Source organism: Vibrio sp. 10N.247.311.51 (assembly GCF_041467855.1).
Lineage (GTDB): Bacteria > Pseudomonadota > Gammaproteobacteria > Enterobacterales > Vibrionaceae > Vibrio > Vibrio coralliirubri.
Genome location: NZ_JBFSVK010000015.1, coordinates 1 through 57,671, shown reverse-complemented (window position 1 = coordinate 57,671; position 57,671 = coordinate 1). Strand labels below are relative to the sequence as shown.

Genomic DNA, 57,671 nt, shown 5'->3' with positions numbered 1-57,671 from the left:
CCTCTACGACTTCTTTCAGGTACACCTCAACAAAGCCTCTGGAGGTGAACTTCACCGCGTTGTTCAATAGATTAAACAAGATTTGTCTTAGACGTGCTTTGTCTGAGAAGTACCAACGACCCGAAGGCACCTCAGAGTACACTTTGAATTGAAGCCCTTTCTCGGAAGACAATGTGTAGTAAACACTGTTAATACTGCCGATGATCGAATCAAGCGGGAAACGCGTTTCATCAAGATCCAACCTGCCCTGCTCGATCTTCGAGAAGTCTAAGATCTCGTTGAGTAGAGTCATCATATGATCGCCGGACTCATACAAGCTCTTAAGATGCTTCTCTTGTTCAGAATTTAGAGGCGTTTTTAATAGGATTTGAGCGGTACCCAATACTCCATTCATCGGAGTGCGAATTTCATGTGACAAGGTCGCAAGGAAAGCGGTTTTTGCATTGGTGGATGCCTGAGCTTTAACCTTTTCCGCTTCGAGATAAATGGTCTTTTCATTGAAGGTTTTAATCAAATGGCCGATTTCGTCATCACTCGAGTAATCCACATCAATGATTTCGCCCGCTTTCGAGCTATCAACCTGCGCAGCAATCCTTGTGATTGGACTAATCAAATAACGGTTCAATAAGTAATACCCCGCCATGACACAAAGTAGCAATAGCGGAACAATACCGCCTTCAATGCTCATCACCTGACGAAACACTTCGTCTGCTACTCGTGATTTGGAGTTAACCACATCCACTTGCCAGCCAAAATCACCAAATTGATTTCTACTGATGTAAATGCCTTCAACGAGGTTGAAGTTATGCGAAACCAACACTTGGTTGAGCTTATCTCTGAGCGTAATGCCAAGGTTGTATTCTTCGGCGTGATTCTTGATAAAACCAAGCAGCTCTTCGAGCGAGAGATCCACCGTCGCAACACCGGCAAAAGTACCGTCGTAATAATAAGGGGAAGACGCCGTAATCATTCGAACGTGCGTGTATGGGTCGATATACACATCGCTCCAAGAGATCGTGCCTTGTTTTTGGTTGACGACAGAGGTGTACCAATACTCTTCTTGATAAGGGGCATTTTTGGGGTTGTTGTAAGAATATATCTGATCGATTCTTCCATCGTCGGCTTTATTAAAAAAGTAACTATTAAGAAGCTTTTTAGAATCGAGCGCATAAGGTTCAGGCCAAATACCGGCACTGACAATCGTATCGTCGCTCGCCGCCAGCATGGACTTAAAGAGCAGAATAACATCATCACCGTTACGATGCGCTTGAGCAAACCCAACGAGACTGTCTACAAATCCTTGAGAACTACTGAGTGGCTCTGTAATCAATGCGGATAACAGTTGCGTACGCAAGTCGAGGTTTTGTTGTAATTTGGCGCGCACAGGGGATTCTACGACGTAATACGTCACACTACCGACAATGGCAATAAACATCGCAAGGTATAATCCAAGCGCTACCATGCTTTTTTTCTTTAAAGACGACCGTATCTGCATAATTCTTTTATTGTTTTCTTTTCTGTTAAACCTAGTGTTTATCATCCATGACATCAAGCCTTTTTAGATTGAAGCTTGATTGGCACAAGTTCATTGGTACTATAAGCGCAAATATGTTCCCTTTTACGGTACCTCACTTTGACTTTACAAGATATTCTTGCGCTTCCAGAGTTGGAAGGAAAGCTAATCACAGAACACAAAACAATGGGCTTTGTCACTGCAATGGCAGCGGCACCGAATGTGTTAACCCCGCATGAGTGGCTACCGTTCTTATGGGGTGGCGAAGAAGTCGCACCTTTTACGGATGGTGAACAGCTAGAAAGCTACATTGAAGTTATCATCGAGCTTTGGAATAAAACCCGCCCAGAACTGATTGAAGGGACTTGGGTTTGGCCTGAAGCTTGTCAATTAGACGACGAAGAAGTGGTGAACACTGCCGCTCGTGATTTTTGTGAAGGCTTACTTCAAGGCTGGCAGATTGCTCGCGACGATTGGGAAACACTGATGCCTGAAGAGAGCGAAGATAACGCACTCGTTGGCGGTGTACTGCTTTCACTAAGCATGCTTTACGATCCAGAAACGTCAATTGCTACGCTTGCAGAGCAAGGCATCGAAGGCCTAGAGCAGTTCGAAGAGATCTTTGATGCGGTTCCTGTGATGCTTTGCGGTCTAACGCAGCGGGGTATTGCACTGGCTGAAGCTCAATAAAAGTTAGCTTTATACATGCCAAAAGGCCTCATTATGAGGCCTTTTTAGTTTCTAGACGACATGAAAATAGTCGCTTTAGAAGCCTTTCCAATCGAAGTCATCAATTCGCTCATCGGCAATATAAAACAGCTTAGTGCCACTACTGACCACTTGATCTAACTCTGGGTTGAGTTCAATACCACTCCCCGTATCAATGGCGATCAGCGTTGCTTGATACTTCTCTTTAAACACAGAGAAAATAGGCGCGACGGTGACAGACTCAGCGTCTTCAGGGAAATACGTTGAATACTGTGTCATGCCTCTTGTTGAGCTCAATAACTCTTGATGAAGCGCACTTGACCCCGGGTCTACTGCAGCCTTTGCTAGCATCTCTGCCCCCACCGCTGGAATACATTCTGAGTTAGGGCAATGCTTGTGTAACAAATCGCTCAGCGCTTCGTCTTTAAAGTAAACAAGAAGGTGCGCCTTAGGATTTCGGTTGGCACAGTAAAGCGCCGCAGATAACGTAATGTCGTCTTCTGGGTTATCAATCAGGATGCAACTTGCAGACTCAATGCCCGTTTTCTCCATCTCTTTGCCATCGGTGTAGCTGTTTACTTTAACGAAATTGATTTCACCGGGTAACGGGTTCTCGATATCTGAACGCGTACATAACACGATTGGTCGTTTACCCGTTTCTTCGTGTTGTAGCATGCGGATGAGATGAATGGTTCTTTGCTCATTCCACCCCAACATCAAAATGTGGTTGTCCACTCTAACTCTCCTTTTTCCTAGCAAGCCCGCTCGCCAATATTCAACACCTTCTGTCGCCACTTTACCGAGCAACGCGGCAAAAAGGCTCAACCCGCCTGGAATCACAAATAGAATAACGATCCACTGCCCCGCTACCGTGGTCGGTGATAAATCACCATAACCAACCGTAGAAGCCGTCACCACCAAGTAGTAAGCGAATACGGTAACCGAACTGGTTAAATCTGTTTCACCCGCCAAATACAGCATCGACCACGATAAAGCGATGTAGCCAAGAAAAGTGAACAGTAAGTTTTTGCCATTCAAAACAAAGATGTTTGCTTTGATCCAGCGTTTGAGTTGTAACCAGATTATCATTCGAGCCTCTAATCTTTTCCTCTTACTTACATGCTAGAAAAAATACGCGATATCAACAAGATGTATCATCAGAAAAAGATACATGACCACAAGATTGATATTGGCGGCCTATACGCAGATACAAAAAAACCAGCACTATTGGCTGGTTTTTTTTATTGGTTAGATAAAAGAACGACTTACGCGTTACCTTTTACCTGCACATTTAACTGCTCTGCAAAATCTAGCATGCGGTTCAATGGAATAAGAGACTTCACGCGTAATTCGTCAGAAACGAAGATTTCGTGTTGCTCACCACCATTCTCAAGCGCGTTTTCAATCGCTTCAAGGCCGTTCATTGCCATCCAAGGACAGTGTGCGCAGCTACGACACGTTGCACCAGCACCCGCTGTCGGCGCTTCAATTAGCTCTTTTTCAGGAACCAATTGCTGCATCTTGAAGAAGATGCCTTTGTCTGTCGCAACAATCATCTGTGGATGAGGCAGCTCTTTTGCTTTCTTGATCAGTTGGCTTGTTGAGCCTACAGCATCAGCCAGTTCAACCACGCTTGCTGGTGATTCTGGATGAACTAAAATAGCCGCTTCTGGGTATACCGATTTCATTTTCTTCAAAGCATCAGCTGAGAACTCATCATGAACGATACACTCACCTTGCCAAAGCAACATGTCAGCGCCAGTTTGATTTGCGATGTAAGAACCTAGGTGACGGTCTGGACCCCAAATAATAGGTTTGCCTTCGGCGTCTAGGCTTTCAACGATTTCTAAAGCGATGCTCGACGTCACTACCCAGTCTGCACGAGCTTTAACAGCTGCAGAGGTGTTCGCGTATACAACCACGGTGTGGTCAGGGTGAGCATCACAAAATTCTGTAAATTTGTCAGCCGGACAGCCAAGATCAAGTGAACATTCAGCTTCAAGTGTTGGCATTAGAATGCGTTTTTCAGGAGTAAGAATCTTTGCAGACTCACCCATGAAACGAACACCAGCGATGATCAAAGTGCTTGCTGAGTGACGGTTACCGAACTTAGCCATTTCTAATGAATCGCCAACGAAACCACCAGTTTCTTCTGCCAGAGCCTGAATTTCAGGATCGGTGTAGTAGTGTGCAATTAGAACTGCATCTTTTTCTTGAAGTAGTTTTTTGATGTTTGCGATGTGGGCCTGTTTCTGAGCGTCGCTCAATGGAACTGGCTTAGGCGGAAACGGGTAAACTGTATCGATTTTATCTAGTATATGACTCATTGCTCTTGCTCTACGCAACTTCTTCCGAGAATTAGAGTATTCTACACAGGACAGCGATTGGGATCAAAAAGGATTGGTTGCAAGCGGTGGCTAGCTAATGCTTAAAACGCATAAACAAGGCAATGCGTTGGCATCACTAACAAGATGAGTAAACACTAATCGGAATTGAATAGGTATAAAAAAGAGGCGCCTAAGCACCCCTATTTTGTTTATAAGTGGGTTTTGGCCACTTTAGCCGAAGCACTGTTTGGGTACTCGGTTACGACTTGTTGGTAATATTTCTTAGCTTGCGTCGCGTTGTTGTTGCGCGCAGCTATGTCACCAAGCTTAACCAGTGCATCTGCTCGCTTGTTTGAGTCTTTGTAAGACACAACAGCAGCAAAGCTCTTCACCGCTTCTTTATCTTGCTTCTTAGCGAAATAAAGCTGACCTAACCAGTAATGTGAGTTAGGTGTGAAGGTTGAATCTGGGAAGTCTTTTTGAAACTTTTGGAATGCGGCAATCGCACCCGTGTAGTCTCGTTGCTTTAGAATCATATCTACAGCATTTTGATAAGCGGTTTGCTCATCGACATCAGTACTGAACGTACCAGAAGCATCTTTAGAGCCTTCGCTCGCTGCCACTGCTACCGTTGCGGTTCCTGCTGCTTTCACCTCGCCCCTAACGCGATCCAGTTCAATGAACAGTTCACGCTGGCGCTCTAGCATTTGCTTCATATCGTAGCTGTTTCGTTCCAGCTCACCACGAAGTTCACTGATCTCCAGTGCCATGTCGTCGATTTGCTGTTGCATTTGAAGCTGAACAAGGTTGCGATTTTGAAGCAGGCGCTCTAAACGCTCAATATCTGATTCGTTAGATGCAGACGCTGCTCGAGAGGAAGATGATGAATTGGTTGCGGTGCTATTGAGATCGGATACTGGAGCTGGTGCAGCGAACGCGATGTTCGCTGCACTTGCCAGTAACGAAAGCAAAATGACTCGCTTTGTGTTACTGAACATGAGGCAATTCCTCAATTATATAGTCTACTAAAATTAGTAAACTAGTACTGCGCGACGGTTTTTAGCGTACACATCTTCAGATTGACCTAGAAGAAGTGGCTTCTCTTCACCGTAGCTTACGATAGAGATTTGGTCAGCTTGAACACCTAGAGCTTGTAGGTATTTCGCTACAGCTTGTGCACGACGCTCGCCAAGTGCGATGTTGTACTCAGGAGTACCGCGCTCATCAGCGTGACCTTCGATAGTAACGTTCATGTCAACGTTCTTAACTAGGTATGCTGCGTGAGCTGCTAGCATTTCTTCGTAATCGCCAGCGATAGTAGAGTTATCGAATGCGAAGTAGATTGTTTGAGTTTCACGTAGCGCTTGCTCTTTAAGCTCTTGCTCAGACAGTTGACCGTTAGCGTCAATTGGCGTTACAACAGTTGTGTCTACGTTGCTTTCTGAACCTGAAGTTGTTTGGTTGCTTTCTGTACCAGATGTTGCAGATGTTGCTTCATCAGTTGAGCTACATGCCGTTACTGCCATCACTGGTAGTGCAATCATCAAGCCTTTAAGAACTTTGTTAAGTTGCATCTTTTTTTCCTTACGTTATCAAACTTAGTTTCTACAGCGACTAAGTGCTATAGATAGTTAATTGCCACAATAGTTAACACTATCAATAGCTAAAAGAATGTATCAAGAGAACTAGAGGAACGGTGACCACGCAGGCGCTCTTACACGTCCGTTGGTTGCCGGTAATCTAGCTTTAAAACGGCCATCGATAGAAACCATCGATAGTACGTTAGTTTTATTGTAAATAGAGCTATAGATAACCATACCTCCATTCGGCGCAATGCTTGGAGATTCATCTAACAATGTTTTTGTTAGCACCTGAACCGCACCGGTTTCCAAATCCTGCTTAGCCAAGTTAAAACCTGAGTTACTGCGATTCACCATGATAAGGAATCGACCATCAGGGGTGATCTGGCCACCTAAGTTTTGGCTACCTTGCCAAGTAATACGAGAAGTCGAATTATTGGACAAATTTACATTATAAATCTGAGGTTTACCACCACGATCCGATGTGAAAATAAGAGACTTGCCATCTGGGTGCCAGAATGGTTCAGTATTATTCGAACGGCCGCGGGTAATTTGAGTCAGCTTACGGCTAGCAAGGTCAAGTGTGTACACCTGAAGGCTGCCTGTTTTCGACAATACCAATGCCAATGTTTTACCATCTGGCGAGAATCTTGGCGCACCATTGTGACGAGGGTATGACGTCACTTTCTCACGTTCACCGGTGTAAATATTCATGATAAATATTTCAGCTTGGCCATTCTGGAAGCTCACATACGCAAGTTTCTTACCATCTGGTGACCATGCTGGAGACATAAGAGGCTGCTTAGAACGAAGTACTAAACGCTCATTAAAGCCATCGTAGTCAGCAACACGAAGTTGGTATGGGTACTTATCTTTGTCGTTCACAACTACGTAAGAGATACGAGTTAAGAACGCGCCTTTCTCACCGGTTAATTCTTCATACACTAAGTCCGAAATACGGTGTGCGTATTCTCTCAAGCGCTTGCCAGGAACCGTTGCTTTTTTGTTGAACAACACGTGGTCTTTAGAAAGCACCAACTGGCCTTCATCACTTAATGCACGGCTTTGTCCTTTAGTCAGCTGACCACGAACAATGTCGATCAATTGGTAGTTCACCACGTACTGCCCTTCGGCATTTTTAGTGATGCTACCTGTTAGCAATGAATCAACGCCTAGGTTAGTCCAAGCATCAAAGTTCACCTCAGTTTCGCTGTAAGGCGTTTGAGGCATTTTGCTTGTCGCAACTGGGCTGAATTTACCACTGCGTTGTAGGTCAGAAGCGATAACTGCTGATACATCGTGTGGCAATGGCTCTGCGCCTTCCCAACGGAAAGGTACAATAGCGATAGGTCGTGCAGAGTTAATACCGTCTGTAATAACCAGCTCCAGTGCCGCATGTGCAAACTGGCTGCTTGTAGCTATTAAGAAAACAAAACTCAGTAGTAGTTTCTTTAACACAAGTTCGTCCTTTTACTCTGGTGATACAGTTAAGTTAATGTCTTTTAGTGATTTCACGATGTCTGGGTCTTTAGGCAATGGATAAGATTGCACTTGTGCCACGGCACGCTTGGTTGCTGCACATAAACGGCTATCGCCATCTAAGATACTTAAGCTACCCAAAATAGCGTTTGAGCCCGTTGGAATCAGCTTAAGGTTAACTCGACATGAGCGTCCTCGATAGCTGTCTTCTAACAACAGATTCTGTTGAATCAATTGGGTATAGATAGCCCCGTAACGTTGTGCTTCATCACTAATAAATTGTTGTCTTGCTGAAGAGTTTTGAGTCGCTTCAGTTTCAAGACCAGCAAAGATATCGTTCAATGCTGCTTCTTGTTGTTTACGCTCTTTTTCTGCTTTAGCTGCAGCTTCTTTTGCCTTACGGGCTTTCTCTGCTGCGGCTGCCGCTTCTTTCTCTTTCGCTATGCGTTGCTTTTCAGCGCGTTCAGCGGCTTCTTTCTCTTTGCGAGCTTTGTCTGCTGCCTCTTTCGCGGCTTTTTCTTTTGCCACGCGTTCTTGTTCAGCTTTTGCGATTGCCGCTTCTTTGGCTTTACGCTCGTTCTCGGCTTTCACTAACGCAGCTTCTTTTAACTTACGGTCAGCTTCTGCTTTAGCGGCTTTCTTTTGCTCTTGCTGTAAACGCGCTTCTTCAGCTTTGCGTTGTTTCTCTTTCTCAACCCGACGCTTTTCAGCTTCACGAGTTGCTTTAGCTTCTTTCGCTTGCTGTTCTTTTAGCTTGCGAATATTTTCTTCTTCAGCTTTACGATTCTTTTCAAGTCGTTCGCTTTCACGTCTCAGTTTGTCTAAACGCTCTTGCTCTTTCTTGCTCGCCGCTTCTCTTTGTTGACGAATCTGTTGAGCTTGCTGGCGAACCAACTGAGGATCAATCACCACAGCTTGAACCATCTGACCTGTTGGCTTAGGTTCTGACATCGTGAAATCCGCTCCCCAAATGAGCGCAACGAATAAAATGACGTGCAGCCCAAGAGAAATAAGAAGTGGTGATCTGAAATTATTGGATTTTTTATTATTCGCTTTCATGAATGCTACGGAGCTATTCCCTTATATCCGTTAAAAGGCCAACCTTTGGCACACCTGCACGGCTTAATTCATCAAGTAATAAAACCACTTCAGCGTATGGCGTTGCGGCATCACCACCAACCGCCACTGGAGAGTTTGGCTTCAAAGACAACTCAGCTTTCACTCGGACGATAATATCTTCCATAGATAAGCCACGCTGTACTTCTTCGTCATTAACGCTCAAGCCAAGTTCACCGTCTTTGTTCACTTCAACGATGATGAAACTTGCGTTGTCGTCACCCAATAGGTCTTGTGCCGATTTAGCCGTTGAAGCCTGAGGCAATTCAACGTCAACGCCTTGAGTAACAAACGGCGAAGTCACCATAAAAATGATCAGCAAAACAAGCATAACGTCGATGTAAGGTACAACGTTAATCTCTGCTGTCATTTTGCGTTTTTTAGGTTGGTATCCAGCCATCTATTATTCCCTGCCAGCCATCGCTTGACGGTGAAGAATACTGTGGAACTCTTCAGAGAAAGTCGCGTAGTTGTGCTCTAGCTTGCCTACTCGGCTGCTGAAGCGGTTGTACGCCATTACTGCTGGAATAGCAGCGAATAGACCCATAGCTGTTGCGATCAGTGCTTCTGCAATACCAGGAGCAACCATTGCGAGCGTCGCTTGCTTCACTTCACCTAATGCGATGAATGAGTGCATGATGCCCCAAACCGTACCAAATAGGCCGATGTATGGGCTGATAGAGCCAACAGTCGCCAAGAAAGGTAAGTTAGTTTCTAGTTCATCTACTTCACGAGCAACGGCAACGCGCATCGCACGGCCAGTGCCTTCCATGATGAAGTCAGGTGATGTTGCATTCGATTTACGAAGGCGAGCGAACTCAGTAAAGCCTGCGTAGAAAATTTCTTCAGTACCAGAAAGCTCGTCTTTACGCTTGTTGCTCTCTTGGTACAGTTTTGCAAGATCAACGCCTGACCAAAATTTGTCTTCAAACACTTCTGTTTGTTTAGAAGCTTGAGATAACACTTTACTTCTTTTTATGATCATCGCCCAAGAAACAACAGACATGCCCATAAGAGTCAGCATGACCATCTTAACTAGTAAACTAGCTTCTAAAATTAGGCCTAAGATTGAGATTTCAGCAGTCACTATTCGTTAGCTCCGTAAGAATAAATGTTGGCATTGCCTTTGGTTTCATTTTTTGATTGTCGATACATGCTACCTTAACCATTGCTTTACACAATGCTTTGCCATCAGGATTTACGATCTCTTGACAGAAGACCAAGGTAGCTCGCTTCAACTCGTAAATATTTGTAATGACTTGTAAAGAATCATCAAGACGCGCGCCTTGAATAAAATCAATGTCCATATGTCGGACTACAAAACCGATGTTTTGTTCTAACAATACTTGCTGAGAAACGCCAATTGAGCGCAACATCTCAGTTCGAGCGCGTTCGAAAAACTTAAGATAGTTTGAATGGTATACAACGCCACCCGCATCGGTGTCTTCGTAATACACTGTCACTGGCCACGTAAATGGCTTAGATAATCCCTGCAATTTGATACCACAATCCAAAACGATAAAGATCTCACTATAACCTAACTCCTTATCATTAATAGTATATCGCTGTGAATTTTTTGATTTGAGAGACGAAAAAAAAGGCCATCTGTATAAGATGACCTCTTTTTGGCTAAAAACCCAACAAGTATAAAGGTTCACGTTGTTATGAACCTAAATCCTTTGCCTTTTATAGAAGGCGCAGCGTCGTTAGGTAGAGCAAAATTGTGAGTGAAACATATGGGCTAAACAGTAGCTGCCACATCCAAGCTCTTGGCTTAAATCCGATACCGTAAACCATGCTTGAGCATACTGCCCAAATGAACATTGGCCCGATGATCGCGTTAAAGCCACCGATGCTTGTCGCATACGCTTCAGGATCCCACATCACTAACCCCACATGCATGAAACCCAATACTAGGGATAAGGCTCTAAGCAGAGTCTTATCCATTGGTTGATGCAGTTTAGCGATTTGCTCTGCGAGATTACTCACTGTCTTTGTCCATCATTTCTGAATGCTCTAGCCATAGAGCATTGATGATGCCGAATGCACATGCTAGAAGTACACCCAAAATCCATGCGAAATACCACATAAAATTTCTCCTAAGTTATTTAACTTCTAGCTTAGTAAGCTGAAACGTCGTTATCTTCGATGTGTTTCTTATCTAGACGACCGAACATTTTGTAGTATGTCCAAGTTGTGTAGCCAAGAATCACAGGAACCATTACCGCCGCAACGACAGTCATAAGACCAAGCGTTAGCTCACTCGCTGTTGAATCCCACATAGTCAAGCTTTGGTTAGGGTTCAGGCTTGATGGCATTACGAATGGGAACATTGCAAAACCAGCCGTTAAAATAACACCAGCGTTCGATAGGCTTGAGAACAAGAATGCGAAACCACCACGCTCAAAGCGAGATGCAATCACAGCAAGCAGTGGCATTGCTACACCAAGGATCGGCGCAGCCCACATTGCTGGATAAGTTTCGAAGTTTGTCATCCAAGCACCCACTTGAAGTGATACTTCTTTGTTTAGTGGGTTTGAGTCAGCAAACGTATCGATAGTGCTCGTAATTACATAGCCTTCGATAGATTGAACCCAGAAACCACCAATAACGAATAGAGCAATAGCAATTAGGCCAGTGATCTGAGCAACGTTACGAGCACGAGCGTGCAGCTCTTCTGTTGTCTTCATTTGAAGCCATGTTGCACCTTGCATCACGAACAACATCAGAGCCAACACACCACAAAGCAATGCAAATGGGTTAAGCAGAGCGAAGAACGTACCATGGTACTTAGACATCATAAATTCGTTCAGTTCAAATGGAACACCTTGTAGTAGGTTACCAAATGCCACACCGAAAATGATTGGTGGTACTGCGCCACTAAAGCAAAGTGCGTAGTCCCAAGTTTTGCGCCATTTTGGATCTTCGATCTTTGAACGGTAGTCAAGAGCAAGTGGACGTAACCAAAGTGCAGCTAGCGTTACGTACATTGCGAAGTAAAAACCAGAGAAAGACGTCGCGTAAACCAGTGGCCATGCAGCAAACAATGCACCACCCGCAGTGATAAGCCAAACTTGGTTACCATCCCAGTGAGGGGCAATCGTGTTTAGCATAATACGACGTTCAGTGTCGCTCTTACCAATAACAGGTGACAGAGCGGCAACACCCATATCAAAGCCATCAGTTACGGCGAAACCAACCAGTAGAACACCGATCAATACCCACCAAATAAGTCGTAAGCTTTCGTAATCAAACATAATATTCCCTCACTTATACTTCAACTGAACGGCTAACTTTGTCTTCAACAGAGTTATCGTTTTGTTCGAAGTGGTAACGGCCTGTCTTCAAGCTACTTGGACCTTTACGTGCGAATTTCAGCATTAGGTAAACTTCAGCAATCAAGAACACTGTGTAAAGTGCCAGGATAGCGAATAGAGAAGTCCAAAGCTGTCCAATAGTCAGTGCTGATGCAGCAACGTTAACCGGTAGGATTTCACCAACCGCCCATGGTTGACGACCAAACTCAGCAACGAACCAACCTGCTTCAATCGCAATCCAAGGAAGTGGGATTGAGAATAGCGCAGCTTTAAGTACCCATGGTTTCTGTTCGATTTTCTGACGACACGTTTGTACAAACGCAGCACCGAATACAAACAGCATGATGAAGCCACAAGCAACCATCAGACGGAATGACCAGAATAGGGGCCAAACTGTTGGGATAGAATCATCCGCAGCCATTTGGATTTGGTCTTCTGTTGCATCAACAACGTCGTCTGTGTAGCGCTTAAGAAGTAGACCGTAACCTAGGTCACCTTTCACTTCGTCGAACGCAGCCATGTTTTCTTCAGACTTATCGCCTGCACGTAGCTTTTCAAGCAGCTCGTACGCGTACATACCAGTACGGATACGATCAACGTGGTCATCACGTAGGTCACGTAGGCCCGTTACTTCAGTATCAAGCGAACGCGTTGCGATGATACCCATTACGTAAGGAATTTTAATTGCGTAGTCAGTATCCATTGTTTCTTGGTTTGGAATACCAAAAACAGTAAATGCGGCTGGTGCTTCTTCAGTGTGCCACTCTGCTTCAATAGCTGCTAGCTTCACTTTTTGAACTTCACCAAGCTCGTAACCAGATTCATCACCTAGCACGATTACTGACAGGATCGCCGCCATACCGAAAGATGCTGCAATCGCGAAAGAGCGACGAGCAAAGGCAAGGTCACGACCTTTAAGAATGTAGTATGAGCTGATACCAAGGACGAACATTGCACCCGTTGTGTAACCAGACGCTACTGTGTGTACGAATTTAACCTGTGCTACTGGATTTAGTACAACTTCAGCGAAGCTCACCATTTCCATACGCATAGTTTCAAAGTTAAATTCCGCACCCACTGGGTTTTGCATCCAGCCGTTAGCTACCAAGATCCAAAGCGCAGAGAAGTTAGAACCAAGTGCTACTAACCAAGTTACCGCTAAGTGTTGACGCTTCGACAATCTGTCCCAACCGAAGAAGAAAAGACCAACAAAAGTAGACTCTAGGAAGAATGCAACAAGCGCTTCGATAGCCAGCGGAGCACCAAAGATGTCGCCAACATAGTGAGAATAGTAAGACCAGTTAGTACCGAACTGGAACTCCATGGTTAAGCCTGTCGCTACACCAAGAGCAAAGTTAATACCAAACAATTTACCCCAGAACTTAGTCATGTCCTTGTAAATTTGCTTGCCAGTCATTACATAAACTGACTCCATGATGGCAAGTAGAAATGCCATACCTAGTGTCAGTGGAACAAATAGGAAGTGATACATCGCTGTAAATGCAAACTGCAATCGCGACAGATCAACAACATCAATCATGGTAACTCCTTTGTGTCGGCTGAATGACACTTGTGTGATTAATCACCGCAAAAATCCATGTTAAAACAATTTGTGTAATTGTTATTACAAATTGAAATTTGTAGCAAAAACGTACCGTTATAGTTAGATTATTGTTAAGCATGAGCTAATATAGCTGGCGCTAATATTACTGGTAAAATCAGTATGTTTCAAAAGGTTTATAGGAGAACCTTGCGTTGATTTGTATCAATTTTATTCGAGCAAATTAGAGTTATTTTTGTACAATCATGATTAAAATCACACCAATTTAGCCTCAGTTAATAACAGCGCATGATATCTGTGACAAAAGCTCAGCACCGCCTCAACATACGAATTACAACTACCTATAAAGTATTAACAAAAAATATGACAACTTATTTCATTTTTTGTTAGCCAAATCAAACCTGCAATCAAAGTTTTCATTTTTGATGACCGCTATTCAGTCTTTTTATCGACTCGCTCAAAGAGTTGTTATTCAGTAAAAAGCAAAAAATCCCAGCGCTTATGCAACTGGGATCTTTAAAAATGAATAATTTAACGATTAGACGGCTTATCTATTCCGAAGTGTAAATACGCCCTATCGGTCGCGATTCGACCTCTTGGCGTTCTTTGTAGGTAACCTTGTTGAATCAAGTAAGGTTCTAACACATCTTCAATGGTGTCTCTCTCTTCACCAATCGCGGCAGCCATGTTGTCGATACCTACCGGACCACCACCAAACTTCTCCATAATCGCCAGCAGAAGCTTTCTATCCATGTAGTCGAAACCTTTAGCATCGACATCCAACATGTTTAGCGCTTTGTCAGCAACCTCTGGACAAATATGCCCATCGCCTTTTACCTCCGCATAATCACGAACACGGCGCAGTAGACGGTTAGCAATACGTGGCGTACCACGAGCTCGGCGAGCAACTTCTAGCGCACCTTCGGACTCCATAGAAAGACCAAGGCAATCTGCACTGCGTTGAACGATGTTTTGTAGGTCTTCAACCTTGTAGTACTCAAGACGCTGAGTAATACCAAAACGGTCACGTAACGGCGATGTCAGTGAGCCAGCACGAGTCGTTGCGCCTATCAACGTAAAAGGTGGAAGATCGATCTTGATAGAGCGTGCCGCAGGGCCTTCACCAATCATGATATCTAATTGGTAATCTTCCATTGCTGGATACAACACCTCTTCAACCACAGGGCTAAGGCGGTGGATCTCATCAATGAATAGGACATCATTTTCTTCAAGGTTAGTCAGCAGCGCCGCTAGGTCGCCGGCTTTTTCCAGTACAGGGCCTGAAGTGGTGCGAATGTTTACATCCATTTCATTAGCAACAATGTTCGCCAACGTGGTTTTCCCCAAGCCTGGAGGACCAAATATCAACAAATGATCGAGGGCCTCATTACGCAATTGCGCCGCTTTGATGAAAATTTCCATTTGGCCACGAACATGATCCTGACCTTGATAGTCAGCAAGTGCTTTAGGGCGTATTGCACGATCAATGACATCTTCATCTTTGAATACTGGGTTGTCCGGTGCAATAAGGCGATCGGCTTCAATCATAAATTCTGCTATTCCTAACTATGCGCTTGTTGACTCTGCGCTTCTTGACTCTGTGTAAAGGCAAAGTGAATGAGCCTGTTTTGTAGAACAAGTATATGAGGTATTAAACCATCGATTTCAGTGCTTCGCGAATTAACTGCTCGCTGGTCATGCCATCTTTAGCCACTTGAGAAACCACCTTAGAAGCTTGAGTCGGCTTGTAACCTAATGCAAGTAACGCACTTACCGCTTCTTCTTCAGCGTCGTGAACGGTTGGCATAGAATCAATTGGTGCTGCATCCGTCGCTGGAGTAAATAGGTCACCCGCGCCCCACCCTTTCAGGCGGTCTTTCATTTCAACAACCAGACGTTCTGCGGTTTTCTTACCGACACCCGGCAGTTTCACTAGCGTAGAAATATCTTCACGTTCAACACTCTGAACAAACTGACTCGCCGTCATACCTGAAAGAATACCAAGACCAAGTTTAGGACCAACACCATTTGCTTTGATAACTTCACGGAACAGCGCACGCTCTTTAACTGTATTGAAGCCGTAAAGCAGTTGTGCATCTTCACGAACAACAAAGTGAGTGTAGATAATTGCCTCTTCGCCCACATTTGGTAATTCATAAAAACAGCTCATTGGCATTTGAACTTCATAGCCAACGCCACTCACTTCGATTAGTAATTCTGGTGGCTGTTTTTCTATTAATGTACCGCGTAGACGTCCGATCACAATTCACTCTCTTGATGGAATATAATTTGAGGGACAGAATATAAAAGAACTGGATGCTTATCCAGTTCTTTGTGTTTATTCGGGTGATTTATTTACGCTTGTTTGGCTTGTGAAACCACGTTATTTAAGCTTTCGACCAGCTCTTTGACAGAGGTAACATGCCCTGTGAGTTCAGAACCATAATTGGCGACTAAGCCGGACACGGATTTGGTTTCCGCAACGCTCTGTGCCACTTCTGAACTCGCGAGATCGAGCTCTTTCAAAGAATTCATCTGCATCGCCATAATGTTGGTGAGCTGATTGACGTCAGTCGAGATAGTTTGAACTTCTGAGATGATGCCGTTCATCTCATTCGCCGTGGTTTCAATTATCGCTCGACCATGTTCCACTTCGTCTTTACTACGGTCCAACAAGGTTCGAATTTCTATCGCAGAATGACTGCTTTTCGCCGATAACTCTCTTACTTGGTCGGCGACTACTGCAAAGCCTCTTCCCTGCTCACCTGCGCGAGCCGCTTCTATTGCTGCGTTTAATGCCAACAAATTAGTTTGTTCCGCTACTGAAGTAATCAAGTCAGCGACTTTCATGATCTCTTGATTACTTTGAATGATCTGAGTGATAGCACTGGTTGAGGCTTCTAATGACTCAGAGCTCTTTTGCGCTTTCTCTCCGACCGCTTCACTACGCTCTTTCAACTCACCCACAAATGAGTTTGATTCTTCGATACCTTGAGTCATTTGGTGCAATTGTTGGCTCATCTGTTCGGCCGCACTGGCCTGAGATTCGCAATTGATGTTCAGCACCTCAACTTGCGAATGTAAATCTCGCGACTGTTGGTCTAGATGCACAGATACGCCCTGTAAGCTTTCCGAATTCGAATTAGCTTGGTCAAGCACCACCGAGAGTCGCCCTTCACTCTGTGTCGCTTGATTAGCAATCTGTTGGCTTTCTGAAATCGCTTCTTCCGCCATTTCAATCGCCACCTCTTTTTGCTTAGCGGTAAACGCTTGAGCAATGCAAATCACCACCAGCGGCATGATCACACCAGACCACGTCTCAACCACTACCGCTTCCGGAGTAAGTACTAACTGCGGAAATTCAAAGCCATCAAGATGAACTGAAGTCATCACCAATGAAGCGCCAATCACTAACCCACTCCATACAAGGGCGACAATCCGAGTTCCTGACAGGAAAAAAGCAACCACTAACAACGGCACCCAATAAGCCTGAGTAGACTCAACCACGCCACCGCTTTGGTAAATGATATTCAGGGCGTGCACCGCCATACCGACAAAGCCAAAGTTCAATGCCAAGCTAGGCTTTCGGGTAATGCGTAATAGCAATGCAGAGACTAATTCAAAGGCGATAAGAAATATGGAAGTGGCAACCAGCAATTGCTCTTCATGCTTGGTCCACTTGATGAGGCTGTAGACACCCACAAAGAGTGCGATAAAAGTGAAGAGTAATAAGATATCGGCTTGTCTGACTTCGTTGCTATTCCATCCATTACTTTTAGGTAGAAACAGCGCGCGCCACAGCTTGATTGGGTTCATCAGTGATCATCCTTGATTAACTTGTAAGACCTCTGACCAATGTTAATAACATGTTAAATGATACGCAATGTTATTATCTGGGTTCTGTTCGAAAGATCTCATTTCATCAAGGATTTAGGTGCGTATTGTTTTGATATGAGCCAAACGAGGCGTCAGGCTCATGTAATGCAAGCTTTTAGAAAGCAGAGGGATGGGATTAACGGTAACGCCCTTTTCTCGCGCCTGTCGCTTTACCTGCCAGCGCAACCAAGGTTTTATTGGTGTTGGCGTGAGTGATCGCTACGCCTAGAGCATCGGCGGCATCGGCCTGTGGTTTAGCGGGTAGCTTGAGCATGCTCATCACCATGTTCTGAACCATCGACTTATCTGCACCACCATTACCTGTCACTGCTTGTTTGATTAGACGAGCCGCATATTCATGAACGGGGAGATCTGCATTTACCGCAGCCACTATCGCACTGCCACGCGCTTGTCCCAGCTTAAGTGCAGAATCCGCATTCTTCGCCATGAAGACCTGTTCAATAGCAAACACATCCGGCTGAAACTGAGTGATGATTTCGCTCACACCGGCGTAGATTTGTTTGAGGCGGCCCGGCAGTTCTTTTTCAGAGGTGCGAATACAACCGCTACCTAAGTAATATAGATGGCGACCATTTTGACGAATCACACCATAGCCGGTAATACGCGAACCAGGGTCAATCCCTAAGATAATAGACATAACTTCAATACTGATTATTTATACATGCTTTATGAGCTTAGTATATCGAACGCAAAAAAAAATGCCCGTCAAATTAACGGGCATTTTCTAATTTACTGGCTAGTCTGGCTAATTAATTAAGAGCTCTCTATCAACTAGGATCTCTTCATCAGCAAGAAAAGATAACAGGCTTACGCTTGCTCTTTTTTCTCTGCCAATTTAACTGCGATTGCTAGCTCTTCCAGTGATGCTGGGTTCGCTAGGCTTGGCGCGTCTGTTAGTAGACATGCTGCAGCTGTTGTTTTCGGGAATGCGATAACGTCACGGATGTTCTCAGTACCACAAAGTAGCATTGCTAGACGGTCAAGACCGAATGCTAGACCTGCGTGTGGTGGCGTACCGTACTTAAGCGCTTCAAGTAGGAAGCCGAACTTCTCTTGTTGCTCTTGTGCTTCGATACCTAGGATACCGAATACCGCTGTTTGCATTTCTGCGTTGTGAATACGTACAGAACCGCCGCCTACTTCGTAGCCGTTGATTACCATGTCGTATGCATCAGAATTTGCTGCTGCTGGGTTCGCTTTAAGCTCTTCCGCGTTCACACCTAGTGGTGATGTGAATGGGTGGTGCATTGCGTGTAGGTTACCTTCACCGTCTTCTTCGAACATTGGGAAGTCAACAACCCACAGTGGAGCCCATGCAGATGTGTCTGTTAGCTCTAGATCAGTACCTAGTTTAAGACGAAGTGCGCCCATTGCTTCAGCAACGATGCCCGCTTTGTCTGCGCCGAACAGAATGATATCGCCAGATTCAGCTTGAGTGCGATCTAGAATACCGTTGATTACGTCTTCGTTTAGGAATTTAGCAACTGGAGATTGAATACCTTCCATGCCTGCAGCACGGTCGTTAACCTTCATCCAAGCTAGGCCTTTCGCGCCGTAGATGTTTACGTGTTCAGCATAACCGTCGATTTGCTTACGAGTTAGCTTAGCACCACCTGGAACACGGATAACCGCTACGCGACCTTTTTCGTCGTTAGCTGGGCCAGAGAATACTTTGAACTCAACGTCTTTAACCAAGTCAGCAACGTCAACTAGCTCTAGTGGGTTACGTAGATCTGGCTTATCAGAACCGAAACGACGAATCGCTTCAGAGAAAGGCATTACTGGGAATTGACCCAGTTCAACATCTAGAAGTTCTTTCCACATATCGTGAACAAGCTTCTCAGTCACGTTACGTACTTCTTGAGAAGTCATGAAAGATGTTTCGATATCGATTTGAGTAAATTCAGGCTGACGGTCAGCACGTAAATCTTCATCACGGAAACATTTAACGATTTGGTAGTAACGGTCAAAACCAGACATCATCAGCAGTTGCTTGAACAACTGAGGAGATTGAGGAAGTGCGTAGAAGCTACCTTTGTGAACACGGCTTGGTACTAGGTAGTCACGAGCACCTTCTGGTGTCGCTTTCGTTAGTACTGGCGTTTCGATGTCTAGGAATAGGTTCTCATCTAGGAAACGACGAACGAAGCTAGAAGCACGTGCACGAAGCTTGATACGGTCGCTCATTTCTGGACGACGAAGATCGATGTAACGGTACTTAAGACGCTGCTCTTCAGAGTTCGTTTGGTTGAAGTCTAGTGGAAGCGCTTCTGAACGGTTGATGATCTCTAGACCAGTCGCGTAAAGTTCTACTTCACCAGTAGCCATGTCTTTATTTACTTGGCTGTCCGGACGAACACGTACTTCACCAGTAAACTTGATACAGAATTCATTACGCAGTTGGTTAGCGATCGGGAAGATATCTTTCATATCTGGATCGACAACAACCTGAACGATGCCTTCACGATCACGCATATCAATAAAGATAAGACCGCCTAAATCACGGCGACGGTTTACCCAGCCGCACAATTCTACAGTTTGTCCCGCCAGGGACTTGTTCAGGTTACCACAGTAATGGGTACGCATAATGAATTTCCCAATCTCTTAATAATTTACTAATTTCCAAGCTGTCAGTGGTCATTCCACACAACAGAGCAAAGGATCATTTATACGCGGAAACTCGCTTAAAATCGACCTTCCACATTCGAATTTATTGTGTTTTATCTGGCTTTGCTGCTTTTTGGCCCATCAAGTGCGCAAAGATTCATCAAAACCGAAAAAATTGCGATAATTATATCTCGAAAGTACCTTAATCAGCAAAACTCTCGTAAAGTAGATTTTCATTTCAACCCAAAAACTTTTTGTAATGACTGATGGCGTGATGGATAACGGTGTAATAGATGGATGATCGTGTAATAGCAACAAAAACTTTACCTCTAAGGCTTGGATTAACCATGTGGTCTCACTCTGAGTGGCAAAGTCAGTTCTATGGCAAGGGAACTAAGCCTGCTGAACGCTTAGAAAAGTACACGCAAGTTTTTCATACCGTTGAGGGCAACACGACCTTTTACGCTACGCCAAGTATGTCTACCGTTCATAATTGGAAAGCCGCCAGTCACGATGATTTCAAGTTCACTTTCAAATTGCCCAAATTCATCACCCACCAGCAGCAACTCAGGCACTGCCAAGCAGAGCTCAAAGAGTTCTTGATGACTATGTCTCCACTGCATGGCCGCATTGGTCAATGGACAATTCAACTGCCACATAGCTTTGAGCCCAGCATGCTGCCTGCCCTACAAAAGTTTTGCACCTTGTTCCCAAAAGATATGAAGCTTGGCGTCGAAGTTCGACACTTGGGTTTCTTTGATAAGAGCGATGCGGAAAAACGCTTCAACCAATGGCTGGTTGAGGAAGGCATCAATCGCATAATTATGGACAGCCGCCCCGTTTTCTCCGCGCCACCCACCACAGAAGCGGTGATCGATGCGCATCAGAAAAAACCGCGTGTTCCTGTTCATGCAATTGCGACCGCCAATAACCCAATGATTCGATTTATTGGTCACCCAGACCAAGAACCTAATATTGAGTTTTTTAAGCCTTGGTTTGCCAAAATCCCAAACTGGCTTAATGACGGCAAACAACCCTATTTAATGATCCACACCCCAGACAACAACCACGCACCTGAACTTGCGATTGCTATCTATAAACGACTACAAAAGCAAGTGTCTGAAAATACATCATTATTACTGCCCGATCTGGCTCAGTTTCCGGCTCAAAAAGGCAATCATCAAATCTCGATGTTTTAACCCATCATCTATGAGTAACTTCGAACCTTGAGCTAAATCTCAGTTTTCGTGACAGTAGCGCTTTTTTTACGTAAAATACGTCCCCTTTTATTTGGTACGAATTTTGTGCCAATTACGCTGACTGTCGAGAGAAAATGCTATGAGCAACACAGACAATATCTTTTCCGCTCCTATTGATAAAATTGGAGACTTCACCTTTGATGCAAGGGTTGCTGAAGTATTTCCGGATATGATTCAACGTTCGGTGCCTGGCTATAGCAATATCATCTCTGCAATCGGCATGCTGGCTGAGCGCTTTGTAAAGCCACATTCAAATATTTACGACCTTGGCTGCTCGCTTGGTGCTGCGACACTTTCTATGCGTCGTCACATTCAGCAAGAAGGCTGCACGATTTTCGCGATCGATAATTCAGAAGCCATGGTTGAGCGCTGCAAATTGCACGTTAATGCTTACCGCAGTGACACGCCGGTAGAAGTGATTGAAGCAGACATCCGTGAAGTGGAAATCATAGACGCTTCTGTTGTGGTACTTAACTTTACGCTGCAATTTCTTTCTCCGGACGATCGATACGCTCTGCTTGAGAAAATTCATGCTGGCTTGCGCCCAGGCGGGATCTTAATCCTGTCAGAAAAATACGTATTCGAAGATGAAAGCTCAAATGAACTGCTTATCGACCTGCACCATGATTTCAAGCGTGCTAATGGATACAGCGAGCTAGAAGTAAGCCAGAAGCGCAGCGCAATTGAAAACGTGATGCGCCCAGATTCGATCCCTGTTCACAGAGAGCGATTTGATAAGATTGGCTTCTCAAGCAGCGAAGTCTGGTTCCAATGTTTCAACTTTGGTTCAATGTTCGCGATAAAGTAAACATTTGCAATTACGTAACAGTCGCGACACCGTTAGCACGTACTAAAATGCCATCCTCAAGAGCGAGGAACGAGCGAGTTGGGGAGCTCTAATCAAACACGATAAACGAGATTCCCTAGCATGTTTGTCCACACTCTTAATCGAGTGACAAATTTAATTTCTACACCACCAACTCAGTGAAAACCTATGTTTAATTTTGCCAATTTTTATCAACTTATTGCCCAAGATACTCGCCTTCAGCCGTGGCTAAATGTACTGCCACAGCAACTGACCGATTGGCAAAATGCAGAGCACGGTGACTTTGACCGCTGGTTACGTGCACTAAATAAGATTCCACAGGGTGTGCCAGACCAAGTTGACCTGAAAAACTCAGTGACGATTGGTAGCTCAACACCGTTTCACACGGGCGAGCTTAAAAAGTTAGAAAGCCTACTAAAGACTTTCCACCCATGGAGAAAAGGCCCTTACACGGTTCACGATATTCATATCGATACTGAGTGGCGCAGTGACTGGAAATGGGATCGTGTGCTTCCACATATCTCTCCATTGAAAAACCGCTCGGTTCTCGATGTAGGTTGTGGCAATGGTTACCACATGTGGCGCATGCTGGGTGAAGGTGCCCGCTTAACGGTTGGTATCGATCCTTCTCACCTGTTCTTGGTTCAATTTGAAGCAATTCGTAAGTTGATGGGCGATGACCAACGAGCTCACCTATTACCTCTAGGTATTGAGCAGCTGCCAAAGCTAGAAGCTTACGACACTGTATTCAGCATGGGGGTGCTTTACCACCGCCGTTCGCCACTGGACCATTTGATTCAACTAAAAGACCAATTGGTATCAGGCGGTGAACTCGTTCTTGAAACCTTGGTTATCGAAGGCGACGAAAATGCGGTACTGGTTCCGGTTGACCGTTACGCGCAAATGAGAAACGTCTACTTCTTCCCTTCAGCTCGCGCACTGAAACGCTGGCTAGAACAAGTTGGTTTTGAAGACGTACGAATCGTTGACGAAAATGTCACGACAATTGGTGAACAACGCACCACAGAATGGATGACACACAACTCTCTTCCAGATTACCTCGATCCGAACGATCCAAGTAAAACGGTTGAAGGTCACCCTGCACCGAGACGTGCGATTCTGGTAGCAACAAAACCATAGATTTACTGCCCACAAAGCAGTGGCATATTGAGTAAATAAAACACAAGCCTATTAAGGCAGCAAAACAATTACTTGCATGGTCAAAAAGTCACCGTTAATTTCGCGGTGAACTTTGCTTCCTGAGCTCACGAATTGAACAAAAATTGACTTATGTTTAATAAGTGAGCTATTTCAAATAGCAATAATTGGCGTAGCGCTCACATTGCGATTCAATATGACCAGACTCTTACAATAGGATGCTTCACGCATCCTTTTTTGTGGGCTAAACTTCTAAATAGTCTGAACTATTCTCTAATTCTCAAAGGTTTTTTTATGTTTAAGCGATTATCGCCTATTGTGGCGGTTGGTTTGCTCTCTGGTTGTACCCTTACGAACGGTGCTACCTACCACCAAGAAACTCTCGACGCTATTGCCCGCTCAGAGACAAACATCGCAAATAAGGTTCAAAATCTTGAACTGCAACTAAGCAATCAAAGTGACTATATTGAAAGCTTAGAAGACGAAATCACTACCCTTTCTAATCAATTAGATACCCATCTAACGAACATGGAACACAAGGTTATCGAAGAGCTAGAGGAAGAAGAACCTGTCGCTGTTGCCGTTGCTCCTATCGCTCCTACATCACAACCGACTATCCTTGGCGGCATAGAAAAAGTGTCTATCGACTCGATCTCCCAAAGTTTTGATGCTCGTGTTGATACTGGCGCAACCACCTCTTCTTTAAACGCTGTCGATATCAAAGAATTCGAACGTAACGGCAAGAACTGGGTTAAATTTCACCTAGACGACAAAGCCCAAGCTGAAGAAGACCAGAAATGGATTGAAGCGCCTGTTGTACGTTATGTAAAAATCCGTCAATCAACCAATGATCAAACAGAACGTCGAGCTGTGATCGAATTATGGGTGAAAGTTGGAAAAATCCATGAAAAAGCGCAATTTACATTGGCGGATCGCTCTCAAATGAGTCACCCTGTATTACTAGGGCGCGAATTTATCAAAGACATAGCGCTAGTAGATGTAAGTAAAAAGTACGTACAAACGGAAGTTAAATAACAATAGTAGGGTAAGCTATGACGTCAAGAATTCCATTTTATATCTCTATATTCCTGCTTATCGTGGCAGGTATAACACTGAGTATGTTCAGACATACGACCTACGGTGTACCTTGGACTCCAGGGGAAACCAGACAGGTTTGGGACGTTGAAGCTCGCATCGAGTTCAACGCAGTAGGCAAAGAAGCAAAAGTTTCCTTAGCAGCTCCTCATACTCAGTCTAACTACACACTTATCGGCGAATCGGCTTCATCGCCAGGTTACGGTATCTCTTACTTGAATACCGAATCAGGTCGCCGCGCAGAGTGGTCTATTCGATACGCAGATGGCCCTCAAACCATCTACTACAAAACACAATTCCTAGTCGACAACCAAGCAAAAGTTGATGCTATCGCACCAGAAGGTGAAGTCTCGCAACCAAGCTTCGACGGCCCTGAAGAAGCGGCTTCTCTTGCATTGATTGATAGAGCGACAAAACGTTCTGCAGACAATATCACTTTTACCCGTGAGCTCATCAAAACACTTAATGACCCAGACAGCCAAAACTCAGCGCTGATTCTGAACAACATGACCAAAGTGGAAGCGACACACAAGCTACTTTCAGCGGCGAAAATACACAACAAAGTGGTTGGTGTTATCGAGCTAGAAGATGGTCGTCGTCGTCAGTCGATTCAAAACATGATTCAGATCTGGGATAATGACGAGTGGGTTCTATTCTCTCCTGAATCAAGCGAACAACAAGTTCAACCAAACCTACTCATCTGGGACGAATCAAACGTTTCTCTACTGGATGTTGTTGGCGGTCAGAACAGTAAAGTTCACTTCTCTATGATTGCTCAAGAGGTTTCACCAACGGAAGCAACCAATAGCAAAGTCTCTGCTGATCAACTATTAAACCTTTCCATTCACAGCCTACCGCTAGAAGAGCAAGCGATGTTTAAAACCATCATGCTGATTCCTATCGGTGCTCTGATTGTTGTGTTCTTACGTGTCATCATCGGTCTGAAAACGTCTGGTACGTTCATGCCAGTACTGATTGCGGTAGCCTTTGTACAAACACAACTGGTAACGGGTATTGTTGGCTTCCTACTTATTGTAGGTACGGGTCTGATTATTCGAAGTTACTTGTCCAAACTCAACTTGCTACTGGTAGCCAGGATATCCGCCGTAATCATCACGGTAATCATGATTATCTCTGTGTTTACTGTGGTCGCGTTTAAAGTGGGTCTGACTGAAGGTCTATCTATTACGTTCTTCCCAATGATTATCCTATCTTGGACAATCGAACGTATGTCTATCCTATGGGAAGAAGAAGGCGCGAAAGAAGTGATGCTACAAGGTGGTGGTTCTCTATTCACTGCGGTTCTTGTTTACTTAGGCATGACTAACCCGTTCATTCAGCACTTAACGTTTAACTTTATTGGTTTACAACTTGTTATTCTAGCGACCATCTTGCTACTAGGTAACTACACAGGATACCGTCTAACCGAGCTTCGTCGCTTTAAACCGCTAGCGGAGGACTAAGTTATGTTTGATCAGTTTACTTCACCGTTTAGGTTGAAAGACAAAGGCATAATGGGAATGAACAAGCGTAACCATAGTTATATTGGTCGCTACAATGATCGTTCCAAGTATCCACTCGTTGATGACAAGCTTAAGACGAAGATCATTGCTGAACAGGCTGGTGCTACTGTACCAAAACTGATTGGCGTGATTGGTCATCAAGCTGAAGTAAAAACAATCCACAAGATGGTAAAAGAGTGGCCGGGTTTCGTAATCAAGCCAGCTCAAGGCAGTGGTGGTAAAGGTATCCTTGTTGTGACTTCTCACAAGGACGGCGTCTACACCAAGCCATCAGGTTCGACTATCAATGAAGAAGACGTAGAGCGTCACATCAGTAACGCTCTCGCGGGTCTTTTCTCACTCGGTGGTAAGAACGATGTCGCTGTAGTTGAAAACCTCATCAAGTTTGACGAGTGTTTTGACGGCTTCAGTTACGAGGGTGTGCCAGATGTACGAATCATTGTATTCAAGGGCTACCCTGTAATGGCGATGATGCGTCTATCGACTTCAGCTTCTGATGGTAAAGCTAACTTACACCAAGGTGCTGTGGGCGTAGGTATTTGTATCGCTACGGGTAAAGCTGTTCGTGCGGTTCAATTTGACCACCCAGTGACTCACCACCCAGATACGGGTAAAGAGTTGGCGCTACTACAAGTGCCGCATTGGGAAAAGCTGCTGACACTTGCATCAAGTGCTTGGGAAATGACAGGCCTTGGCTACATGGGTACGGACATGGTTTTAGACCAAGAAGAAGGCCCAATGGTACTGGAGCTAAACGCTCGTCCTGGATTAGCAATACAGATTGCAAACGGCGCAGGTTTATTACCTCGCTTGCATCATATTGAAAACCTGGGTACTCCCGCTGAATATCCAAAACCAGCAGAGCGCGTTGCCTACGCTGCTAAACAATTTGGTGTTCACGGCAGCGAAATTGTTCCAAACTAAGCTCATCTAAATTAAAAGCGAAACGACTCAGTAAGTAATTCATACTGAATCTAGCTCGATAAAAAGGCCGCATAACTCTGAGAGTTACGCGGCTTTTTAATGCCTGCCGACTTCACCTAGCTAATATGATTAAGCCTCTGTTACTTCACTCTGAGGCTCACGAATAGGATCAATACGCACAGCCGCCACCTTAAACTCAGGGATCTTCGCGTGTGGATCAGTCGCTGTGGTAGTCAAGCGGTTAACCGGCGATTCAACAAAATGGAATGGAATAAACACCACACCCTTTTGCATTCGTTTAGTCACAAAGGCCGCGATTTCGATTTCACCACGACGTGTTGAGACCTTGAGCATCTGACCATTCGAGATACCTAACGCTTCAGCATCATGAACACTCACCATGGCACGCGGCCCTGCTAAATTATCCAGTCCTTTAGTTTTACGTGTCATGGTTCCGGTGTGGAACTGCTCTAGAATACGGCCTGTCGTTAATACTAACGGGTATTCCGCATCCGGTAGCTCAGCAGCATATCTAAACGGAATCGCCTCCATTTGACCACGCCCACGTGTAAATTGGGTCTGGTGCATGATGCGTGTGCCATCAGGGTTGTTCTTATTACTTGGCCATTGCACGCCGTTCACCGTAATGTTCTCCCAACGTAAACCACCATACTGTGGCGTGACCCGTGCTATCTCATTGGTGATATCAGCAACCGAGCCATATTCCCAATTACCTCCCATCGCATTAGCCAACATTTGGATAATCACCCAATCTTCTTTCGCTTCACCTGGAGGCAATACCGCCGGGTTAATACGCTGAACACGACGCTCGGTATTAGTAAAGTGACCAGACTTCTCAGCAAACGAGCAAGACGGCAGCACCACATCGGCATACTGCGCGGTTTCGGTTAAGAAAATATCTTGAACCACTAGGAAATCTAACGCTTCAAGACCTTCAATCACATGCGCTTGGTTCGGGTCACTGAGCACTGGGTTCTCGCCCATTACGTACAGACCACGAACATCTCGATGACACGCCCCATCAATAATTTCGGTCAACGTTAAGCCTGTTTCAGCCGGTAAGTCAGAAACGCCCCACTCCATCGCGAATTTTTGACGAACCATTGGGTTATACACTTTCTGATAACCCGGGAGGTTGTTTGGCAATGCACCCATGTCACACGCGCCCTGTACATTGGATTGACCACGTAATGGGTTGATACCGCCGCCTTCAATTCCGATGTTGCCACACAAGAGCTGTAGGTTAGCGATAGAGCGAACATTATCGTGACCAGTAGTGTGTTGCGTAATTCCCATCGAGTAGTACACCGCTGTTCGTTCTGCAGTACCAATCAATCGTGCCATCGCAAAAATATCTTCCGCTTTAACGCCAGTTACCAGCTCCACTTTGTCTAGTGAATAACTTGGTGACATTACCTCTTGAAGCAAGGTATCAAAGCCATCCACACGATCTTCGATATACTCTTGGTCATACCAACCGTGTTTGATGATCTGCTGCATCACACCATTGATCAGCATTACATCGGTACCCGGTCGGTGCGCTAAATAAAGTTCAGCATGGTCAGCAATATCAATTCGTTTTGGATCGGCAACGATTAATCTTGCTCCGCCGTGTCGTACCGCCTGCTTGATGTGCGAACCAATAATTGGGTGTGCTGACGTGGTGTCGGAGCCAATAATAAAGATCACATCAGAGTGCTTGATGCTTGGAATATCATTGGTCATCGCCCCGCTACCTAGCGAAGCCTCTAAACCAGTAACAGTAGATGCGTGACAAAGGCGCGCACAGTGATCGACGTTATTGGTACCGAGTTCACGACGTATGAATTTTTGGAAGGCATAGTTATCTTCATTGGTGGTTTTCGCCGACGAGAACCCCGCTAAAGCGTTACTGCCAAAGCCTTGCTTAATCGCAGTAAACTTCTCGGCAATAAGCTTAACTGCCTCATCCCAACTTGCAGGTTGCAACCAGCCATCTTTACGAATTAATGGTGTGGTTAAACGCGCATCGCTGCCCACAAAATCGAAGCCAAATCGTCCCTTAACACACAACATGCCTTCATTAACCGGAGAGTCTCCGCCTTCGATATAGCGGATTTTGTTTTTCTGCTCATCGATATGCATGGTTAGCTTGCAGCCGACACCGCAATAGGTGCAGATGGTATCGACTTTCTTGAGTACGTCTATGTCTCCCTGCTTTCTGTCGCGAGCATCCACCATTGCACCGGTTGGACACGCCTGAATACACGATCCACATTGAACGCAGTTTGAGTCGCCCATTAAGGTCTTATCTGCCCCAAAGTTAGGACGACATTCGGGTCTTGATGCAGGTTTGCCATCCGATTGATTCATGAAGCTTAGAACGCCATGAACATTCTGTTCTCGACATGCTTGAATACACTGGCCACAACTAATACAGCGGTTGGCGTCAAAGATAATGAACTCAGAACTGTCATCGACCGAAAATTTTTGCCTTGTTAACCCGACCTTCGCTTCTTCAGCACGAATCGCCTGCCAACTCTCATTCGAAGCCACATCGATTTTGTACTCTGGATGCGTTTGCGTTGCTTTGTATTCGGTCGAGTAGTCTCGTAGGTCGCAATCGGTATTGGCTTGGCAGCCACACTCTAGACATCTTGCAGCTTCCGCTATTGCATCAGCATTATCAAACCCTGTTTCTACTTCATCGAAGCTTTGTTCACGCTGCTCGGGCGTTAGTTCTGGCATGATCTTACGAGCCATGCGTTGTATCGACTGGTATTGCTCAGGATCCACCGCTTTGAGCTGTTTGTGCTTTCTTGAGTTAAACGGTTTGGCTGGAATATTGTCCATATCACCATGGAAGAAGCGATCGATCGCTTGTGCAGCAATACGCCCATCCCCCACCGCTTCGACTGCGGTTGCAGGACCGCGTCGGAAATCACCAATACTGAAAATATTTCCGGTTCCGGTATGCATAGTTTGTGGATCAGCATCTGCGGTATTCCAACGAGTAAGAGGAATATCAATCGCTTCATTGTCCATAAAGCTCAGATCAGGCTTTTGCGACACGGCAGCAATAACCGTATCAAACGCTTCAACAAAGAACTCGCCAGTTGGTTTAGGGCTGCGGCGGCCTGAAGCATCAGCAGGACCCAAAGCCATTCGTTCTAATCGTATTTCTGATACATGACCATTTTCATCGGCTATGTTTTCTGCAGGGTTGGTTAAGAAGTGGAACTTCACACCCTCATGTTCAGCTTCTTCGATTTCGTAATCTTCTGCTGGCATCTCATCTCGAGTACGACGATAAATCAGCGTAGTATCCGCGCCATCACGAACTGCGGTTCGAGCACAGTCAATCGCTGTATTACCGCCACCGATCACGGCAACCTTTTTACCAGTGACGTACTGCTGATCGGTCACGTAATCTTTCAGATAATCGACACCCAAATAACAACCTCCGAGTTCGCTACCCGGGTAATTCATCTCGACCGCTTGCGATGCACCAACGGCTAAACAAACTGCATCAAAATCGTTACTTAAATCAGACAGTGTAAAATCAACACCGAGTTTTTTACCGCACTCAACCACCATTCCGTTGCGACACATCAACTCGATTTCTTTATCTAGAATCGACTTAGGCAAGCGATATTCCGGGATACCGTAACGCAACCAACCACCCGCTTGCGGCATCGACTCATAGACACTGACATCATAGCCTTCGTTAGATAGGTAATAACCCGCCGTAAGCCCACCGGGGCCACTACCGACAATTGCAATACTCTTGCCTTTATTCGGTTTCTTAGCTGGCATGTAGCTCTCTTGAGCCGCTAAATCCGCGTCGGCAGCGTGTCGTTTGAGTTGGCGAATCGCGATGGATTCATCAACCAAGTTACGACGACATTCGGTTTCACAGAAAGCAGGACACACACGACCAATTGAAAGCGGCATTGGTAATGTCTTTTTGATCACTTCAATCGCTTTGATGTGATCATTTTGAGCAATATGGTGCAGGTAAGATTGGATGTCGACCCCAGCAGGACAGGCTGTTTGGCATGGCGCCTCACAGTCAGCGTAGTGATCGGTCATAATGCGATTCAACGCTTCTTGTCGATGGTTCGTTAACTGTTTTGACTGAGTGGTAATATTCAGCCCATTAGACACTTCAAGCTCACAAGAGCGAGTAACACCAACGCCATCAACTTCAACGACACACAAATCACACGGCACTTTATCCGCTGTTTTATTCAAACCACATAAAGATGGGATCTCCAAACCACATGTTTTTGCCGCTTCAAGAACGGTTTGTCCTTGCTCGACGATTCGATATTTCCCATCAATAACGATTTGAATCATACCTAAGTCCTACCTTTACCTTTCGCACACGCGAGTTATCAATAATTAAAATTCAAGTAATACAATATTATTAATATTATTAAATCTATGTCATTACCATACATTATTTGTGGTTTTGTGCGTGTGACCTCAAACAAGTTCCATTGATAATAACCATAAGGTATGAGTGGTCTTATCAGTATCGAAGAGAGGATTAAGCGGGAGAGGTTCTGCTGTAGAAGTAAGAAATAAGGAATTAGATTCAAGGTACAAAAAAGCCCCTATTGATTAGGGGCTTTGAACAAATATCATTGAGTCGCTTTCGAGCTTATAGCTAAGCTATCAAGGTTATAGCTCAGCTATCAAAGCTATTGTTCAGCTATCAAGCTTATTGCTCAGCTTCTTCAATAAGCTCTTGAACTGGAGATGCCGGTTTGTTTTGAGCAAAACCGCGTAGGCCAACAACATGTACGTGTTCGTGATCTTTAAAGACCTTACGAACCAGTTTGTAAGTTGTGCCTTTCTCTGGACTGATGTTCTCTGGTGCTGCAATCAGAAGTTGCATACCTAAACGGTCACACAGTTCGAACAAGGTAGAGATAGATTTTGCATCCAGACGGGCTGCTTCATCAAGGAACAACAAACGACATGGAACAATGTCTTTGCTACGAAGTCGACGAGACTCTTCTTCCCAGCTTTGAACAACCATCAGCAGGATAGACTGACCAGTACCGATCGCTTCACCCGTAGACAGTGCGCCCGATTCCGCTTGTAACCAACCGTCTGAACCACGGTTAACTTCAACACTTAGCTCTAGGTAGTTACGGTAATCAAGTAGCTCTTCACCCAGGACTTGCGGAGAACGTTGACCCATATCGATATGTGGGTTCACACGTTGGAACAACTTCGCCATCGCTTCTGAGAAAGTAAAGCGCGTTGATTCAAACAAGTCTTTGTGTTGCTCTTGCTGAGTCGCTAGGCCTGATAGCAAGATCTCGTGACTTTCACGAATCTTAACGTTCAGACGTACGCCCTTAACCTGACCAAAGTAGATATTAGACAGACCTTGGTTCAGCATACGAATACGGTTCTGCTCGCGCTGAATCGTTTTCTTGATGATGCTTGCTACCGATTCAGAGCTGATCGCTAAGCGGTTTTCACGCTGCGTCAATTCTTCTGTTAGTCGAGCTAGCTCAACTTCCATCTCTTCGATTGCTTCAACCGGATCATCCGTATGAATGATGTCTTGGCGAATACGCTCACGAAGGTGTTGGTAAACCGCAATGTAGAACAGAACCTTACGCTCTGGATGTGCGTTGTCTTCCGATAGACGCAGCGAGTCACGTAGGTCGTCATTGTCAGCCACAGCCAGACGTAGCGCACCCAGTGATTTATCCGACATAGAGCGAAGCTCGCCCGCCGTTAGGTAAGCCAGTTCACGCTTGTGCAGACGACGTTCAACATCATTTTCACGAGCTAAGCGAAGTACTGAACACCAGCCTGCTTTTGCTGCAACAACGAAAGTACGAAGCTCGGTGTACTCTTTTTGAACTTTCTTAAGACGCTTAGCTAGGGCTTTCATCTCAAGTTCAGTTGACGTAATCGTTCGCTCGTATTCGCTCTTACGGCTGCGAGATGTGTGCAGACGTTCTTGAAGCTCGTCACGACGACGTACAGCACGCTCTTCAGCGCCTTCGTCAGCGTTTACGCCGAACTCTTGTAGCTCTTGTTTGAACTCTTGAACCGTTTCTTGCTTCGCTTGATGTGAGCTCTTCAGTGCCGCCAATACTTGGTTGTATTGGTTCATCTGTTCGCGAGCTTGCTTCAAACCATCGCGGCCTTTGGTTCTTGCTTGTTCAGCTTGAACCAGTTTCGCTTTTAATTGCTCGCTCAGTTCACTGCTCTTGTTAAGCAAATCAACAGAATCCGCGTAAGCAAAATAGTGACGACGTTCAATCAGATCAGACAGCGCGAACACTTTGCCTTTTAGCGTTTGTAGCGCGTTATCTGCTTGACGATATTCAGCTTCCAAAGCTTCGAACTGCTCTGGGTCAGCGTCTAGTGCAGATACGATTTTCTCTAGAGAAGTAAGCGATTTGCCGTGCGCATTCAAGTAAGACTTAGCTTCACTTAAACGCTCTAGTTGCGCTTCTAATTCAGCTAAGCGCTCAACCAATGTTTCGTCTTCTAAAATACGAACCATTGGTGCTAATTTATCTAGCGCACCAAGTGCCTGCTTGCTTTGTAGAAGCTGACTGCGTTGCTGCTGCTCTTTAGAGTTAAGCTCAGCCAGAGAACGAACAACTTGATTACGCTTATCACGAATCACAGCAAGTGCTTGTTCTGGATCTGCGTTAAACGCAACGTGCAGGTGCTTCGCAACAAAGCTGTTAAATGCTTGGTATAGGCGATTCAGTTTTTGAGAGTCAAACGCGGCTTTCGCGTGGTTCTCAACCACAACGTCACGCTCTTCGCGCAATTTCTCTAGGCGTTGTTCACGAGCCGCACGGCCAAACAGTGGGATCTCAGGGAAACGTGAGTAACGCATTTGGCGATCGTTCAGCTGAACACACACTGCGCCTTCAAGCTCATCGGCATTGAACGAACTGTCATCAAACGCGTCGACATCGCCTTCTAGGATGTAAAGGTCTTCTGGACAATCATCAAGATCCACCAGCTTCTCTTTAATACCATCAAGATCAGAAACCACAATTGCGTGACGAGCTGGGCCGTACATCGCACTGAAGTACGGCGCATCACCAATCGTGATGTCATCGTAGATCTCAGAAAGCAGTACGCCACCAAGCGTATCCGCTAGGCCTTTCAGGCGAGGATCGTTAGAACCACCAGGAGAAGCTAAACGCTCAATCTCTTGCTCAAGTTCAGTTCGGCGCGTTGCCAACTGATCTTTTGCTACCGCTTGAGATTTCTCATCTTCAAGCACTTGCTGCATTTGAGTCATCACCGCTTGGCTATCTTCTAGCTCAGCTTCGGTTTGATCTCTTAGTGCTTCAAGTGCATCGTTTGCCGTGATCCACGCAGGAGCAATGGACTCAAGTTTTTGAATCTCTTGGTCATGGTTTTGTTGCACACGACGCTGCTCACTCTTCGCTTCACGCAGCTCTTCTTGAGCGTACTCAAGAGACTCGATCTGCATCGCGTGACGTTCACGTTCTTCATCGAAAACCGCTTCGTCAGTCAGTGAGATGTTGTGTTGCTTTTGGTATTCAGTCGCTAGCTCTTTTGCTTGACGCTGCTGAGCTACATCACGAGCCATATCGCGGTGCTGAGCACGCCACTGCTGTTCATTTTCAACAACGTGTTTTGCGTTACGGCCTTTTTCTAAAGCTTGCTTAGCGCTGCTAGACGCTTCTTTACGCTCAACGTCACCAACGATGCTCTTAACCAAAGACAGCGCTTTGTCGAACTGTGCAGAAGCAGCAGAAGACATGTCTAGTTTGTGCTTGGTCGACAGTAGCGTTTGAGTGCTTGATTCTTCTTGTGCTTTTAGCTCAGAAACCAATGTTAACGCGCTTTCTGCCGTAATAGATTCATCACCAAGCAACTGCTTAGTTTTCTCTAATGCTTGAACCGCTTGCTGGTATTGAAGCGCACGAGTTTGCTGAACATCCAACGCTTGTTGGTAGTCAGCAAGCTGAGTTTTCAGGCTATCTACTTCTTCTTCAGTGATGGTTGCCTGCTCTTCAACAAGAAGTACTCGCTCTTGAGCTTCTTCAACCACCATCATCTGCTCTTCTAGGCGCTCATTCAGCTCTTCTAAATCTTCGCTGTAGCGAGCAATTTTCTCTTGCTGACGAAGTGCAGTTTGAACTAATTGAAGATGATCCGAAGCCGCTTGGTAATCTTGCTCTAGTGCTGATTCTTGATCGACAAGTAACTCTAGTTCTTCTTGAACGCGGTTCAACAAGTTGTTTTGATCAAGCAAGGTTTCGCGAGAGCCGAACAGTTCACCACGGAACTTCATGGTTTGATCTAACTTGTTACGACGATCGTTTGCATGGCGCATGTAGTCCGCAGCCACGTAGTTCGTAGATTCAGTGATCAAGTGCTTGAATAGGTCACGATCCGACTGAGTCGTCTTGATCGCTTCTAGCGTCATGCGGTTTTCGCGTAGTGCTGATTCCATATCTTGGAATGCTTTCTTCACGCCACCATTTTGCGGTAGAAGGTAATCACGCAGAGAACGCGTAATCGCACTAGAAATACCACCGTAAAGTGACGCTTCAATTAGGCGGTAGAACTTAGAACGGTCGCTGCTGTTACGCAGTTTCTTCGGTACCACACCGTATTCAAACATCTGTGAGTGGTAATCAACAATCGAAGAGAAAGCTTTAAAATGCGCGCCTTCGTATTGTGCAACCGCCGCTTTAACATCGTTCAGCTGACATACGCGAGCGTGGCTGTCTGAAACGTTCTGAATCAACACATCCGTTGGTTTCACATGGCTTGGAAGGCCTTGGATAACGAACGGTTTAATGTCGACTTTCTTATCACGACCCGCGACTTGCTGCAGTTTTACTGCAAACAATAGGCGTTGGTTACGAGAGTTCACAACATCTAGCGCGGCATAACATGCGCCTGGCTGAAGCTTACCGTAAAGGCCTTTATCACGTGACGACTGCGAGCTACCCGCTTCCGTTGTGTTACGGAAATGCAGAAGGCTTTGGTCAGGGATCAGTGCTGTGATGAATGCTGCCATTGTGGTCGACTTACCCGCACCGTTACCGCCAGAAAGCGTTGTAACCAATCCATCAATATCAAAAGTACGCGCAAAGAAGCCGTTCCAGTTGACCATGGTTAATGATTGATACTTACCTCTTTCAATCATGCTTCACCTTCTACTTTTGTTTGTTCGCCATCGTTTGACTCAAGGTCAAAGTCAGCTTGATCGTTAAAAATGTCTTGTTGACCGTTTTCATCTACGTCTAGTTCTAGTTCTGATGCAGCTTCCGCTTGTTCTTCATTCAACAAACTGCCTTGGTTAGGTTCTTGGGTATGAACCACAGCTTCACCATCACGGATAAGACGTAATTGCGCTTCTTTCATATCGTCGCCAACACGAACGTCAGCGCCAAAGCGGAATACCGCTTCGCTGATACGGAACTTGCCGGTTTCACCAATCGCAATCAGCATGCCGATACGGCGTAAACGACGCAAAGAAGTACGTACTTTTTCAAACAGCTTTTCTTTATCTAAATCAGAACCAGACGCACGGTTGGTTGCTAGCTTCATGAGTTTTTTCTCATCCGCTAACGACATCAATTCATCAAACAGTTCTTGATTGGTGAAGATACCTTCATGAGCAAGACGTTCTGGGCTTAGGTATAAGAAACACAACACCTTGCCAACCAACATGTCGAGCTCAGACAACACACTACGACCAATCAGAGACGTAGAGCGCGGACGCAAGTAAAAGAAACCTTCCGGCGCTTTTACCAGTTCCGTATTGTAGCGTTGATAGAAATGCTGAAGCTCAACTTCAAAATCAGATAGCAATGCGTGGTTATCTAGATCTTCTGTTGAAACATGCTTACCTGAACGCAGCATGCTATCTAGCGCAGGGAACAGTGGGTTCGCTATCGCTTTTACCAGTTTCTCTGGCATGTAATCATCAGTACTTGTTAATGACATTTGCTTGTACCTTTGCACCGAAATCGTTGATTGCCTGCCAATCTGGCTGAATAGCCTGATAGTCAGACTCTGAGTAACCTAAGCGCACGGCTTGGTCGACAACAATTCTGGCTAAATCAAAATGGTGTGTGCGAGGGTGTGCAGCGAGGTAATCGCGTAACACAAGGCCAAGATCAATTGGCGCGCCTTGCTGTTTGTGAGCTTTTAACATCTCTGCAATTCGATCTGAAAGCAGGTCATTCACTTGCTCAAATTCTTCGTACTCTACGTCGATTGGTGCTTGTCCCATCACTTCGTCATCACGAAGCACAAGCGCTTCATCACGAAGATCCGTCAGCTTCTCAGCATCGGCGTAGGTCAATAACCAAGGCGCATCAAAGTAGTCGGTGACTGACTGACGCAAGCGCTGGCTAAAGGCACGGTTTTTATCCATATCAATCGCGGTACGGATGAACTTGTGAACATGGCGGTCGTAGCCGATCCATAAATCGATGGCTTGTTGGCCCCAACTGGTGATTCGGTCTAGCTTCATCTGCAAGCCGAACAGGGTTTCGCCAACGAACTCGAGTTCATCATCACCGTAAACAATTTCTTGAATATCGAGGATCTGTGTTTGCAGTTCATCACCCGCTGCTTGCAAGGTGTCTTGCAATTCTTTTAGCGTGGACGAGGTTTCTGAAAGCAAGGTTTCACAGTTGTTAATTGCCTCTCGCCAATCCTTGTTTAAAAGGTCGGCAATTTGCTGTTTAACGGTTTGCTGCTGCTCATCCATAACACGTTGGTTAAGATCAATCTGATCGAAAATTTCACCAACAGAATACTTGAGCACGCCGTAAACATTCTTTCTCCAATGCCCTGGCGTTCCACCTTTTTGTGCTGCTTCAATGGCTTTTGCCATCTCGTCCGCAACCATAGAAAGCTGGATAGACAGTTTCAACTTAGAGAACTGACGGTGGCGTAAGTAATAATCTGAAATACCAATCGCCAGTGGTGATAAGCGATAAATACTCGCACCATCAGTGATTTCGCTGGTAAAGCGGCTAATCAACTTCTGTTTAACTAACTCGTTGATGGCATTGTTGGCACGAAACGCGGACGCTTCGCCAGTATCTTCAAACAGTCGAGTGACGATGGTAAATGCATCGTGCAGTTCACCCTCGCCCAACTCTTCATCGAACCTTTCATTGCTTAGTACTGCGATAGCAATCAAAAATGCTAAGCGCTCTGGTGGCAAGTTTAATGAAAAATCATGCTGCTTGACCCAGCCCACCAACTCATCAATTGGCTGCTCTTCGGCAGTTTGAGTCATTTCACTCATTGTGGTTCCTGTTACTGTTCTTCGTCATATCGAATGTATTAGATATGACGCCTATTTCTTTATGACGCGGGCTTCTTACGATTGCATAGCGCATGTTGTGGCTTCTTTTACCACATTCACCGCTGTTATTGCGCAGGTTTTTGAGCCCAAACGTGAATATAACGGCCTAGTGACAGATATGGCTCTTGGCGACATAGCTGTTTTTCCAGTTCCAATACATCTTCAAATTGGTAATCGCCCATGTACTCCATATTACCTATGTAATCACTGAAAGAGCGAATGCCTGATTTACCACAGATTTCTAGACCAGCGTCTTCTATCCATTGATAAACCTCTTCCGGCTTCAAGCCTTTTTGTGGTTGCAGCTTAAACCGTTTTCGATGTGGCATCCCATTCAATACATGAGGAATGTTGCCACAAATCACATTTTTCAGGACTAATCCGTGGTGGTTGTAAAACATTATCGAGGCAACGCCACCCGGTTTAACTTGTTCAAGCAATAAATCAAGCGCCTCTTTAGGATCGGCTAACCATTCCATTACGGCATGAAACATCACAAAATCGACTTTTTCATCGAGATGTTCTGCGACTTTTTGGACCGGAGAATGAATAAACCGATACTGCTCTAGCAAACCCGCTTCACTGATACTTTCTTCTGCGAGCTTCAGCATTTCAGAAGAGAGATCACACAGAGAAACGTTATGCCCAAGCGCGGCAATTTTTTGCGACATCTGCGCAAGGCCGCCTCCAGCATCAAGCACATGCAGCGGCGAAGCTGATTGCTCAAATTTGCTCAAAGCTTGTTCTAAATCTTCCCATACGATGATCTGACGGATCTCTCCTTTGTCAGAGCCGTAAATATTTTTTGCAAATTTGTGGGCAATATCGTCGAAATTACGGTCTTCAGTCACGGCTACTTGAGTTATTATGTCCTATCGTGCCTGCTATTCTGTCACAGGAATTTCAGGAATAAAGAGGCGATGTCTCTTTTTACTACTAAGTGATGTTTTTTCGGACTATTCGGATATGTTTGAGCTGAAAAAAGTAGTGTCTTCGCTATTGATGCCACTGCCAGCAATGTTAATTCTCGCTTTTCTGGGTTTAGCCCTAGTGATGTTTACTACCAAAAGGAAGACTGGTTGCCTAATCACCCTTTCAGCCCTATGTGGTATTTTCCTAATCGCTTTCCAACCAGTTTCTAGTCAACTTTTAATGCCAATGGAAAGGCAACACACCGCATTTTTACCTGTCGATGAAACCGTCGATTACGTGATGGTTCTCGGAAGTGGTCACGTCGTAGACGACCAAATTCCACCGACATCAGAACTTAGCCGCACCGGACTGATGCGTTTAAGTGAAGGGATTCGTATTCTACGTCTTTACCCTGGTGCAAAACTGATATTGTCTGGCTATGGCGCAGGCACTGAAGTAAGTAACGCAAGAATGATGGCTAAAGTTGCATTAGCACTTGGCGTAGCAAAGCCCGACATCATTCTGCTTGAAACCGCAAAAGACACTTGGGAAGAAGCCCGCCAAGCCGCTGCGTTCGTTAAGAATAAAAGAATGGTGTTGGTGACTTCAGCGAGCCATATGACTCGCGCACTGAATGAGTTCAATGCTGCTGGCATGAAACCACTACCTGCACCAACCAACTATCTTGCACAAGAAGGTATTGTTGAGCCTTGGAATAAGTACATGCCAAAAGCTCTTTACCTTGAGCAGACTGAGCGTTACTGGCACGAAACCATGGGATTGGTTTGGCAAAGCCTGCGTGATTGGTTGGATACAAGCAATGACATTGTTGAAGAGCCGGTTATTCCAGAAGCTTCCAGCTTAGTTGAAGATGACGGTGAAGTTTCTGCGGCTCAGCCTCAGTAAACCTATTGAATCTTTAAACTCATCTTGTGCAGACAGAGTCGCCAAGTATGTGTAGATCTTTTGGTCGCTAACAGTAAAAGCTGAGTAATAAAAAAGCCGAAACATCAATGATGTCTCGGCTTTTTACGTTTAAATGTCGTTGTTGATTAATCACTCCCGAAGGAAATCAATCACCAGCGAACATGTAACCTTCACCGTGAACCGTCACAAAAATTTGTGGGTTCTTAGGATCGAACTCCATTTTTGCACGCATACGACGAATCAGTACGTCGATAGTACGGTCATTAGGCGCGTCCACTCGGTGGCTGATCATATTCAGAATACGTTCGCGGCTTAATACTTGGTTAGGGTAAGAGGACAAAGCCACTAGCAGTTCGTATTCTGCTTTGGTCAGTTTCACCGGTTCGCCGTTTTTGCTTAACGCACGACGAGGGATATCAAATGTCCACTCACCAAAACGAACCACAGACTCATCTGATGTTTCTTCGACTGCGCCCGCAGCTGTTTTACGAGCAGCAGAGATACGCCAAAGTAGGTTTTTAACTCGAACTAATAACTCGCGAAGTTCGAAGGGTTTAGTAACGTAATCGTCAGCGCCCATTTCAAGGCCAACGATTTTGTCGATGCTATCCGTGCGTCCAGTAACTAAAATAATTCCAATGTCTGATTGACTGCGTAATTCGCGAGTTAGCATCAATCCATCTTCGCCTGGTAAGTTGATGTCCAGCATAATGAGGTCAACGTTGTTTTCTTCTAACACGTTTCTCATTTGAGCGCCGCTTTCTGCTTCGCTCACTGTGTAACCCTCGTTCTGGAAGTATCCAACCAGTTTACTGCGGGTTACCACATCATCTTCTACGACTAATACGTGATAGCTCATCTACACCACTTTTCTTATTTAATAGTTTCAGTGACTATTCTATTCATAACTAGTAACAATTCTAGTGGTACAGAAGATAAAAGCCAGAAACATGGATTTTTTTTGATACAAGACAATCTTAAACCTTGCTATTTATCGTCCATCGCAATTCAATATAGGCATTACTACTAACGAGTAACTTTGCGTTTCGAAAATAGCCTTGTTATTCAGCCTTGGTGTGCTTATGCCCAAGTGACTTCAAGATGCATATAAGTAACATCACAAGACTAAGTCAGGATCTAACAAATGAAAGATACGAAAGCGTTCAACGAGCAAAGAGCAGAAATATACTGGTGGCTATCAAGCTTATTTGCCAAAGAGCTCACTCAAGAAGAACTCGATCACTACCACTCTGTTGAAATTCGTTCTTTCCTAACTGGTTTAGGCGAAAATGAGACACTAAAGCCAGCGATTGATAAGTTAGTGGACGCGCTGAACCGCCTACAAACTCGTGAAGATGCTCAGCTAGAACTGTCTGCAGACTTTTGCGATCTTTTCTTAAAGACAGATAAACACGGCGCTCTTCCTTACGCTTCAATGTATATCGGCGAAACTGGCCTTTTGAATGATAAGCCAGCAAAAGATATGGAAGAGATCATGGCTAAACACAACTTAGTCGTGAACCAAGATCTAAAAGAGCCAGCAGACCACATTGCTATTGAACTCGATTTCCTTGGTAACTTGATCATTCGTTCAAACGAAACGGATATTGAAGAAGAGCTAGAGAATTCATTTGCCGTTCAGCAGCAGTTTATCGAACAACAACTGCTGACTTGGGTACCAAAGTTCAACGTGAAATGTCATGACGTTGATGAATTCGGTTTCTACGCTAGTGTCTCATCTTTGCTACTCGCATTCTGTCAATTAGACACTCAATATTTAGCTGGTGAATAGCTTATTGGATGACTAGGTAAATAAATTCAGTAGAATGTGACAATTCACCCGGATTTTTGGGTGAATTTTATTGCGAGTAATTTCTAGTCAGTCTAAAATTGTGACCGCAAACGATAAAATATGAAACATTCACGAAATGCTATGCTTATTAAAGTTCAGAGCATTTCGGTGTTAAGACAAGCCGCTCAATAGCGGTTTTTTGTTTTTTAGCACTTTAGTACCCAAAGAGCCCTACAAATTTAAGCTCTTAGTTAGGTAGCTTAACGGCTACTTTATTCCGTACTTTGGGAAAGTAGCTTCTAATAGGATAAAACCATGGCCACTATAAAAGATGTCGCTCGCTTAGCCGGCGTATCAACAACAACCGTTTCTCACGTAATCAACAAAACTCGCTTTGTTGCAGAAGCAACTCAAGAAAAAGTAAACAAAGCCGTAGATGAACTGAACTATGCACCAAGTGCTGTTGCTCGTAGCTTGAAATGCAATACAACACGCACTATCGGCATGCTAGTGACTCAATCAACTAACCTATTCTTCTCTGAAGTTATCGATGGTGTTGAGAGCTACTGCTACCGTCAAGGTTACACTTTGATCTTGTGTAATACGGGCGGTATCTATGAGAAGCAGCGTGACTACATTCGAATGCTTGCAGAGAAACGTGTAGATGGCATCTTAGTTATGTGTTCTGACCTAACTGAAGAACTAAGAGAGATGTTGGACCGTCACGCTGACATCCCTAAAGTTATCATGGACTGGGGGCCTGAGAGCTCTCAGGCTGATAAGATCATCGATAACTCAGAAGAAGGTGGCTACCTAGCAACCAAATACCTTATTGAACGCGGTCACTCTAAGATTGCATGTTTAAGTGGCCACTTAGACAAAGCAGCATGTGTTGAACGTATTGCCGGTTACAAGCGCGCACTCAACGAAGCTAAGATTTCTGCCGATGAAAATATGATCATCGAAGGCAACTTCGAGTGTGATACGGCTGTTCTTGCTGCAGAACAAATCGTTGAGATGGAAGATCGTCCAACGGCGGTATTCTGCTTTAACGACACAATGGCACTCGGCTTAATGAGCCGCCTGCAAGAAAAAGGCATTCGCATTCCAGAAGATATCTCAGTGATCGGTTACGACAACATCGAACTGGCTGAATACTTCTCTCCGCCGCTAACGACCGTTCACCAACCAAAACGTCGTGTTGGTAAGAACGCATTCGAAATTCTATTAGAGCGCATCAAAGACAAAGACCACGAAAAACGCGTCTTCGAAATGCACCCTGAAATTGTTGAACGAAGTACAGTTAAAACGTTAAATTAATTGATAATTCGAGTTTAATTTCATCAAGCGCACCTTTAGGTGCGCTTTTTTTATCAGCAACTATAATGAACCTTTATGCATAAATGAAAGATCATTAATTGAAGCAACATCACATTTTGAAATATCAACTGTGAGCTTCATTCAACAAAAACTTTATTCTATTCAATCAGTCACGCACAGGGCAAACCACTCGAAAGAGTGAGACGCAAAGCTTCCGGCCTAAACCACTCGTTGGTATGGTAGCGGGGTTACCGATGGCAAAATGCAGTAACTACTAATAATTTAGTAATTTACGGCTTATTGACAATTTAATTGCAACATTTTGCTAATCTCTCGGACCTGCTTATTTGGTGGCGTAGTTCAAATACACCGAGATAAATAACATGGATAAACCGATACTAAAGGACTCGATGAAGTTATTTGAGTCCCTAGGAAAAATAAAATCACGCTCAATGTTTGGTGGCTTCGGTCTTTTTGCTGATGACACTATGTTTGCTCTGGTTGTAAATGACCAGTTGCACATACGCGCAGACAAAGGCACAACGAAACAATTCGAACAACAAGGGTTTCAACCGTACGTCTACAAAAAACGTGGTTTCCCTGTCGTTACTAAATATTTCGCTTTACCTGAAGGCCTCTGGCAAGACCAAGAGAAAATCTTGCAGCTTGCAACCACGTCTCTAGGTTTTGCTAAAGAAGAAAAAGCTGAGCAGTCTTCTGCTAAGCCGACCCGACTCAAAGATCTGCCTAATCTTCGACTCGCTACCGAGCGTATGTTGAAAAAGGCAGGGATCGATTCTGTAGAACGTTTATATGAATCTGGCTCTGTAAACGCATTTAACGCCATCAAAGAATCGCATGCGTCTTCTGTCAGTATTGAACTACTTTGGGCGCTAGAAGGCGCGATCAATGGTACACATTGGTCTGTTATACCGCAGCAGCGTCGCGAAGAGCTTATCAATCGCGTCAATTAACATTGTCAGTGCAATCTATATACATAACTAAGCCGCATTTACTGCGGCTTTTTTTATGTCGACAAAACTAGTCTTATGTATCGCTAGACCACTGTGATCAAAAAGATGGACGGTAATAGTATTTGTAATCCACTTTAACCATCGGAATGAAGTTAATTTCTCCAGAGGAATCCATTATTTCTTTTACTTTGATGGTACCGTTTTTGATTTCAAACGAGCGTACATCTACTTTTTCAGAGGCTTGCGGTAAGATTTTGCTCAATTCATATGAGCGCTTACTGTTTATATCCATCCAGATTTTTTTTCCAGATTCGTAAGCCTGTGATTGGCTCGCCACTACATCGCCTTTAAATATTTTAGACTCAACAGCCGCACGGTGATAGACGCCCGATCCCATGGCTTGGAAAGAGAATAGACCCGTTGTAGCAATAACCGTAATCATTGATAATAATTTCATAGCTAGCTCCTTAGTTGTCTGCCTGAATAATTATCTAAAACAATCTTCATGCCACGATTGTTACGTATATAGAACGAGCCAAGACCAAAACTCTTTCAAATTTTTGTTACTTTTTATGTGGTACAAATTATCGCTATTAAAATAATGCATACAAAACAAGTTCCTAGCAGAGAGTCACAACCTTCTAATCAACGAATCTTTTTCCACCTCTATTTAGCCAATACTTGTCGGCAACATAAGGCTGAGCAATTAGGATAGCTGTTTACCCCCGATCCATCGTCTAGAATAAATAGTTTTTTATTAACTGGTGAAAGTTAATCTATGCTTTGCCTGTCTATCTATACTATCGGTATGCATTGAAAATTTAGAGGAAGTATCAATGAGTAAGAAAATGATATTGGGTATTGTGTTGGTCGTAACCATCGTGTTGTTAGGCATCAATTTCGGCCAGTACTTAACGCTTGAAAATGCTAAGGCCCAACAAGCTGTGTTAAATGACTACATTGACAGCAACTTTATTGCGGCTGCCGCTATCTATTTTGTCGCGTATGTCATGATTACGGCTTTCTCCATTCCTGGTGCCGCGGTTGTGACCCTATTAGGGGCCGCGCTATTTGGCTTCTGGAATAGCTTGCTGCTGGTATCTTTCGCAAGTGCGATCGGTGCGACCTTAGCCTTCTTAAGTAGCCGTTACCTGTTGCGTGACTGGATTCAAACCAAATTTGGTGACAAATTGGCGACGATTAACAAGGGGGTTGAAAAAGACGGCGCGTTTTACCTGTTTTCTCTGCGTCTGATTCCTGTATTCCCATTCTTCCTTATCAACCTATTGATGGGTCTAACACCGATGTCAGTGAGTCGTTACTACATTACGAGTCAAATCGGGATGTTACCGGGGACGGCGGTTTTCTTGAATGCTGGTACTCAGCTCGCAGAAATTGATTCACTTTCGGGCATCGTCTCCCCTTCAGTACTATTGTCATTTGCGTTATTGGGTATATTCCCAATAGTTGCTAAATGGTTGATGGGTAAGTTTCGCTCAACACCCGTAGCTGAATAACGTATATAACGGAATAATTTATAATAGCTAAATAACACAGATAGCCGAATAAGGTTCTATTTCAATGAAAATCTTCAGTGCATCGAATCCGACAGAAGCTCATATCATCTGTGGATTGTTAGAAAGCGAGAATATTGCCTGTGAAGTCCGTGGTGAGGGGTTGTTCGGATTGAAAGGGGAAATCCCATTCACAGAAGAGACTGACCCTTACGTATGGTTATATGAGCCAGAATTGGCCAGTAAAGCTCGCATGCTCGTCAATGACTACCAAAAGCAGCAAGATTCGATCATCTATGAAGAGTGGCGTTGTGGTGAGTGTCATGAAGTCAACGAAGCGCAATTCGGCTCGTGCTGGCAGTGCGGTGCCGCCTCACCTGAATAACAAGGTTTCATTGACTTTATAGAGCGATTCGGTCAGATACCTCCTCCAAATAAAAACGGGAAGCTAAAGTTAGCTTCCCGTTTTTGTTTCAATTCGATTCAACCATCATCTTTGTTTTCGCGTCTAGAAAATCACTGAATTTGTTTTTGAATAAACGCAATCGAACGCTGATTAAACTCTTCAGGGTTTTCCACGTTACACACGTGTCCACAATTCGGAATTTCGACTAGTTCACTCGACTCATGCGCTGCGACCATTTCTTTTACAGGCTTGATGAACATGTAGTCACGTTCTCCCATTAAATAAAGGGTTGGGATCGGCAATTCTCTGTCTTTGAAATACTTCATCAATGGGTTTACATCAGCCGTTAAGATAAACCAACGCTTAAACTCTTTTTGACACAGCTTTTTAGCTTCGCGGATAAAAAGATGACGAGACTCTTTTTGGCTTTTTTGTGGCATCACAACATAAGCAAAAAGGCTGTATAACCACATGTAAGGAATGATGTGCTTGCTGAGGTTACCCAACTTGATTAACACTTGAGAGCGAGTGTTTAGCTTGGTGACAGCGCCACCCAGTACCATTGAACGTACACGGCCAGCCGCTAACTCGGCAACGTTACGCACAATAATCGTGCCCAAAGACATACCAACGAAATGTGCAGAACGGATCTTAAGATGGTCTAACACTTTAAGAATATCAAGTGTCACCGATTTAAACGTATAGCGATTCGAAATCAGCCCTTTAAGTATATTGTCTGATTTACCGTGCCCTCTCAGATCAATGAGAAGTAAGTTGAAATGCTGTTTATACGCTTTGATCTGCTTGAACCAGATGGAGGAACTGCCTCCTGCGCCATGCACAAATACAACCCACTCATCGCTCGTAGGGTGAGTAAATGTTTTATGAAATAGTAAACTCTCAGACATACCTATCGCTTTAATTATTGGAATGGAGCTATGCCTCATCACGAGGCGATGACTAAGGATATCACGCTATTAAGAACTTTAAGTGATAATAGTGTCAAACCTATCATTAGTCATGTGAATGCCTACCTCACCTTTTCTACCTGACTAAAATGAGTTTGCAAGCTTTGTCTTCGTAAACGTGATGTGCTCTGACCAGGAAACAAAAAAGCACTCTACAATTAGAGCGCCTTCATTTATTACGAGCGGTTGTTGCTCGCCCGCTAATTTTAAAGCTAAGTCAACAAGTTAAAATGCTGAATGGTACATAGCTAGGTATTCTTTAGCCGCATCTTCCCAACTAAAATCTTGCTGCATCGCATAAAGCTGAACACGCTTAACTTCAGATGGGTTTTGTGCGTAAAGCAGTAATGAACGATGTAACACAGCCAATAACGCTTGCGGTGTTGGCTCTTCAAAAGCAAACCCAGTCGCGACTTCAGGATCCTGATCGTAATCATTCACGCTGTCTTTTAAACCTCCCACAGAACGAACAATCGGCAAAGTACCGTAAGCCATGCTGTAGATTTGGTTTAAGCCACACGGTTCAAATTCCGAAGGCATCAAGAAGAAATCAGAGCCTGCTTCAACCAAGTGCGCAAGTTCATTATTGTACGCTTCCACGAACGAGAACTTATCTGAGTGAAGGGCTGATAGCTCTTTCAATTGACTCGCCAAAACCGGATCGCCAGTACCGACAATCACGATCTGAAGATCATTTTTCAAAAACTGTTCGATGATAGGCAGTAAGTAATGAACACCTTTTTGATTCGTCAAGCGACAAACCATGCCATAAACCGCGCAATCGGCAACGGGTAAACCTACGTCTTGTTGCAGTTTTTGCTTACAAGCTGATTTTCCGCGAGCCATGCTGTGTTTGGTCGCTTTGTATTTACGAGGTAGGAAAGCATCAGTTTCCGGATTCCAAGCCCCGTAATCACACCCATTCAAAATGCCGAACAAATCAGCTGATCTGTGTTGGAATTCTGCAGCCATACCGTGGCTACCTAATTCCGTTTTCAACTCTTCTGCATAAGTAGGACTTACTGCGTTCACTTTATCCGCGCACATCACGCCAGCTCTTAGCATAGTGACATGAGTGTCACTCACTGAAGCTTCAGGCGCATGGTAACTGTGCATCTCTGGCAGGAATTGAAGTTGATCGTATGCGAACACACCTTTGAAAACCGCATTGTGAATCGAGATAACACTGCGCGTATTTTCAAAGAAATCGTGTTGTTGATAACGCGATTTAAGCAAGAAAGGAACGAAACCAGTATGCCAGTCATTTGCATGAATGATATCCGGTTGAAAACCAAGCTTAGGAAGCATATCAAGACAGGCTGCACTAAAGAACGAAAAGCGCTCTCCGTTATCAGCATAAGCTTGATTGTTTTCTGCGTACATTTCCGGGCGGTCGAAATACTTGGCACATTCAATACCAAAAACTGGAACGCCTTCTACGCTCAGTTTTTTAACTTGATAAGCCGTATGAGGCCAATGATCGAGTTCAGTCGATAAAATAACTTCTGCTGAATCAATGTTTGGAATGTTTCTATATGCGGGGATAGTCACTCGAACGTCCTGTTCGAGTGTTTGCAACGCTTTAGGCAGTGCCTTGGCTACATCAGCCAAGCCACCACTTTTAATCAAGCCTTCAACTTCAGACGCTACAAAAAGTACCGAGAGAGTCTTAGTAACCAACTCGTGCTCCTTTAGAAATCACTACAACACCATCGTCAGATACGTGGTAATGCTTTTTGTCTTCTGTCAGATTCACACCAATCTGTGTGCCCGGTGCGATGTCTGCATCTTTATCGATGATAACGCGGCGCAAGATACAACCCTCACCCACTTTTACGTCACCGAGTAAGATACTTTCGCTGATATCACACGCTGATGCGATATTGCTTCGGAAGCCCAGTACACTCTTTTCAATACGCGAACCACGTACATAACTACCGCTACACACAAGGCTATCAATGATCTGAATTCGACCATTTGCCGAATCAGTAAACGTAGCTGGTGGTAGTGGCGGGTAATAAGTGTGTAGAGGCCATTTACGGTTGTATAGCGAGAATGGCGCATCTTTCTTAAGAAGGTCCATGTGGGCTTGCCAGTACGCGTCAATCGTACCTACATCGCGCCAGTAAACTTCTTCTTTCTCACCAGTAATACGGTTGGTGCTGAAATCATAAACAAACACGTCACCACGTGGGAACATGTTTGGAATAATGTCTTTGCCGAAATCGTGTGTCGAACCTTCTCTATCAGCATCTTCCGTTAGTTCAGCAAAAAGCTCTTTCGCTTCGAACACGTAGTTGCCCATTGAAACGAGCGCTGATTCTGGATCGCCCGGAATCGACTTCGGATTTGCAGGTTTCTCTTCAAAGCCAATCATACGGCCGTCAGCATCAACCTCAATAACACCGAATTCTGATGCTTCAGCAAGCGGCATGCGCAATGCTGATACTGTTAGAGCCGCTTTCTTCTCTTTATGGAAATCAAGCATCTGTTTGATGTCCATCTTATAGATATGGTCTGAACCAAAAATACATACTTGATCAGGTTCTTCCAACTCCATAAAGCCCATGTTTTGGTAGATAGCATCTGCTGTGCCTTCATACCAACGCTTTCCTTTACGCATTTGCGCAGGAATTGGGTCAATAAAACGGTCTGTTATGCCACTGATATTCCAACCTTTTTTCATATGGTGGAACAGTGACTGTGACTTAAATTGTGTTAATACGTAGATCTTCATTAGATCGGCATTAACGAAGTTGTTCAAAGCGAAATCAATTAAGCGGTAACTACCACCGAAAGGAACCGAGGGTTTGCTGCGAGATTCAGTTAAAGGTCTTAAGCGAGAGCCTTCACCACCAGCAAGAATCATTCCCAATACACCAGCCATTTTATTCTCCATATATCTATAGCTTGTCGATGTTAGTACTCGTAGAGGTATCTTCCTCTGGGGGATGAGCACCAACACTTATTTCGGTATTTAGCGAATATCCATTCACATATAGTGACAATATCCTAAGCCAAACGTTGTTATGTGTGCACTATTCTTTGCACTTGGTTTTATATACGTTATCGACTTTTCGGCCGAATTCAATTTTTAATACGCCATTCTGTGGTACGTAAGCTGATTGCTTTCCTAAGACTTAAAGCAGCTCACACTACATCGTCCAGACGAAACATTACATTAACACCCGACACACATCAGGTATACAACTAAACGCTGATCTGTGAGTTACAATATTTTAATTAAGTTACATTTTGGTTAAAGTTACATAAGAAGATGTGATTAATTGCCGCTATTTATTTCGCAGTGTGGATTTAATAAGTTCTCGCAGACGAAATACCAAATCAACAAGTTGCATATTTAGTCATATTGAGATCAAAAAAAAACAGCCATTAGGCTGCTTTTTCATCAATAACGTTCAGTTACTTCTCTTTAGGCTTTTTACGCTTATCCGTAACTTCCCACTTACCGTCGATGTACAACGCAGTCCAACCGGACGGTTTTCCATCTACTTCAGTACGAACGTAGTTTTCTTTGGTCTTACGACTAAAACGAACCACTGTCGGCTTACCATCAGGGTCAGCAACTGGCGCTGATGCTAGGTATTGAAACTTAGGTGAGATACGGTCTTTAAAACGAACCAGCTCTTCCACTAATGGTGCACGTGTTTCACGTGATTTAGGGAAGTTGCTCGCAGCCATAAATAGACCAGAAGCACCATCACGAAGAACAAAGTACGCGTCTGAATTTTCACACGGAAGTTCAGGGAAATGTACCGGGTCTTCTTTCGGTGGCGCAACTTCACCATTTTTCAGAATCTTACGAGTGTTCTTACAATCTTCACTCGTACAGTCCATGTATTTACCAAAACGACCGTTCTTCAGAACCATGTCAGAACCACACTTGTCACACTCAACAAGTGGACCATCGTAGCCTTTCACTTTAAATTCGCCGTGCTCAACCACATAACCTTCACAGTTCGGGTTGTTACCACATACGTGCATCTTACGCTTATCATCGATTAGATAAGCATCCATTGCCGTTTCACAAATAGGACAACGCTTTTTAGCTCGAAGTGCTGCTGTTTCAACGTCTTCTTCAAGCACGTTGATAATGCCTTCTTCATCGCCCAGGTTGATTGTTGTCTTACAACGCTCTTTTGGTGGAAGTGCATAACCAGAACAACCAAGGAATACGCCTGTCGAAGCAGTACGAATACCCATTTTACGGCTACAAGTCGGACACTCAATATCGGTTTCCACGATATGATTTGGCTTCATGCCACCAGCGTCTTCGTCTAAATCTGCTTTTTCCAAATCGCCAGTAAAGTCTTCGAAGAAGTTATCTAGCACGCCTTTCCAGCTTGCTTCGCCTTCTGCGATTTGGTCCAACTTCTGCTCCATACGAGCAGTGAAGTCGTAGTTCATTAGGTCATTGAAGCTGCCGTCTAGACGGTCAGTAACAATTTCACCCATCTTCTCAGCATAGAAACGACGCTGTTCAACTTTTACATAACCACGATCTTGAATCGTCGAGATGATTGATGCGTATGTTGAAGGACGACCAATACCACGCTTCTCAAGCTCTTTAACTAGCGCTGCTTCAGTGAAACGAGCCGGTGGCTTAGTGAAGTGCTGCTTAGGGTCTAACGCGATCAGATCAAGCTTATCGCCGATCTGAACTGCTGGAAGGATCGTATCTTCGTTCTTACCCATTGGACGCTGAACACGAGTCCAACCATCAAATTTAAGGATACGACCTTTCGCTTTCAACGTGTACTCATCTGCTTTAACGCTTACTGTCGTTGAATCGTATTGAGCTGGCGTCATTTGACACGCAACGAATTGATTCCAAATTAGCGAGTAAAGCTTGTGTGCGTCTGCGTCTACGCCGTTTAGGTCTTCCGACTTAACATCTACACTTGAAGGACGAATCGCTTCGTGGGCCTCTTGAGCGCCCTCTTTGCTGCCGTATACAAGTGCTTTAGGTGGAAGGTATTGCGCGCCGTACTCAGAACCAATGTATTCACGAGCGGCTTCTACAGCTTCTGAGCTCAAGTTGGTTGAGTCAGTACGCATATAAGTGATGTAACCCGCTTCATACAGGCGTTGAGCCAGCATCATGGTTTTCTTTACGCCATAACCAAGACGCGTACTCGCCGCTTGTTGCAGCGTCGACGTGATGTAAGGTGCAGACGGCTTACTCTTTGTTGGGCGGTCTTCACGTTTACATACTTCGTATTGCGCTTTTTCTAAAACGCTAACAGCAGCTTGTGTTTGCGCTTCGTTTTCAGGTTTAAACGCAACACCGTCTTTCTGCGCAACTTGCAGTCTAAAGTCGGTTTTCTCTGCAGTTTTAGTATCAGCATGCACATCCCAGAACTCTTCAGGGATAAAGGCGTTGATCTCGCGCTCACGCTCTACCAGTAGTTTTACCGCTACTGATTGAACACGGCCAGCGGACAGGCCTCGTGCTACTTTTTTCCAAAGCAGAGGTGACACCATAAAGCCAACAACACGGTCCATAAAACGTCGTGCTTGTTGCGCGTTTACGCCATCAATATTTAGCTCACCTGGAGTTTCGAAAGCTTGTTGAATAGCATTCTTGGTGATTTCGTTAAAAACCACTCGCTTGTATCGCGTTTCATCGCCGCCGATAATCTCACGAAGGTGCCATGCGATAGCTTCTCCTTCGCGGTCCAAATCGGTTGCGAGATAAACATGGTCTGCGTTCTCAGCCAGTTTTTGCAATTCAGCGACGACTTTTTCTTTACCAGGTAGGATTTGGTAGTTCGCTTCCCACTCTTTATACGGGTTGATACCCATCTTTTTAATAAGAGCTTTGCGATCTTTTTCTTTCTTGATACGAGCTTTGTCTTCTGGGCTCATACCCTTGGTTGAAACTGCAGCAGCCTTTTGACCAGTACTTTGACCCGCCGTTGGTAAATCACGTACGTGACCTACACTCGACTTAACGACAAAGTCTTTGCCAAGATATTTATTGATAGTTTTAGCCTTGGCTGGCGACTCCACTATAACGAGCGATTTACCCATATTGACTCTAACGTCCTTAATCACGATGCTTCAGCACCAACAATTTAGCTTGTGGGCTTTTACGCATGATATTCTAAATTCATTGCTTCTTTTTTTACTATTGTGCGAGATTACTAGAAGATCAACCGCTTTTTTCAAAATTGGATCTGATCGCTCGACAATTCGACGACTCATAGATAAAAGGGTCACAATATAAAGAAGCTATAAAGTACTCACTAAGAATACTTGCAAGAGCCTATTCATCAGGCATTACGTCTAAACGGGCTCATACTAAGCTTGTCCGCGAATCTAACGCGAGCCCCATTCAATTATTTTTGCCGTAAATCACAAAATAAATTGTGGATGTTTGAAAAGACTCTCTTAATCGGTTGTGAAATCATTGAATTTCTAGTTCGACACCATAAACTCAACGTTATGTTCAGTTATCAGAGATAAACTCATGACAAAGAAAGTAATAGCAGAATTTGATTTACTGCTTATCGCAAACCAAATTATCCAATCACATGATGACTACATTGAAGGCATGCGCGCAAACAGCGTAGTAGAAAAAGACGATGTACTCGTCTTCAAAGGTGAATACTTCTTAGACAGCAATGGAATGCCGACAGAGAATACAACCGCGGTATTTAACATGTTTAAATACTTAGCGCACCACCTTTCGAAAGAATTTACAATTCAGCAATAATTAAAAAGCTTGCCATTTAGGCAAGCTTTTTTTGTACCTGAACCGTTACATACTAATCATTTTTATAGGCTTAGCATTTTCAGCTTGTCGAAATAATCAGGGAATGTCTTTGACGTACAACCTGGATCATTAATCGTCACAGGCGTATCGCTCAAAGCAACCAGCGAGAAACACATCGCCATACGGTGATCATCGTAAGTATCAATCGCCGCATGAGTCAGTTCAGCCACAGGGTTAACAATGATGTAATCTTCACCCTCCTCCACTTCAGCGCCGACTTTACGTAGCTCTGTTGCCATTGCAGCCAAGCGGTCTGTCTCTTTCACACGCCAGTTGTAGACATTACGGATTGCCGTTGTGCCTTTCGCAAACAATGCGGTTGTCGCGATAGTCATCGCCGCATCTGGGATATGGTTATAGTCCATATCAATGCCTTTCAGCTCGCCACAACGAGAGATAACGTAGTCGTCACCCCATTCGATTTCCGCACCCATTTTCTCAAGCGCATCAGCGAATTGAATATCACCTTGGATACTGTTTTTACCAATACCAGTGACCTTAATCTCACCACCTTTGATAGCAGCGGCTGCAAGGAAATATGACGCAGATGATGCATCACCTTCAACCAAGAAATCACCCGGTGCCGAGTAAGATTGACCCGCAGGAATCACAAACTCTTGGTAATCATTATTGATCACGTCCACACCAAATTGCTTCATGATGTGCAGCGTAATATCGATGTAAGGTTTAGAAACCAATTCACCGTCAATTTTAATGGTCACTTCACCTTCAGCTAAGGGCGCAGCCATCAAAAATGCCGTCAAGAATTGGCTAGAGATTGAACCGTCGATAGAAACCGTACCACTCTTCAGACCGGTACCTGTGATCTTCAATGGTGGATAGTTTTCGTTCTCTAAGTATTCAACGTCGGCACCGGCTTCTCGCAGTGCCGTTACTAAGTGACCAATTGGGCGCTCTTTCATGCGCGGCTCACCAGTAAGAACGTATTCACCGCGACCTAAACATAGTGCAGCCGCCAACGGACGCATCGCCGTACCCGCGTTACCTAAGAAAAGCTCGAGGGCTTTGTCACTTGAAAATGCACCACCAACACCTGTCACTTCACAAACGGTTTTGTCTGCAGACAACTGGTAATCAACACCTAACTGAGTCAATGCATTCAACATATGACGAATATCATCACTGTCTAGCAAGTTTGTTAGGCGAGTGGTTCCCGTAGAAAGTGCAGCCAAAAGAAGTGCACGGTTGGAAACGCTTTTTGAACCAGGTAGGTTAACTTCCCCGTTCACTTTTTGAATTGGTTGTAACGTAAGGCTTTCCATTAAATCTTATAGTCCTTGTACCACCCGAAGTCACTGGTGCGTATTTATTTTCGGGTGATGAATAATTCTTCGTACTTGCAGACTAACGAACTTTTCCAACGAACTCCAGAGCTAATCCCGCTCAAACCGATGATTAATTAGCCAATCAATCGTATTTACATACTAGTACACAAGATCAACTCGAACACCATCTGAAAAATAGAGAATTCGTACATCATCGCCTCGGTTGAACAGCATCGAGTTATCGACATCTTGGATAATGTTGACCAGCTTGTCGTCTTTGGTTTTGACCAATAACTCGACCAGTTTGTACTCTACTTTATATTGTGTATTACCTCGGTTACGAGCAATACCCGCGCCCGCTACTGCGCCGACAGCTGCCGCCACTTCTTTACCGGTGCCGCCGCCAAACTGGTTACCAATCAAGCCGCCAATCGCCGCACCTAACAAGGTTTCCCAACCATTCGCTTTCGACTCAACGATCTCTTGCTGAGTGATGTATCTGACCGTATCAATCTCACCATAAACCACCTCATTTACTGGTCGAGCTTGGTTTCTGTTGTAAGCTGCATTTGCCAACATGGGCAAAACAAGTAAAATCCAAAGCAACTTCTTCATGGTAAAACTCCTAAAGACCTCTTGGTCAGTGATTAATCTGTAATGCGGTACTTATGACTATATACCTAACCGAACTTGATACTACTAGTATAGAGTTTCCTTCGCCTTTCGACGCGCTTGATGAACCCAACGGTCTGCTCGCCTTCGGTGGTGATTTATCACCAACGCGAATTTTAAACGCTTATAGCCAAGGTATATTTCCATGGTATGGCCCAGGTGAGCCTATACTTTGGTGGAGCCCTGCACCGCGAGCGGTATTTAATCCTAAGACATTCGAACCGTCAAAAAGTCTTAAAAAGTTTCAAAGAAAGCACAATTACCGAGTCAGCATCAACCAAGCGACGGACAGAGTAATTGGTTATTGCTCTTCACTAAGACCCGAAGAAGAAACTTGGCTAAACAGCGACATGCAGTCAGCCTACCGCAAACTCGCTTCATTAGGTTTCTGCCACTCGGTTGAGGTTTGGCAAGATGATGAACTGATCGGCGGACTTTACGGCTTACAAAGAGGCCAAGTCTTTTGCGGTGAATCGATGTTCAGCCTGAAGACCAATGCCTCTAAAATCGCGCTGTGGTATTTTTGTGAACACTTTACACAATTCGGCGGACAACTGATTGATTGCCAAGTCATGAACCCTCACTTGGAATCCTTAGGCGCTATCGAGGTTGATAGGGATGAATTCCTAGGCTCTCTGCAATTACTCAAAGAATTTTCCGTTGACGATGCATGCTTTCAAACCCAATGGCTAAAGGAAATGCCTTAATGAATCCAGATTTACAACAAATCAGAATTGGATTAACAGACAATCACGCTTGCAGCTACTTACCTCACCTCGAAGAAAGAGTAGCGGTCACGCTTGATGAACACATGCACACCTCAGATAACTATGAAGTTCTGCTTGCGAACGGTTTTCGCCGCAGTGGTTCAACCATTTATAAGCCACATTGTGATAATTGCTCAGCATGCCAAGCAATTCGTCTTTCAATTCCTGAGGTAAAGCTTTCCAAAAGCCAACGACGGATCCTTAACAAAGGAAAATCACTACGTTGGGAACTGAAAGATGAGATGGATGACAACTGGTTTGACTTATACAGTCGCTATATCACCGCTCGTCACCGTTCGGGAACCATGTACCCACCCAAAAAAGAAGAATTTCTACAATTCTCTAAAAATGAGTGGCTTACTACAAAGTTCATGCACATCTATGATGAGAACAAGTTGGTTGGTATCGCCGTAACCGACATCATGGCTCACTGTACGAGCGCGTTTTATACCTTCTTCGATCCTGATATAGACATTTCGATGGGAACACTTGGCGTTCTATTTCAGATCCAACATGCCCAGAAAGAACAAAAACAATGGTTATATTTGGGTTATCAAATCGATGAATGCCCTGCGATGAACTATAAAGTACGATTTCAACGTCATCAAAGGCTAGTAAATCAGCGGTGGCAAGGGTAGAATACGCGACAACTTTACATATTTTGATTTTAACGGCACAATCAAGCCGTTGAAAACCGCCAAATTTCGAAAGAGGATTAGATGGCTAAAGAAGACGTAATCGAGATGCAAGGCACTGTCCTTGATACTCTACCAAACACAATGTTCCGTGTTGAGCTTGAAAACGGTCACGTAGTGACAGCACACATCTCTGGTAAAATGCGTAAGAACTACATCCGTATTCTTACTGGTGATAAAGTAACTGTTGAGATGACTCCATACGACCTTTCTAAAGGCCGCATCGTCTTCCGTGCTCGTTAATTTTTAATTAGCGAATACAATAAGAAGCGGAGCTTAAGGCTCCGTTTTTTATTGCCTGAACGTTTTACTACACAAGTACATCAATCTCGCATCTCGCATCTCGCATCTCGCATCTCGCATCTCGCATCTCGCATCTCG

At 44.5% G+C, this 57,671-nt stretch carries 49 protein-coding genes and 1 riboswitch (1 of these 50 running past the window's edge); of the genes, 17 read left to right on the top strand and 32 right to left on the bottom strand.

The window, feature by feature from the left end:
* Positions 1–1,462, bottom strand: the 5' portion of a protein-coding gene (locus AB6E85_RS14565) for an ATP-binding protein (protein WP_372143105.1). Its footprint begins 992 nt before the window's first position; the window shows 1,462 of its 2,454 coding nt (coding positions 1–1,462); its start codon is at positions 1,460–1,462; its stop codon lies beyond the left edge, outside the window.
* 171 nt (positions 1,463–1,633) lie between these two features.
* Here AB6E85_RS14565 and AB6E85_RS14560 point away from each other — a divergent pair, with 171 nt between their 5' ends.
* Positions 1,634–2,203: a UPF0149 family protein gene (locus AB6E85_RS14560; RefSeq protein WP_372143104.1), complete on the top strand. Its 570-nt coding sequence runs from the start codon at positions 1,634–1,636 to the stop codon at positions 2,201–2,203.
* Between the two features lie 75 nt (positions 2,204–2,278).
* Here the strand turns inward: AB6E85_RS14560 and AB6E85_RS14555 are convergent, their stop codons facing one another.
* The 18 genes from AB6E85_RS14555 to aspS form a co-directional block, all read right to left on the bottom strand.
* The gene (locus AB6E85_RS14555; RefSeq protein WP_017063519.1) at positions 2,279–3,310 is read right to left on the bottom strand and encodes a potassium channel family protein; all 1,032 of its coding nucleotides are present in this window, start codon (positions 3,308–3,310) and stop codon (positions 2,279–2,281) included.
* Between the two features lie 176 nt (positions 3,311–3,486).
* Entirely contained in the window at positions 3,487–4,548 is a 1,062-nt protein-coding gene (gene nadA / locus AB6E85_RS14550; protein WP_017062067.1) for a quinolinate synthase NadA, read from the bottom strand.
* Between the two features lie 209 nt (positions 4,549–4,757).
* Positions 4,758–5,546 carry a tol-pal system protein YbgF gene (gene ybgF / locus AB6E85_RS14545; protein ID WP_048659646.1) on the bottom strand — a complete coding sequence of 263 codons (789 nt, stop codon included), beginning with the start codon at positions 5,544–5,546 and terminating at the stop codon, positions 4,758–4,760.
* Positions 5,547–5,579: 33 nt separating this feature from the next.
* The gene (gene pal / locus AB6E85_RS14540; protein WP_048659647.1) at positions 5,580–6,122 is read right to left on the bottom strand and encodes a peptidoglycan-associated lipoprotein Pal; all 543 of its coding nucleotides are present in this window, start codon (positions 6,120–6,122) and stop codon (positions 5,580–5,582) included.
* Between the two features lie 111 nt (positions 6,123–6,233).
* Positions 6,234–7,586, bottom strand: a complete 1,353-nt coding sequence (tolB, locus tag AB6E85_RS14535) for a Tol-Pal system beta propeller repeat protein TolB (protein WP_048659648.1) — start codon at positions 7,584–7,586, stop codon at positions 6,234–6,236.
* Between the two features lie 12 nt (positions 7,587–7,598).
* Positions 7,599–8,666 carry a cell envelope integrity protein TolA gene (tolA, locus tag AB6E85_RS14530; protein ID WP_372143103.1) on the bottom strand — a complete coding sequence of 356 codons (1,068 nt, stop codon included), beginning with the start codon at positions 8,664–8,666 and terminating at the stop codon, positions 7,599–7,601.
* A gap of 13 nt (positions 8,667–8,679) precedes the next feature.
* A complete protein-coding gene (gene tolR, locus AB6E85_RS14525) occupies positions 8,680–9,123 on the bottom strand; it encodes a protein TolR (RefSeq protein ID WP_017062072.1) in 444 nt (147 codons plus the stop codon).
* A 3-nt stretch (positions 9,124–9,126) separates the two neighbouring features.
* Positions 9,127–9,810, bottom strand: coding sequence for a protein TolQ (tolQ, locus tag AB6E85_RS14520; protein WP_017062073.1), 684 nt, complete (start codon positions 9,808–9,810; stop codon positions 9,127–9,129).
* On the bottom strand, positions 9,800–10,237 hold the full coding sequence (ybgC, locus tag AB6E85_RS14515) for a tol-pal system-associated acyl-CoA thioesterase (RefSeq protein WP_017067533.1): 438 nt from the start codon (positions 10,235–10,237) through the stop codon (positions 9,800–9,802). Before ybgC ends, tolQ begins: the two co-directional genes overlap by 11 nt.
* A 172-nt stretch (positions 10,238–10,409) precedes the next feature.
* The gene (gene ybgE / locus AB6E85_RS14510) at positions 10,410–10,712 is read right to left on the bottom strand and encodes a cyd operon protein YbgE (protein WP_017067532.1); all 303 of its coding nucleotides are present in this window, start codon (positions 10,710–10,712) and stop codon (positions 10,410–10,412) included.
* Positions 10,705–10,812, bottom strand: a complete 108-nt coding sequence (gene cydX, locus AB6E85_RS14505) for a cytochrome bd-I oxidase subunit CydX (RefSeq protein WP_000270284.1) — start codon at positions 10,810–10,812, stop codon at positions 10,705–10,707. The genes ybgE and cydX overlap by 8 nt, the downstream gene beginning before the upstream one ends.
* Before the next feature lie 31 nt (positions 10,813–10,843).
* Positions 10,844–11,980 (bottom strand): cytochrome d ubiquinol oxidase subunit II, encoded by a 1,137-nt coding sequence (cydB, locus tag AB6E85_RS14500; RefSeq protein ID WP_019821033.1) that lies wholly within the window; start codon positions 11,978–11,980, stop codon positions 10,844–10,846.
* Between the two features lie 13 nt (positions 11,981–11,993).
* Positions 11,994–13,580: a cytochrome ubiquinol oxidase subunit I gene (cydA, locus tag AB6E85_RS14495; protein ID WP_048616295.1), complete on the bottom strand. Its 1,587-nt coding sequence runs from the start codon at positions 13,578–13,580 to the stop codon at positions 11,994–11,996.
* Between the two features lie 552 nt (positions 13,581–14,132).
* The gene (ruvB, locus tag AB6E85_RS14490) at positions 14,133–15,149 is read right to left on the bottom strand and encodes a Holliday junction branch migration DNA helicase RuvB (protein WP_017062078.1); all 1,017 of its coding nucleotides are present in this window, start codon (positions 15,147–15,149) and stop codon (positions 14,133–14,135) included.
* A 103-nt stretch (positions 15,150–15,252) separates the two neighbouring features.
* Positions 15,253–15,864, bottom strand: coding sequence for a Holliday junction branch migration protein RuvA (gene ruvA, locus AB6E85_RS14485; protein ID WP_017062079.1), 612 nt, complete (start codon positions 15,862–15,864; stop codon positions 15,253–15,255).
* A gap of 92 nt (positions 15,865–15,956) precedes the next feature.
* A complete protein-coding gene (locus AB6E85_RS14480) occupies positions 15,957–17,417 on the bottom strand; it encodes a methyl-accepting chemotaxis protein (RefSeq protein ID WP_372143102.1) in 1,461 nt (486 codons plus the stop codon).
* A 196-nt stretch (positions 17,418–17,613) separates the two neighbouring features.
* Positions 17,614–18,135 (bottom strand): crossover junction endodeoxyribonuclease RuvC, encoded by a 522-nt coding sequence (ruvC, locus tag AB6E85_RS14475; protein ID WP_004736470.1) that lies wholly within the window; start codon positions 18,133–18,135, stop codon positions 17,614–17,616.
* Between the two features lie 170 nt (positions 18,136–18,305).
* On the bottom strand, positions 18,306–20,084 hold the full coding sequence (aspS, locus tag AB6E85_RS14470; protein WP_372143101.1) for an aspartate--tRNA ligase: 1,779 nt from the start codon (positions 20,082–20,084) through the stop codon (positions 18,306–18,308).
* A 314-nt stretch (positions 20,085–20,398) separates the two neighbouring features.
* Here aspS and AB6E85_RS14465 point away from each other — a divergent pair, with 314 nt between their 5' ends.
* The 6 genes from AB6E85_RS14465 (at position 20,399) to AB6E85_RS14440 (ending at position 26,890) form a co-directional block, all read left to right on the top strand.
* Positions 20,399–21,304 (top strand): DUF72 domain-containing protein, encoded by a 906-nt coding sequence (locus tag AB6E85_RS14465; RefSeq protein ID WP_372143100.1) that lies wholly within the window; start codon positions 20,399–20,401, stop codon positions 21,302–21,304.
* 139 nt (positions 21,305–21,443) lie between these two features.
* Positions 21,444–22,172: a carboxy-S-adenosyl-L-methionine synthase CmoA gene (gene cmoA / locus AB6E85_RS14460; protein WP_048616287.1), complete on the top strand. Its 729-nt coding sequence runs from the start codon at positions 21,444–21,446 to the stop codon at positions 22,170–22,172.
* Positions 22,173–22,358: 186 nt separating this feature from the next.
* Entirely contained in the window at positions 22,359–23,330 is a 972-nt protein-coding gene (gene cmoB / locus AB6E85_RS14455; RefSeq protein WP_009846365.1) for a tRNA 5-methoxyuridine(34)/uridine 5-oxyacetic acid(34) synthase CmoB, read from the top strand.
* A 312-nt stretch (positions 23,331–23,642) separates the two neighbouring features.
* Positions 23,643–24,383, top strand: coding sequence for an ATP-dependent zinc protease (locus AB6E85_RS14450; RefSeq protein WP_372143099.1), 741 nt, complete (start codon positions 23,643–23,645; stop codon positions 24,381–24,383).
* Positions 24,384–24,400: 17 nt separating this feature from the next.
* Positions 24,401–25,906 carry an inactive transglutaminase family protein gene (locus tag AB6E85_RS14445; RefSeq protein WP_029235905.1) on the top strand — a complete coding sequence of 502 codons (1,506 nt, stop codon included), beginning with the start codon at positions 24,401–24,403 and terminating at the stop codon, positions 25,904–25,906.
* Positions 25,907–25,909: 3 nt separating this feature from the next.
* Positions 25,910–26,890, top strand: a complete 981-nt coding sequence (locus AB6E85_RS14440) for an alpha-L-glutamate ligase-like protein (protein WP_029235462.1) — start codon at positions 25,910–25,912, stop codon at positions 26,888–26,890.
* 129 nt (positions 26,891–27,019) lie between these two features.
* On the opposite strand, the gene fdhF is transcribed toward AB6E85_RS14440, so the two are convergent.
* The 5 genes from fdhF to cmoM form a co-directional block, all read right to left on the bottom strand.
* The gene (fdhF, locus tag AB6E85_RS14435; protein ID WP_372143098.1) at positions 27,020–31,249 is read right to left on the bottom strand and encodes a formate dehydrogenase subunit alpha; all 4,230 of its coding nucleotides are present in this window, start codon (positions 31,247–31,249) and stop codon (positions 27,020–27,022) included.
* Between the two features lie 367 nt (positions 31,250–31,616).
* A complete protein-coding gene (mukB, locus tag AB6E85_RS14430) occupies positions 31,617–36,077 on the bottom strand; it encodes a chromosome partition protein MukB (protein ID WP_372143097.1) in 4,461 nt (1,486 codons plus the stop codon).
* The gene (gene mukE / locus AB6E85_RS14425; RefSeq protein WP_050648547.1) at positions 36,074–36,880 is read right to left on the bottom strand and encodes a chromosome partition protein MukE; all 807 of its coding nucleotides are present in this window, start codon (positions 36,878–36,880) and stop codon (positions 36,074–36,076) included. The genes mukB and mukE overlap by 4 nt, the downstream gene beginning before the upstream one ends.
* Positions 36,861–38,198: a chromosome partition protein MukF gene (mukF, locus tag AB6E85_RS14420; protein ID WP_017055049.1), complete on the bottom strand. Its 1,338-nt coding sequence runs from the start codon at positions 38,196–38,198 to the stop codon at positions 36,861–36,863. Before mukF ends, mukE begins: the two co-directional genes overlap by 20 nt.
* Before the next feature lie 125 nt (positions 38,199–38,323).
* A complete protein-coding gene (cmoM, locus tag AB6E85_RS14415) occupies positions 38,324–39,109 on the bottom strand; it encodes a tRNA uridine 5-oxyacetic acid(34) methyltransferase CmoM (RefSeq protein WP_052879036.1) in 786 nt (261 codons plus the stop codon).
* A 115-nt stretch (positions 39,110–39,224) separates the two neighbouring features.
* Here cmoM and elyC point away from each other — a divergent pair, with 115 nt between their 5' ends.
* The gene (gene elyC, locus AB6E85_RS14410; protein WP_048607318.1) at positions 39,225–40,076 is read left to right on the top strand and encodes an envelope biogenesis factor ElyC; all 852 of its coding nucleotides are present in this window, start codon (positions 39,225–39,227) and stop codon (positions 40,074–40,076) included.
* Positions 40,077–40,242: 166 nt separating this feature from the next.
* Here elyC and torR read toward each other — a convergent pair whose 3' ends face one another.
* Entirely contained in the window at positions 40,243–40,956 is a 714-nt protein-coding gene (torR, locus tag AB6E85_RS14405) for a two-component system response regulator TorR (protein WP_017067841.1), read from the bottom strand.
* Positions 40,957–41,241: 285 nt separating this feature from the next.
* Between torR and torD the strand changes: the two genes are divergently transcribed.
* From torD to AB6E85_RS14390, 3 genes are all read left to right on the top strand, one after another.
* The gene (torD, locus tag AB6E85_RS14400; RefSeq protein ID WP_019820999.1) at positions 41,242–41,889 is read left to right on the top strand and encodes a molecular chaperone TorD; all 648 of its coding nucleotides are present in this window, start codon (positions 41,242–41,244) and stop codon (positions 41,887–41,889) included.
* A gap of 315 nt (positions 41,890–42,204) precedes the next feature.
* On the top strand, positions 42,205–43,209 hold the full coding sequence (gene purR, locus AB6E85_RS14395; RefSeq protein ID WP_017062096.1) for an HTH-type transcriptional repressor PurR: 1,005 nt from the start codon (positions 42,205–42,207) through the stop codon (positions 43,207–43,209).
* Between the two features lie 170 nt (positions 43,210–43,379).
* Positions 43,380–43,465, top strand: a riboswitch (cyclic di-GMP riboswitch).
* Between the two features lie 127 nt (positions 43,466–43,592).
* Positions 43,593–44,183, top strand: coding sequence for a TfoX/Sxy family DNA transformation protein (locus AB6E85_RS14390; protein WP_019820997.1), 591 nt, complete (start codon positions 43,593–43,595; stop codon positions 44,181–44,183).
* 97 nt (positions 44,184–44,280) lie between these two features.
* Here AB6E85_RS14390 and AB6E85_RS14385 read toward each other — a convergent pair whose 3' ends face one another.
* Positions 44,281–44,640: a DUF3316 domain-containing protein gene (locus tag AB6E85_RS14385; RefSeq protein WP_050621832.1), complete on the bottom strand. Its 360-nt coding sequence runs from the start codon at positions 44,638–44,640 to the stop codon at positions 44,281–44,283.
* A 379-nt stretch (positions 44,641–45,019) separates the two neighbouring features.
* Between AB6E85_RS14385 and AB6E85_RS14380 the strand changes: the two genes are divergently transcribed.
* Both AB6E85_RS14380 and AB6E85_RS14375 read left to right on the top strand, forming a co-directional pair.
* Positions 45,020–45,700, top strand: a complete 681-nt coding sequence (locus tag AB6E85_RS14380; RefSeq protein ID WP_086775876.1) for a TVP38/TMEM64 family protein — start codon at positions 45,020–45,022, stop codon at positions 45,698–45,700.
* A 64-nt stretch (positions 45,701–45,764) separates the two neighbouring features.
* Entirely contained in the window at positions 45,765–46,082 is a 318-nt protein-coding gene (locus AB6E85_RS14375) for a DUF2007 domain-containing protein (RefSeq protein ID WP_017062099.1), read from the top strand.
* Positions 46,083–46,213: 131 nt separating this feature from the next.
* Here the strand turns inward: AB6E85_RS14375 and AB6E85_RS14370 are convergent, their stop codons facing one another.
* From AB6E85_RS14370 to topA, 4 genes are all read right to left on the bottom strand, one after another.
* Positions 46,214–47,011 (bottom strand): alpha/beta fold hydrolase, encoded by a 798-nt coding sequence (locus AB6E85_RS14370; RefSeq protein ID WP_017062100.1) that lies wholly within the window; start codon positions 47,009–47,011, stop codon positions 46,214–46,216.
* 285 nt (positions 47,012–47,296) lie between these two features.
* On the bottom strand, positions 47,297–48,751 hold the full coding sequence (glgA, locus tag AB6E85_RS14365) for a glycogen synthase GlgA (RefSeq protein ID WP_372143096.1): 1,455 nt from the start codon (positions 48,749–48,751) through the stop codon (positions 47,297–47,299).
* Positions 48,741–49,970 (bottom strand): glucose-1-phosphate adenylyltransferase, encoded by a 1,230-nt coding sequence (gene glgC, locus AB6E85_RS14360; protein WP_080582251.1) that lies wholly within the window; start codon positions 49,968–49,970, stop codon positions 48,741–48,743. The genes glgA and glgC overlap by 11 nt, the downstream gene beginning before the upstream one ends.
* Before the next feature lie 524 nt (positions 49,971–50,494).
* Entirely contained in the window at positions 50,495–53,125 is a 2,631-nt protein-coding gene (gene topA / locus AB6E85_RS14355) for a type I DNA topoisomerase (protein WP_017062103.1), read from the bottom strand.
* Between the two features lie 439 nt (positions 53,126–53,564).
* Here topA and AB6E85_RS14350 point away from each other — a divergent pair, with 439 nt between their 5' ends.
* A complete protein-coding gene (locus tag AB6E85_RS14350) occupies positions 53,565–53,810 on the top strand; it encodes a YciN family protein (RefSeq protein ID WP_017062104.1) in 246 nt (81 codons plus the stop codon).
* A 62-nt stretch (positions 53,811–53,872) separates the two neighbouring features.
* Here the strand turns inward: AB6E85_RS14350 and aroA are convergent, their stop codons facing one another.
* Complete coding sequence (gene aroA / locus AB6E85_RS14345; RefSeq protein ID WP_048616256.1) at positions 53,873–55,153, bottom strand: 3-phosphoshikimate 1-carboxyvinyltransferase; 1,281 nt, start codon at positions 55,151–55,153, stop codon at positions 53,873–53,875.
* 162 nt (positions 55,154–55,315) lie between these two features.
* On the bottom strand, positions 55,316–55,771 hold the full coding sequence (locus AB6E85_RS14340; RefSeq protein ID WP_372143095.1) for a glycine zipper 2TM domain-containing protein: 456 nt from the start codon (positions 55,769–55,771) through the stop codon (positions 55,316–55,318).
* A 53-nt stretch (positions 55,772–55,824) separates the two neighbouring features.
* Between AB6E85_RS14340 and aat the strand changes: the two genes are divergently transcribed.
* The 3 genes from aat to infA all read left to right on the top strand — a co-directional run bounded on the left by aat (position 55,825) and on the right by infA (position 57,533).
* Positions 55,825–56,535, top strand: coding sequence for a leucyl/phenylalanyl-tRNA--protein transferase (aat, locus tag AB6E85_RS14335; RefSeq protein WP_372143094.1), 711 nt, complete (start codon positions 55,825–55,827; stop codon positions 56,533–56,535).
* On the top strand, positions 56,535–57,233 hold the full coding sequence (locus tag AB6E85_RS14330) for an arginyltransferase (RefSeq protein ID WP_048664675.1): 699 nt from the start codon (positions 56,535–56,537) through the stop codon (positions 57,231–57,233). The genes aat and AB6E85_RS14330 overlap by 1 nt, the downstream gene beginning before the upstream one ends.
* An 81-nt stretch (positions 57,234–57,314) precedes the next feature.
* Positions 57,315–57,533 carry a translation initiation factor IF-1 gene (infA, locus tag AB6E85_RS14325; RefSeq protein WP_001040192.1) on the top strand — a complete coding sequence of 73 codons (219 nt, stop codon included), beginning with the start codon at positions 57,315–57,317 and terminating at the stop codon, positions 57,531–57,533.
* Positions 57,534–57,671 lie beyond the last annotated feature (138 nt).

Coding starts and splice junctions, on each gene's coding strand:
- torR (WP_017067841.1), bottom strand. CDS start 40,956: ATGAGCTATCACGTATTAGTCGTAGAAGATGATGTGGTAACCCGCAGT.
- cydA (WP_048616295.1), bottom strand. CDS start 13,580: ATGATTGATGTTGTTGATCTGTCGCGATTGCAGTTTGCATTTACAGCG.
- ruvB (WP_017062078.1), bottom strand. CDS start 15,149: ATGATTGAAGCCGATCGCCTTATTGCACCGGACAACCCAGTATTCAAA.
- tolA (WP_372143103.1), bottom strand. CDS start 8,666: ATGAAAGCGAATAATAAAAAATCCAATAATTTCAGATCACCACTTCTT.
- mukE (WP_050648547.1), bottom strand. CDS start 36,880: ATGTCATTAACAAGTACTGATGATTACATGCCAGAGAAACTGGTAAAA.
- AB6E85_RS14385 (WP_050621832.1), bottom strand. CDS start 44,640: ATGAAATTATTATCAATGATTACGGTTATTGCTACAACGGGTCTATTC.
- ybgF (WP_048659646.1), bottom strand. CDS start 5,546: ATGTTCAGTAACACAAAGCGAGTCATTTTGCTTTCGTTACTGGCAAGT.
- AB6E85_RS14390 (WP_019820997.1), top strand. CDS start 43,593: ATGGATAAACCGATACTAAAGGACTCGATGAAGTTATTTGAGTCCCTA.
- AB6E85_RS14340 (WP_372143095.1), bottom strand. CDS start 55,771: ATGAAGAAGTTGCTTTGGATTTTACTTGTTTTGCCCATGTTGGCAAAT.
- aspS (WP_372143101.1), bottom strand. CDS start 20,084: ATGCGTACCCATTACTGTGGTAACCTGAACAAGTCCCTGGCGGGACAA.
- AB6E85_RS14330 (WP_048664675.1), top strand. CDS start 56,535: ATGAATCCAGATTTACAACAAATCAGAATTGGATTAACAGACAATCAC.
- mukF (WP_017055049.1), bottom strand. CDS start 38,198: ATGAGTGAAATGACTCAAACTGCCGAAGAGCAGCCAATTGATGAGTTG.
- ruvC (WP_004736470.1), bottom strand. CDS start 18,135: ATGTCTATTATCTTAGGGATTGACCCTGGTTCGCGTATTACCGGCTAT.
- aroA (WP_048616256.1), bottom strand. CDS start 55,153: ATGGAAAGCCTTACGTTACAACCAATTCAAAAAGTGAACGGGGAAGTT.
- AB6E85_RS14465 (WP_372143100.1), top strand. CDS start 20,399: ATGGATGATCGTGTAATAGCAACAAAAACTTTACCTCTAAGGCTTGGA.
- AB6E85_RS14375 (WP_017062099.1), top strand. CDS start 45,765: ATGAAAATCTTCAGTGCATCGAATCCGACAGAAGCTCATATCATCTGT.
- AB6E85_RS14370 (WP_017062100.1), bottom strand. CDS start 47,011: ATGTCTGAGAGTTTACTATTTCATAAAACATTTACTCACCCTACGAGC.
- cydB (WP_019821033.1), bottom strand. CDS start 11,980: ATGTTTGATTACGAAAGCTTACGACTTATTTGGTGGGTATTGATCGGT.
- cmoB (WP_009846365.1), top strand. CDS start 22,359: ATGTTTAATTTTGCCAATTTTTATCAACTTATTGCCCAAGATACTCGC.
- AB6E85_RS14350 (WP_017062104.1), top strand. CDS start 53,565: ATGACAAAGAAAGTAATAGCAGAATTTGATTTACTGCTTATCGCAAAC.
- AB6E85_RS14445 (WP_029235905.1), top strand. CDS start 24,401: ATGACGTCAAGAATTCCATTTTATATCTCTATATTCCTGCTTATCGTG.
- pal (WP_048659647.1), bottom strand. CDS start 6,122: ATGCAACTTAACAAAGTTCTTAAAGGCTTGATGATTGCACTACCAGTG.
- AB6E85_RS14480 (WP_372143102.1), bottom strand. CDS start 17,417: ATGAACCCAATCAAGCTGTGGCGCGCGCTGTTTCTACCTAAAAGTAAT.
- mukB (WP_372143097.1), bottom strand. CDS start 36,077: ATGATTGAAAGAGGTAAGTATCAATCATTAACCATGGTCAACTGGAAC.
- elyC (WP_048607318.1), top strand. CDS start 39,225: ATGTTTGAGCTGAAAAAAGTAGTGTCTTCGCTATTGATGCCACTGCCA.
- AB6E85_RS14440 (WP_029235462.1), top strand. CDS start 25,910: ATGTTTGATCAGTTTACTTCACCGTTTAGGTTGAAAGACAAAGGCATA.
- tolR (WP_017062072.1), bottom strand. CDS start 9,123: ATGGCTGGATACCAACCTAAAAAACGCAAAATGACAGCAGAGATTAAC.
- AB6E85_RS14555 (WP_017063519.1), bottom strand. CDS start 3,310: ATGATAATCTGGTTACAACTCAAACGCTGGATCAAAGCAAACATCTTT.
- cydX (WP_000270284.1), bottom strand. CDS start 10,812: ATGTGGTATTTCGCATGGATTTTGGGTGTACTTCTAGCATGTGCATTC.
- AB6E85_RS14450 (WP_372143099.1), top strand. CDS start 23,643: ATGTTTAAGCGATTATCGCCTATTGTGGCGGTTGGTTTGCTCTCTGGT.
- torD (WP_019820999.1), top strand. CDS start 41,242: ATGAAAGATACGAAAGCGTTCAACGAGCAAAGAGCAGAAATATACTGG.
- aat (WP_372143094.1), top strand. CDS start 55,825: ATGACTATATACCTAACCGAACTTGATACTACTAGTATAGAGTTTCCT.
- infA (WP_001040192.1), top strand. CDS start 57,315: ATGGCTAAAGAAGACGTAATCGAGATGCAAGGCACTGTCCTTGATACT.
- AB6E85_RS14380 (WP_086775876.1), top strand. CDS start 45,020: ATGAGTAAGAAAATGATATTGGGTATTGTGTTGGTCGTAACCATCGTG.
- glgC (WP_080582251.1), bottom strand. CDS start 49,970: ATGGAGAATAAAATGGCTGGTGTATTGGGAATGATTCTTGCTGGTGGT.
- fdhF (WP_372143098.1), bottom strand. CDS start 31,249: ATGATTCAAATCGTTATTGATGGGAAATATCGAATCGTCGAGCAAGGA.
- purR (WP_017062096.1), top strand. CDS start 42,205: ATGGCCACTATAAAAGATGTCGCTCGCTTAGCCGGCGTATCAACAACA.
- topA (WP_017062103.1), bottom strand. CDS start 53,125: ATGGGTAAATCGCTCGTTATAGTGGAGTCGCCAGCCAAGGCTAAAACT.
- cmoA (WP_048616287.1), top strand. CDS start 21,444: ATGAGCAACACAGACAATATCTTTTCCGCTCCTATTGATAAAATTGGA.
- nadA (WP_017062067.1), bottom strand. CDS start 4,548: ATGAGTCATATACTAGATAAAATCGATACAGTTTACCCGTTTCCGCCT.